Below are 56,658 nucleotides of genomic sequence, written 5' to 3'. Positions count from 1 at the left end.
GTCGGCGCCGGCGGCCTGGGCACTTTGATATTGCACGGCATCAGTCAGAGCGACATTCGCAAGCTGATCGCCGGCGCGGTGGCGGTGAGCGTGCTCGCCGTCGCGATGGATTGGTTGTTGCTGCGCGCTCAGCGCGCGCTGACCCCGAAAGGAATTCGTTGATGATTGAACTGCAAAATCTCTGCAAGCAATTTACCCAGAAAAACGGCCAGGTCTTCCAGGCGGTGGACAAGGTCAATCTGCACGTGCCGGAAGGCGAAATCTGCGTGCTGCTGGGCCCGTCCGGCTGCGGCAAGACCACCACTATGAAAATGATCAACCGCCTGATCGAGCCCACCTCGGGCAAGGTGCTGATCAACGGCGAGGACACCGCCGGCATAGACAGCGTGACGCTGCGCCGCCAGATCGGCTACGTGATCCAGCAGATCGGCCTGTTCCCCAATATGACCATCGAGGACAACATCACCGTGGTGCCGCGGATGCTGGGCTGGGACAAGAAACGCTGCCGCGAGCGGGCGCGCGAACTGATGAGCATGGTGGCTCTGGACCCCAACCGCTTCTTGCAACGTTATCCGCGCGAGATGTCCGGCGGCCAGCAGCAGCGCATCGGCGTGATCCGCGCGCTGGCTGCCGACGCGCCGGTCTTGCTGATGGACGAGCCCTTCGGCGCGGTGGACCCGATCAACCGCGAACAGATCCAGAACGAGTTCCTGCAAATGCAGCGCCAACTGGGCAAGACCGTGATGCTGGTCAGCCACGATATCGACGAAGCGATCAAGCTGGGCGACCGCATCGCCGTGTTCCGTCAGGGCCGCATGGTGCAGTGCGCCGGCTCCGACGAGATCCTGGCGCGGCCGGCGGACGATTTTGTCGCCAGCTTCGTCGGCCAGGACCGCACGCTCAAGCGTTTGCTGCTGGTGCAGGCCGGCGAGGTGGCGGATCAGCAGGAAACGCTGACCGCGCGGCTGGATACGCCGCTGGCGGCCGCTTACGGCCTGATGGACGACAACGACCTGATGCACCTGACCGTGGTGGACGCGGACGGACAGCCCTTGGGCTTTGTCCGGCGCCGCGACGCGCGCGGCGCGGACGGTGTGTGCGCGGACAAGATCAAGCCGGTGAGCGTGACCGCGGCGGCGGGCGAAAACCTGCGCGTGGTGCTGTCCCGCCTGTACGAGCACAATCTGACCTGGATGCCGGTGCTGGACGACGACGGCCGCTACAACGGCGAAGTGTCGCAAGACTACATCGCCGGCTATCTGAACTCGGGCCGCACCTCGACGCGCGGCGCGCGTCAGCCGGCGGGCTGAGGCGGGAAGGGCGGAGAGTCAGACCGATGGCTCTCCGTCGGCCGGGTCCGCTTCCGGCGAGTGGCTCAACAAATCTCCTGGCTGGCAGCCCAGCTGCCGGCACAGCGCGTCCAGCGTGTCCAGGCGCAGGCTCTTGACCTTGCCCAGCTTCAACAGCGACAGATTGTGCGGCGTGATGCCGATGGCCCGCGCCAGATCCTTGGATTTGATCTTGCGTTGCGCCAGCATGACGTCCAGCGTGATCACGATAGCCATGCCGGTCTCCCCAGGGTTTTTAATGTCTTTTCCAACAGCGGCTTACAGGCTTATGTGGGGAAACATACTCCGCTACGCCGTCCTGTGGCAATGCGGACGGTTGCGTCCGCGCTGAGTAGTTTTACCTATGGGCAAGCGGGGTGGACGGACCTATGTTGGTAGGGCGGTGTTGCGTATCCACTGCGCTCGCGATGCGGGCGGCGGCGGCGAAATCATCGCGACGCGGTAATTAATCATTGTTTTCGTCTGTTTGCATCGAAATCGGCGGACGCACGCGCGGCCCGGCTTCGCGCCGCGCTTGTCGAACCCGGTTCCGGCTCCTTATAGTGATGGCCATGAAGATGTTCAGCGCCGCGGCGACAGCGGACAAAGAGGGGCTCTTGGCATTTTTTGCGGCATATGGCCGCGCAGGAAGTGGAGGACGCGGACCATGGCGATCCGGACAGTAAGCGAGTTGCGCAAGCGGGCTGCGGCCGGCGAAACGCTGGATTTTCTGTTTTTCTGGGGACACAGGCCCAAACACGAGGACGGCGTCTGCAAGAGCTGCCTGAGTCAGTGGTTTCCGGTGGGCTTCGAGCTGGACGGCGTGAGCTACGCCAGCGCCGAGCATTATATGATGGCGGAGAAAGCCCGCTTGTTCGAAGACGCGGAAACCCGGGGCAGGATACTGGCCGCGGCCACGCCGGCGGACGCCAAGGCCTTGGGCCGCCAGGTGCGCGGCTTTGATTCCGCCTTGTGGCAGCAGCGCTGTTGCGAGGTGGTGATGCGGGGCAATCTGGCCAAGTTCGAGCAAAACCCGGCGCTGGGCGATTTCCTGCGCGGCACCGGCGACGCCATCCTGGTGGAGGCCAGCCCGGTGGACTGCATCTGGGGCATAGGCTGGGCCGAGGACGACCCGCAGGCCAGTCTGCCGGACATGTGGGACGGCAGCAATCTGCTGGGCTTCGCCCTGATGGAAGTGCGCGAACGCCTGCGTTAGCGCCTGCGGACGACATTAAAAAAACCCTGCCGGTTTCGGCAGGGTTTTTTGTTGGGCGGAGCCGCTTACTGCTGCTCGGCGTGGTAGGCGGTGACGCGTTCCACTTCTTCCTTGGAGCCGAGGAAAACCGCCACCCGCTCGTGCAGCTTCTGCGGCTGGATGTCCATGATGCGCTGATGGCCGTTGGTGGCGGCGCCGCCGGCCTGTTCCACCACGAAGGCCATCGGATTGCCTTCGTACATCAGCCGCAGCTTGCCGGCCTGGTCCGGGGTGCGCGCGTCGCGCGGATACATGAAGATGCCGCCGCGGGTCAGGATGCGATGCACCTCGGCCACCATGGACGCCACCCAGCGCATATTGAAATCGCGGCCGCGCGGACCGGTGCTGCCGGCCAGCAATTCGTCGACATAGCGTTTCACCGGCGCATCCCAGTGACGCATATTGGACATATTGATGGCGAACTCGCCGGTGCTTTCCGGCACTTTCATGTCCGGGTGGGTCAGCACGAAAGAGCCTTGTTCGCGGTCCAGCGTGAAGCCGTGGACGCCGCTGCCGAAGGTCAGCACCAGCAGGGTTTGCGGGCCGTACACGGTGTAGCCGGCGGCCACTTGCTCGGTGCCCGGCTGCAGGAAGGCGCCCTCGGTGGCGTGGTCAATGCCCTGCGGGCAGCGCAGGATGGAGAAAATGGTGCCCACCGAGATGTTGACGTCGATATTGGATGAGCCGTCCAGCGGATCGAACATCAACAGGTACTCGCCCTTCGGGTATTCGCCGGGGATGTGGTAAGGCAGCTCCATTTCCTCGGAGGCCATCGCCGCCAGGCTGCCGCCCCATTCATTGGCGTCCAGCAGGTAATCGTTGGCGATCACGTCCAGCTTTTTCTGCGCCTCGCCCTGGATATTGCCGGTGCCGGCTTCGCCCAGCACGTCGGCCAGCGCCCCCTTGTTCACCGAATAGCTGATGGCCTTGCAGGCGCGGCCTACGGTTTCGATCAGCAGGCGCAACTCAGGCGGCAGCGTGCCGGCCTTGCGTTGCTGTTCGATCAAAAAGCGGGAGAGGGTGATGCGGCTCATGGCAATCCTTAGCTTTGGGTGGGTGCGCGAAACAAATGCTCGATATGCCGGCATGAGCCGGCTTGACCGCCACATTATAACGGATAAGCGAGTTGCGGTCGTCATGCCCCCGGGGGCGCGAGGGCGGGCGGAAATCGCAGGCAGGCGGCGCGTGGAACGGCTATGAATAAAATCGGGTTCACGCGGTACGGGGAAAGACCATGGCTAAGGTTTTATTGACGCTGCTATTGCTGCTGGCGGCCTGGCAGGCGCGGGCCATCACCATCTACACCGAAGACTGGCCGCCCATCACATTCCAGCACAACGGCGTGCCGGACGGCATGGCGGTGGAAGTGGTGCGCGAGATCCAGACGCGCATGCACGACAACAGCGCCATCGACGTGGTGCCCTGGGCGCGAGGCTATAAAGAGCTGCTGACCACGCCGGGGGTGATGCTGTTCACCGTGGGGCGCAACGACACCCGGGAAAAACAGATGACGCTGCTGGGCCCCATCGCCATCTCGCAGACCGTGCTGCTGGCGCGCAAGGGCGAGGCTGCCGGCCTGCTGGCGCTGGGCAATGGCATTTATCACCGGCCGGTGGGCGCTTACCGCGGCAGCATCTTCGCCGACGCGGCGATCGCGGCCGGCTTCATCGAGGTGGATCTGGCGCCCACCCCGCAGATCACCGCGCAGAAGCTGCTGGTCGGCCGCTACGATATGTGGTCGGAAGGCGGCTTCGTCGTGGCCTCGGTGCTGAAAGACATCCACCAGCCGCCGGAGGCGGTGGAAGTGGTGCGGGTGCTGGAAACGCTGGAACTCTACCTGGCGTTTTCGCGCGGCACCTCGGCGGCGGAAGTGAAGCGCTGGCAGACCGCCTTCGCCGCCGTCAAGAAAGACGGCAGCTTCAAGCGCATCTACAACAAATGGCTGCCGCGCGACGCGGCGCCGATGGAGCTCAAGCTGATTGGCCTGCCCCCCGGTTCCGCGCGTTGATTCAGGTGGCCGCGTCCGGGCGGACGGCCTCGCCCTCCAGCCAGCGGCAGAAGGCCGCGACGGCGGCGTCCTCCGCCGCCGCGCGCGGCGCCACCCAGCAGTAGTCGCGCACCGTGGCCACCGGCGCCGGCAACGGCGACAACAGCACGCCGGCGTCTATCTGCGCCTGCGCCATCGGCATCGGCCCCAGCACCACGCCGAGGCCGTCCATCGCCGCCTGCAAGGCCAGCGAGAAACTGTCGAAATGCATGGCGCTGGCCGGCTTCAGCTCCGGCACCCCGGCCAGGGTCAGCCAGCGCTGCCAGGCGGTGGGGCGGGTGTCCGCGTAGAGCAGGGTATGCCGCGCCAGATCCGCCGGGCTGGCGATGGGCGCGGCGGCCAGCAGCGCCGGACCGCACAGCGGCAGCTCCCATTCCTTCAGAAAGGGCTTGGCGATGTGGCCGGGCCAATCGCCGGGGCCGCGGCGGATGGCGATGTCGAACGGACTGTCCAGCCGGCTGATGTCGCGGTCCGAGGTGGCCAGATGCAGCTCCAGCTCTGGAAACTGCTCGCGAAAACGGCTCAGCCGCGGCAGCAGCCAGTGCATGGCGAAGGTGGGCGTGGAGTTGATGCTGATCCGGCGGCGGCGGTCCGCCTGCAGCAGCTGGGAGGTGGCGTTGGCGATCAGATCCAGGCCGTCCTGCACCTGCACCAGATAGCGCCAGCCGGGATCGGTCAGCTTGACTCTGCCGCCGCTGCGCTCGAACAGCGGCACGCTCAGCCAATCCTCCAGCTGCTTGATCTGCTTGCTCACAGCCCCGTGGGTGACGAAGAGTTCGCCGGCGGCGGCGGAAAAGCTCTCCAGCCGGGCCGCTGCCTCAAAAATACGCAGGGTGTTGAGAGGGGGGTAAGTGCTCATGCTGTGATTTTAACTCACAATCTATGTTGCGATAACTCGTTTGAAAGCGGACGGCTAACAGCGTAATCTTCAGGCATGAAATCAAGGCCGCCGCCCGGCGTTGCGGCGCGGTCTTGATGGCCGCAGCCATAGCCTTACCTCATTGTCCCGCAGCGTCGGAGTCCCGGCCTTGCCGGGGACGCTGCCAACAACCCAAGCCATAAAGGTCAAAAGTCATGCTGGAAGCTTACCGTCAACACGTGGCCGAGCGCGCCGCGCTGGGCATCCCGCCGCTGCCGCTGTCCGCCAAGCAGGTGGAAGCGCTGGTGGAACTGCTGAAAAACCCGCCCAAGGGCGAGGAAAGCACCCTGGTCGAACTGATCACCCATCGCGTGCCGCCGGGCGTGGACGACGCCGCCAAGGTCAAGGCTTCCTTCCTGGCCGCCGTGGCCGAGGGCGACGCCCAATCCCCGCTGATCTCCCGCGAGCTGGCCACTCAGCTGCTGGGCACCATGCTGGGCGGCTACAACATCAAGCCGCTGATCGACCTGCTGGACGACGCCGCCGTGGCGCAGATCGCCGCCGACGGCCTGAAGAAAACCCTGCTGATGTTCGACGCCTTCCACGACGTGAAGGAGAAAATGGACAAGGGCAACGCCCACGCCAAGCAGGTGGTGGAATCCTGGGCCAACGCGGAATGGTTCACCAGCCGTCCGGCGGTGGCCGATAAAATCACCGTCACCGTGTTCAAGGTCACCGGCGAAACCAATACCGACGACCTGTCCCCGGCGCCGGACGCCTGGAGCCGCCCGGACATCCCGCTGCATTACCTCGCCATGCTGAAAAACGCCCGTCCCGGCATCACCCCGGAAGAAGACGGCAAGCGCGGCCCGATGCAGTTCATCGAAGACCTGAAGCAAAAAGGCCATCTGGTCGCCTACGTCGGCGACGTGGTCGGCACCGGCTCCAGCCGCAAATCCGCCACCAACAGCGTGATCTGGGGCACCGGCGAAGACATTCCTTACGTGCCCAACAAGCGCTTCGGCGGCGTGTGCCTGGGCGGCAAGATCGCCCCCATCTTCTTCAACACCCAGGAAGACTCCGGCGCGCTGCCGATCGAAGTGGACGTGTCCAAGATGGACATGGGCGATGTGATCGACATCTACCCGTATGAAGGCAAGATCGAGAAGGCCGGCCAGAAGATCGCCGACTTCGCGCTCAAGTCCGAGGTGATCCTGGACGAAGTGCGCGCCGGCGGCCGCATCAACCTGATCATCGGCCGCGGTTTGACCGGCAAGGCGCGCGAAGCGCTGGGCCTGCCGGCGTCCACGGAATTCCGCCTGCCCAAATCCCCGGTGGATTCCGGCAAGGGCTTCAGCCTGGCGCAAAAAATGGTCGGCCGCGCCTGTGGCCTGCCGGAAGGCCAGGGCGTGCGCCCGGGCACCTACTGCGAACCGAAGATGACCACCGTCGGCTCCCAGGACACCACCGGCCCGATGACCCGCGACGAACTGAAAGACCTGGCTTGCCTGGGCTTCTCCGCCGATCTGGTGATGCAGTCCTTCTGCCACACCGCCGCTTATCCCAAGCCGGTGGACGTGAAGATGCACAAGGAACTGCCGGCCTTCATCTCCACCCGCGGCGGCGTGTCGCTGCGCCCGGGCGACGGCGTGATCCACAGCTGGCTGAACCGCCTGTTGCTGCCGGACACCGTGGGCACCGGCGGCGACAGCCACACCCGTTTCCCGATCGGCATCTCCTTCCCGGCCGGCTCCGGCCTGGTGGCCTTCGCCGCCGCCACCGGCGTGATGCCGCTGGACATGCCTGAATCGGTACTGGTGCGCTTCAAGGGCAAGATGCAGCCGGGCGTGACCCTGCGCGATCTGGTCAACGCCATTCCGCTGTACGCGATCAAGCAAGGCCTGCTGACCGTGGCCAAGGCCGGCAAGAAAAACGCCTTCTCCGGCCGCATCCTGGAAATCGAAGGCTTGCCGGATCTGAAGGTGGAGCAAGCGTTTGAGCTGTCCGACGCCTCCGCCGAGCGTTCCGCCGCCGGTTGCACCGTGCATCTGGACAAAGCGCCGATCATCGAATACATGACCTCCAACATCACCCTGATGAAAACCATGATCGCCAACGGCTATCAGGACGCGCGCACGCTGGAGCGCCGCATCAAGGCGATGGAGGCCTGGATCGCCAATCCGCAGCTGCTGAAGGGCGACGCCGACGCGGAATACGCGGCGGTGATCGAGATCGATCTGGCCGACATCCACGAGCCCATCGTGGCCTGCCCGAACGACCCGGACGACGTGAAAACCCTGTCCGACGTGGCCGGCGCCAAGATCGACGAAGTGTTCATCGGTTCTTGCATGACCAATATCGGCCACTTCCGCGCCGCTTCCAAGCTGCTGGAAGGCAAGCGCGACATCCCGGTGAAACTGTGGGTGGCGCCGCCGACCAAGATGGACGCCGAACAGCTGACCGCGGAAGGCCATTACGGCACCTTCGGCACCGCCGGCGCGCGGATGGAAATGCCGGGCTGCTCGCTGTGCATGGGCAACCAGGCGCAGGTGAAGGAGGGCGCCACCGTGATGTCCACCTCCACCCGCAACTTCCCCAACCGTCTGGGCAAGAACTCCAACGTCTACCTGGGTTCCGCCGAACTGGCCGCGATCTGCTCCCGTCTGGGCCGCATTCCGACCAAGGAGGAATACATGGCCGACATCGGCGTGCTCAACCAGAAGGCCGGCGAAGTGTACCGCTACATGAACTTCAACGAGATCGCCGACTACCAGGAACTGGCCGACACCGTGAAGGTGTAAGCCAAGCCATGGTTTGACGGCCTGAGCTTTGCTTGAGAAATCCGGGGCGTATCGATGGATGCCCCTGGAGATACCCCCAAGAAAATACCCCGCGCGAGCGGGGTATTTTTATTGGGCGCGAGCGGGATTCAGCGCAGCGGCATCCGATAGAACACCACTCTCTCCGTCTCCTCGAAGCCCAGCCGGGCGTGCATGCTTTGGGAGGCGAGATTGTCCAGCGGCGCGTCGGACGCCAGTTCGGCGCAGCCGCGCTCCAGGCCCCAGGCCCGTACCGCCGCCACCAGTTGGCGGGCGACGCCGGCTTGCCGGTGCGCGGGCGCGACGAAGATGCCTTCCAGAAAAGCCGCCGGGCTGCCGTCGCAGCCGTTGACGTAGTCTTGGCGGACCGCGGCGTCGGCAAAGCCGAGCGCCTGGCCGTCGTCGTCCAGGGCCAGGAAGGACGTCAGGTGGCGGGAGGCCAGGATGTGCTCGCCGTCCGCGCGGTGCGCGGCGTCGTCGTGATGCGGCCATAATTGTCGGCGCAGGGCTTGCCAGGCCGGCAGCGTCGCGAGTTCCAGTGTTCGGATGTGCATATCGTCCTCAGGGCGCGCGGCGGGGAAAAACAAGGGGCCGGCATGGCCGGCCCGGTGTGTGGTCGAAGGGGGCGCGTCAATCGACTTCGCCGCACAGCTCGCAAGGTTGATCCGTTTCGCCGTGGATGGCCAGGATGCCGACATCGCTGGCGCAGTGCTCGCAGAGGGTGAGCAAGGCTTGGGTGTTTTCCAAGGACTCTTGGCTCATGCCGCTCAAGACTTGATACTGTTGCATGTCTCAGCCTTTCATTGCTTGGATGGAGCCCGTACCCTAAACCGTTATGGCGCGGGTCGCCATACTCAGATAGGACAGGTCGGGCTGGGCGGCGCGTCATAAAAGCGTCACTGAACGCCGCCGTCGCTTATCAGGCGGTGGTCAGCACCACCACCGAGGAAATCACCACCGCCATGCCCACCCAGCCCAGCGGCTTGAGCCGCTGGCCAAAGAAGATGCGCGCGCCGATGGCGGTGCCGATGATGCCCAGCGCGCCCCACAGCGCGTAGGCCACGGCCAGATCGATGCCGCGCACCGCCTGGCCCAGCAGGGCGAAAGCCACCCAGACCATGGCGATGGCGCCGAAGCCCCAGGCCTTGTTGCGGAAGCCGTTGGATTTTTCCAGCATCAGGTTGGCGGCCACCTCGATCAGGGCCGAGGACACCACGAATACATAAAATACGGTTTTCATGCGGTTTGCTCCTGGGTTTGTTCATCGGCTTCGCCGGCCACCACGCAGGCGATGCCCACCACGGACAAGGCCAGTCCGATGATTTCCTGCGTCAGCAGCGTTTCGCCGAACAGATGGACGCCGATCAGCGCCAGGCCGGCCAGGCCCAGGGCTTCCCAGGCGGCGTAGGCGACGCCCACGGAAATGGTGCGGATGGCGAGGGACAGGAAGTAATAGGACAGCGCCAGCGCCGTCGCCATCACGCCGTAGCCCCAGTAGCTCTCGGTGCGGGCGGCGTAGGCCATGAAGGACGTGCCCAGGATTTCGGTGACGATGGCCACCAGTAGAAAGGCCCAGCCCAGCCAGGCTGGGGAAGACGATTGAGTTTGCATGCTACGCTCCTGTGATTGGAAATCCGGAAGCCACATGCGCTAGAGGCGCAACAACGCTCCGCTAAAAGCGCGGATGACGCCGTCAGCAAAGACAGTCGGTCGCTTAGGCTGCCCCGTGAAACCGTCTGGGGCAGAAGGGTTGTTTATCGCATTGAAGCGCAAGATAAGCGCCTGACAAAGGCGAGGCGCTTATGGTGGCTGTTTGATATTTTGAACAAATATAACACAACACTAATAGTTGTTCAATTTAATTGATAGCAAAAACTTTCAAATGCTATTTGCACGCGGCCATCCTGACGTTGTAGCGGCGCGCCAGGCGCGGCAGCGTGCCGTCGTGGCACAGCGCGTTCAAGGCTTGGTTGAAGTCCGCCACCATGCCGGGTTTCACTGATTTCAAAGGGAATCCGTATAGATAGGTCAGCGGCTGTATGGTGGCCAGCGGGCGCAGGCCGCTCAGCGCTTCGCGCCGGATGATGTAGCGAGTGACGTCTTCGTTGGCGAAAACCACCGCGTCCGCGCCGTAACGCATGGCGGCCAATTTTTTTAACACCGTTTCCTGATTGTTTTCCACGGAGATGTTCATATTGGGCAAGCCGGCGATCAGCTTGTCCAGGGCGTTTTGAGAGATGGATGGGCCGTAGACCGCGATGCGGTGGTTGAGCAGGTCCTGGGGGTGCTGGTAGCGGAAGGTGGAGCTGGCGGTGGCGAACAGGCCGTAACTGCTGTTGTACACCGGGGCGCTCAAGGCCAGCGATATCCTGCGCTCGGGCGTGTCCTGCACCGGGAAGATGCCGTCCACCTTGCCTTCATCGGCCAGCAGCAGGGCGCGGCGCCAGACCATGGCCTGGATTTCGCAGTTCCAGTTCAACCGCTGGCAGACGGCCACCAGCGTATCCACCATCAGGCCTTGGGGCTGGGGTTTGTCGGTCACCTCGATGAAGGGCGGAAAATCCTGGGTGACGAAGTGCAGGGTGGCCGCGTTGACGGAGAGCGACAGCGACAAGACCAGCGCGGCGCTGCTCGACAATTTCAGCATGTGCGGGCTTCTCCCCAGTGACGGCGCGGGGCCGGCGGCGCTCAGGCGAAAGCCGGTTTTAACGCCGTATCGCCGCAGCGCGGCAGACTTTGAACAGTTTCCTTATTACATTATGGTTGAGTTTTGACGCCGGTTTCTCGCTTTATCGGCCGGCCGGGCGCGTCCTTGAACGGCGCCCGGCCGGCGCGTCTTAATAGCCCATCGTGGCGCCGTCAGGGTTGCGCGGGTCGGAATAGCCGTACAAGCCGCCGTCGCGCAGCTGTATGGTCTGGGTCCGGCCCATGCTGGGCTTGAGCGCGATCTTGTAGCCTTGTTCGCGCAGCAGGCGCAGCGTATCCGGGCTCAGGCCCTTTTCCACCCGCAATTCGTCCGGCAGCCATTGATGGTGCACCCGCGGCGTGGACGCGGCTTCCGCTGGGTTCATGCCGAAATCGACGGCGTTGACGATGGTCTGCAAAGTGGTGGTGATGATGCGCGCGCCGCCCGGGCTGCCGGTGACCAGCCAGGGCTTGCCGTTTTTCAGCACCAGCGTCGGCGACATCGAGGACAGCGGCCGCTTGCCGGCCGCCACCGCGTTGGCGTCGCCGCCGATCAGGCCGAAGGCGTTGGGCACGCCGGGCTTGACGGAAAAATCGTCCATCTCGTTGTTGAGCAGAATGCCGGTGCCGCCGGCGATGATGCCGCTGCCGAAATTCAGGTTCAGCGTGTAAGTCACCGCCACCGCGTTGCCTTGCTTGTCCACAATGGAGTAATGGGTGGTCTGGTCGCTCTCATAGGGCTGCGGCTTGCCGGGCTTGATCTCGGCGGCGGGGCGGGCCTTGACCGGGTCTATCGTCGTGGCCAGCTGATCGGCGTAGCGCTTGGAGGTCAGGCCGGCCTGCGGCACTTTGACGAAGGCCGGGTCGCCCAGGTATTCCGAGCGGTCGGCGTAGGCCAGCTTCATCGCCTCGGCCAGATAGTGGATGGTCTGCGCGCTGTTGGGGCCGTAGTCGGCCAGCGGATAGCGTTCCAGCAGGTTCAGTATCTGGACGATGTGGATGCCGCCGGAGCTGGGCGGCGGCATGGACACCACCTGGTAGCCGCGATACGTGCCGCTGACCGGCGCGCGCTCCTCCACCTTGTAGCCGGCCAGATCGGCCTTATTGATCAGGCCGCCGTGACGCGCCATTTCCGCCACGATCTTGTCGGCGATGTCGCCCTGGTAGAAGGCTTTGGGTCCTTGTCGCGCGATCAGGCGCAGCGATTTGCCCAGGTCGCGCTGCACCAGCTTCTCGCCGGCGCGCAGCGGGCGGCCGTCGCGGAAGAACACCGCCCGGCTGCTGTCCCAGCGGCCCAGATTGTCTTTTTCCACCTCCAGCATTTCCGCCAGCGTCTGAGACACCGGGAAACCTTGCTCCGCCAGCTTCACCGCCGGCGCAATCACCTTGGCCAGCGGCAGGCTGCCCCAGCGCTGCTGGGCGTGGGCCAGGCCGGCCACGGTGCCGGGCACGCCCACCGCCAGATGGGTGTACAGCGAGCGGCCGTCCACGACCTCGCCCTGCGCGTCCAGATACATGTCGCGGCTGGCCTTGGCCGGCGCGATCTCGCGGAAATCCAGCGCGATATTGCGGCCGCTCTTGGCGTCGTGCAGCACCATGAAGCCGCCGCCGCCCAGGTTGCCGGCGTTGGGCAGCGTCACCGCCAGCGCAAAGCCCACCGCCACCGCGGCGTCCACCGCGTTGCCGCCCTGGCGCAGAATGTCCAGGCCCACCTGGGTGGCCAGGCCCTGCTCGGTGGCCACCATGCCGTTGCGGGCGTAGACCGGGTGGAAGACATCGTAGTCGTAATCGTATTTGACCTGCGGCGGCGCCGGCGGGCTCAGCGCCAGGGCCGGGGCGTTGAAGCCCAGGCTCAGGCCCAGGCTCAGGGCCAGCGCGCTCAGCAGCAGTCTTGGGCGGGGACGGAATGGCGTCATGGTGATTCTCCTTTGTTGTTGGCGTTTTATGAATGTTGTGATTGCGAGAACATTCTACGGTGCCGCCGCCTGTCGCAAAAGCCTGATTTTCCATGCCAAATGATTTGAAAATCCCAAGCAGACACGCCTATAAAGAATCGAGTTTCATAAGTCATCACCTAGGGGGCTACCATGAGCATATCCCAACGTCTGCTGCTGACCCTGGCGGTCGCCTTGCTCGGCTTGTTCATTGTGGGCAGCTTCGGGCTGCTCCAGCTGCACCGGGCCAATGAGCGCTTCGACTATCTGCAGGCCAACACCTTTCCCAGCATCCACACCCTGGATCAGGCCTTGCAGGCGCAAACCGATATGCGGGTGCTGACCTACCGCCACGGCATCAGCGAAGATCCCAAGGTCAAGGCCGATATCGAAGCCAATATCGCGCAGCTGGACAAGCAGATGGACACGGCGCTGGACCATTACCAGAAAGACCTGGTGTCCGACGACGAGGACAGGCGGATGATAGAAAAAGACCGCGCGGACATCCGGATCTACCGCCAGCAGCGCGACACCGTGTTCAAGATCTCCCGCGAGCAGCCGCCGGAAACCACGCGGCGGGAGCTGGTGGGCGGTCCGCTGTTGGCCACGGCCAAGACCGTGGTCAAGGACATCAAGGAGCATATTGAATTCAACTACGGCCTGGCCAAGAAGCTGGCGGGCGAGAACGCCACGGCGTATCAGGAGGCTTTCGTGTCCTCCCTGGTGGTGATTGTGGGCGCCCTGATTCTGAGCGGGGCGCTGGGCTTCGCGCTGTTCCGCAGCATACGCAGCAGCCTGAACCAGATTGGCGAAACCCTGGATCAGGTCAGCGCCAGCAAGGATTTCCGCCTGCGCGCCAAGGTCTTGCGCAAGGACGAGATCGGCCGCACCGCCGCCGCCTTCAACCATTTGCTGGACGATCTGCAGCATAGCTTCCGCGGCATACGCGACAATATTTCGGAAATCGACAAAGCCACCTCCGGCCTGGCGGCCAACACCAATCAGATTGCGCGCAGCTCGGAAGTGCAGAGCGAATCCGCCGGGGCGATGGCGGCGGCGGTGGAGCAGATGACGGTGAGCATCAACCATGTGGCGGACAACGCGGTGGAGGCGCGCACCCAGGCGCAGCAGGCGGGCAGCATGGCCACCGAGGGCGGCCAGGTGATCTCCGCCACCGTGCTGGGTATTTCCGAGGTGGCGGGCGCGATCAGCGACGCCTCGCATCGCATTGGGCAATTGAAGGAAGACAGCGCCACCATCGCCTCGGTGATGGGCGTGATCAAGGACATTGCGGACCAGACCAACCTTTTGGCGCTGAACGCGGCCATCGAGGCGGCGCGGGCCGGCGAAACCGGCCGCGGCTTCGCCGTGGTGGCGGACGAGGTGCGCAAGCTGGCCGAGCGCACCGCCAGTTCCACCACGGAAATCGGCTCCATCATCAACAAGATGCAAAGCAGCACGCTGGAAGCGGTGCAAAGCATGGAAAAAGTGGTGGAACAGGTGCATCAGGAAACCGACAACGCCCGCGAAGCCAGCAGCGTGATAGAGAAGATTCAAGACAGCAGCGGCCAGGCGATGGAACTGGTCAAGGACATTTCCGGCAGCATCAACGAGCAAAGCACCGCCAGCAACACCATTGCCCAGAAAGTGGAGCAGATTGCGCAGATGGCGGAAGAAAACGCGTCCGCCTCCAGCGCCTCGGCGGACGCGGCGGAGCAATTGCAGCAGCAGGCCAAGAATATCCTGAACACCGTGACCCAATATCAAGTGTAGGGCCGAGCCGACGCTAAATATTTGTTCTTAATAGATATTCTCACTTAGTACTTTCTCCTGTTTTCTGACTGCGCCTATAACAAAGCTACATGTGGTATCGGGCGAAGACACGGAGAATAAGGATGAATATCTCACAGCGACTCATGCTGACCTTGATGGTGGCCATGCTGGCCTTGATCGGCGTCGGCAGTTACGGCCTGTGGCAGTTGCACAGCGGCAATGAACGTTTCAACTATTTGAAGAACAACACCTTTCCCAGCATACAGGCGCTGGACCAGGGTCTGCTGGCCTTGACCAAGATGCGGGTGGCGGCTTACCGCCACGGCATCGCCGCGGACGCCAAGAGCAAGGCGGACGCCGAAGCGCAGATCGCCGAAGGCGACAAGATCCTGGATCAGGTGTTGGCCGCTTACGAGAAAGACCTGCTGTCCAACGACGCGGACCGCAAGCTGCTGCAACAGGACCGGGCGGATCTGCAAGCCTACCGCAATAATCGCGAAAGCTTTTTGAAGGCTTCGCGCGAGCATCCGGGGCCGGAGACGCAGGCCATGCTGGTGGCCGGGCCGATACCGGACTCCGCCAAGGCCCTGGCCAAAGACCTCAATGACCACATCGACTTCAACTACTCCATGGCGGACAGCCTGTCCAAGGACAACGCCGCCGCTTACAGCATGGCCTTCGGCAGCTCGGTGGCGGTAATCGCCGCCTGTCTGCTGCTGAGCGGCGGCCTGGGCTGGCTGTTGTTCAGTCATATCCGGACCAGCTTGCACCAGATCCGCTCCACGCTGTTCAAGGTGAATCAGGACAAAGACTTCACCTTGCGCGCGCCGGTGGGACGCATGGACGAGGTGGGCGAAACCGCCTCCGCCTTCAACCAGCTGCTGGAGAATCTGCAGCGCAGCTTCCGGGATATCCGCGACAGCATCGGCGCCATAGACGGCGCGATGTCCGGCCTGGCCAACAACACCCATGAGATTGCCCGTAGTTCGGAAATGCAAAGCGAGTCCGCCGCGGCGATGGCGGCGGCGGTGGAACAGATGACGGTGAGCATCAACCATGTCGCCTCCAGCGCGGTGGAAGCGCGCGGGCAGGCGCAGCAGGCCGGCGAGAGGGCGACCGAGGGCGGTCAGGTGATTTCCGCCACCGTGCGCGGCATTACCGAGGTGGCCGGCGCGATTACCGACGCCGCGCAACGCATTGGGCAGTTGAAGGAAGACAGCGCCACCATCGCCTCGGTGATGGGGGTCATCAAGGACATTGCGGATCAGACCAATCTCTTGGCGCTGAACGCCGCGATCGAGGCCGCGCGGGCCGGGGAGATGGGCCGCGGCTTCGCCGTGGTGGCGGACGAGGTGCGCAAGCTGGCCGAGCGCACCGCCAGCTCCACCACCGAGATCGCCAACATCATCAACAAGATGCAAAGCAGCACGCTGGAAGCGGTGCAAAGCATGGAGAAAGTGGTGGATCAGGTGCACCAGGAGACCGCCAACACCCGCGCCGCCAACGACGCCATCGACGGTATACGGGACAGCAGCGGCAAGGCGATGGAATTGGTGCGCGACATCTCCAACAGCATTTCCGAGCAGAGCGTGGCCAGCAACACCATCGCCCAGCGCGTGGAGCAGATTGCGCAGATGGCCGAGGAAAATTCGTCGGCGTCCAGCGGATCGGCGGACGCGGCGGGTCAGTTGAGCAAGCAGGCGCGGGTGATTTTGCAGACGGTGTCGGCCTATCAGGTGTGAAGCCCGGCTCAGGAATGCCAAAAGGCGGCGCGGCATGCTTGCCGTTCGCCGCCTTTTGGCATGTGGGAGCCGGCTTATTCAGCCTGCTTGTCGCCCTTGTCCCGCTTGGCGCGTTTTAGCTCCTTCTTCTTGGCCGGTTTGTCGGTCATCGGGTGCTTCAGCACCTTGGCGGCCAGCTTTCTGGCCGATTTGGTGGCCTTCTTCTGTCCGCGCACCTTGTCCGCCAGCGCCGCCAGTTTCTTGGCGGCGCGCTTGTTCTTGGCCATCTGACTCTCCTTTACGGATTGATGAATCGAAGCCCCATGGTAAGGCGTTGGGGGGAATAAGCACCGGGTCTTTAGGCCATTGACGGATGGGCATGGGCGTGAAAGCCGCTGGGGGAGGGGACGGGAATGACAAGCATTTCGGCTGGGCGAGTCACCCGCCTGTGGTTTTTATCCGGCACCAAGAGGGAGGGTGAATGGATCAAACAGGTGACTCGCGCAGCCGCCTTGCCAGCGCTTTCCAGCAAGGATTGCAGGCTTTTTACCATAGATTGCCGGCGCCAGCCATTGTCACATTCCCCATCGCCGCCCGGACGAGGGCCGTCCGGGCGCGTTTTGCGGCTCAGGGAAGCGCGGTTTGCGCCTCCGCGTCCGACTCATGCATGCGGATGCTGACCGCGATCAACACTTCCAGATGGTCGAAGAAACCGGCCCAGGCGCCGCGCTGCGGGCTGAAATCGAACAAATTCATATCATGGGCGATGCGGCTGAGCAGGCCGTGGCCGGCGTGGTCCGGGTGCTGGCGCAACAGTTCAACCAGCGCGCGGCCGTGACGCTCTCCCAGCGCGTAGGCCTCCGGGAAATCCCGGCACAGAGGCACACGCCAGTAATGCGGCCGGCTGCGCGCGGGCGAGGGGCCGACAAAGGGCAGCTTGGCTTCGCGGGCTTCCAGCAAACGGTAGAAGGCGCGCAGTTCTTCCTTGGTTTTACTCATGGCGGGCCTCCTGGTTGAAGCAGGCAAGCGCGGATGCGGGGAAAGACGGGGACGCGGGGCGGGATACGCGCCGAATGGATTTCGACATTGCTACCTCCTCAAGCGGATGCCGGCCAGGCCGCGGGGCGCGGCTAGGCGGGCGCATGACAAGGTTGGACTACCGGGAGACTATCCAAGACCGGCGCACCGTGAGGTGCCCTCGCCATGGCCCGCCCGAATAGGCAAAGCAATAGCGAGACAGAGCGCGGGGAGGCCGCGGTCTGCCGGATAGTCTTAACGTCGGGAGTCCAAGCCCGAGCGCCGCAGTTGCAGCGGCGCGGGGCTATTGTTGGCGAGGCGGGCCGATGCTGTCAATCAAGGACCGGCAAGGGTGAAAAAAAACCGCCCCGCGGACCAGGCCGGCGGGGCGGAGGATGAAGCCGTTGAATTGCTGGCTTAGAGCTTGAAGGCCAGCGTGGTCTGCTGCAGCCTCTCCGCCACCACCGCCAGTTCGCGGGTGGCTTGCGAGAACACGTCCACGGCCACGCCGTTTTCCTTGGACATCTGGGCGATGGCCTCCACGCGGCCGGCCAGATCGGTGCTGGCCTGGCGCTGTTCCTGCATCGCCAGCGCGATGTCGCTGATGGCGCCCACCACGCCTTCCGCGCTTTCCTCCACCGAACTGATGGTGGTGGACACGTGTTCCGACGATTCCACCACCTGGCTGACGATGTGGCGGCTATTGCGCATGCTGTCCACCGCCTCCCTGGCCCCGGCCTGGATCTTGGCGATCATCTGAGTGATTTCGGTGGCGGAGCCGGTGGTGCGTTCCGCCAGCTTGCGCACTTCGTCGGCCACCACGGCGAAGCCGCGGCCCTGTTCGCCGGCGCGCGCGGCCTCGATGGCGGCGTTGAGCGCCAAGAGGTTGGTCTGATCCGCCACTTCCTTGATCACGGTGGCGATGCTGCTGATCATTTGCGCCTGTTCGGACAAGGATTCCAGATTGTTGGCAGAGGCCGCCACGCTGTCGTTGACCTTGCGTACCTGATGCGTGGAGTCCTGCACTTCCTTATTGCCTATCTTGGCCTGATTGCCGGCTTCGCTAGCCTGGGAGTCCGCCAGTGAGGCGTTGTTGGAGCATTGGTCGATGCTGACGGTCAGCTCTTCGATCGAGGCGGCGGCGCTGGAGGTGGCGTTGACCTGCTGGCCGATGCTGGCGCTGACTTGCTCGGTGGAGGCGGCCAGTTCCTCGGCGGTGGCGGCCACGCTGGAGGCGGAGTTGATGATGTCGCCCACGGTGACGCGCAGTTTTTTCTGGGTATCGGACAGCGATTGCATCATCTGGGCCACTTCGTCCCGGCCTTGCACTTCTATGGTGCCGGTCAGATCGCCGTTGCCCAGCAGGAACAGCGCTTCCATGCCTTTTTTCAGGCTGCCGACGATGCCGTTCTGTATCATCACGCCCAGCGCCAGCAGCACGATCACCGCGGCTACCAGCACGGTGACAACGGTATTGCGCGCGCTTTCGTATTTGACCGCGGCGTCTTTCAGCGCCTGGTCGGCCAGCTTGACGTTGATGTCGACGATCTGGCTCATGATGTCGTCGGCGGCCTGGAATTTGGGCCGGCATTCCTTGGCCATCAGCGCCAGCGCTTTCTTGTTGTTGGCGCCGTCGCCGGTGTCGCTATAGCTGAGGTCGCGCACTTTCTTGCAGGCTTCCTCCATCACCGGCCAGGCGGCGTCAAAGCGCTTGAGCGCGTCCACTTCCTGCGGCGAGAGAACCGTTTTGCGGTAGAGATCCATCAGCCGGTTCATTTCCGTCACGTATTTGGCGCGGTTGATGGCGACTTGATCCATCGTGGCTTTCTCGGTTTCGGCGATGAAGCGGTAATCGGAGCGGCTGGCGTAGATGGCGTATTGATTGGCCACGGCCACCCAGTTGACCGGCATCAGCTGGTTGGCGTGCATGCTGACGGTCAGTTGGTTCATGTCCGAGGTGCTGTTGACGCCCACCACCCCAATGGCCACGCTGGCCAGCACGCCCAGCACGATCAGCCCAAAGATCTTGACCTTGATGCTGAACTGCGCAAGAAAGTTTCCCATCGCTCGCTCCCTAACTTCCGCCGATAACCACGCATTGTTTTCTAGCTACTGTTATAAGTGTGTAGTGCAGCTGTATTCATCTTGCAATGCTTGATGTAGGAAATTTTGCAGACGGTCAGTTCTTGATAGGCTGATGATTTTTCATCTGAAGACAAGCGACGGCGGGGCGGAGATTGAAATTGTGCCGTCAGCGCTTATCTTTGAAACTGAGGCGTTTTCCGGCGACGGACAACGGAGGCGGGGAACGGGGCTCGCGGCCGGCGGTCTGAGCTAGCTTGTTCACGGGGCAGTTGAAGCGGCCGGGCAATACCGACGGCTCACGAAAGCGGCGGGCGAGAAGCCCGCCCGATAAAGAAGCGCATCGCATGAAAGCCATTACCGTAGCCACTTACAACATCCACAAGGGCATGTCGCCGCTGAACCGCCATGTGCGGCTGGGCGATATGGCTTCCGCGCTGGAGTCCATAGACGCCGACGTGCTGTTCTTGCAGGAGGTGCAGGGCAAGAACATAGAGCGCGCCTTGCAGCACGCCAGCTGGCCCAAGCTGCCGCAGCACCATTTCCTGGCGCGCCGGCTGGATCACAAGGCGGCTTACGGCCTGAACGCGGCCTATGAGCACGGCCATCACGGCAACGCCTTGCTGACGCGCTTTCCCATCAATACCTGGTGCAACCGCGACATCTCGGTCAACCGCTTCGAGAACCGCGGCCTGTTGCACTGTCAGCTGACGCCGGCGGGCTGGAAGCGGCCGGTGGTGACCTTGTGCGGCCATTTCAATTTGTTGGCGCGGGACCGGCGCAAGCAGTATCTGGACCTGGCGCGCTATGTGCGCGAGAACGTGCCGGCGGACGCGCCGCTGATTCTGGCCGGCGATTTCAACGACTGGCGGGAAGAGGCGACGGATCACCTGATGGAGAGCCTGGGCATGGTGGAGGTGTTCGATCAGTTGTTCGGCCGCCATGCGCGCAGCTTTCCGGCGCGCATGCCCATGCTGCCCCTGGACCGGATCTATGTGCGCGGGCTGAAGCCCTTGGAGGCGGAGGTGCTGAAGGGCGCGCCGTGGTCGCGCTTGTCCGATCATTTGCCGCTGTCCGCCAGTTTGGCGCCGATTTGAGAGCCTGTTCAAAGTCTGCTGCGCGTCGGCGATACGGCGTTAACAACCAGTCCAACGCCGCGTGTGCGGCGACGATATCCAAGCAAAAGGGCTCCGCGATGCGGAGCCCTTTTTGTTGGCGCGGAGCCGGGTTCCGCTAAAGGTGGAAGCGCTCCACCACGTTCTTCAGCTTGCTGGCGTGGCCGTTCAGCTCGCTGAGGGTGGCGCTGGCGCCTTGCGCCACTTCCGAGGTGCTGCGGGTCATGCCGTTGATGTGCTCGGTGGTGTGGGCGATGTTGCCGACGGCGGTGGATTGCTCGCGGGTGGCGTGGGTGATCTGGGTGAAGGTGTCCACCACCTGCCGCATCAGGCCGCCGATGTTTTCGATCTCGCTGGCCGCGCCCTGGGCCAGGTCCACGCTCTGGTCTACGGTGGAGCGGGCCTGCTGCATGCTGGCGACGGTGCCGGCGGTTTGCTGGCGCATGCCCTGGGTCATGGTGGTGATTTCAGTGGTGGCCTGGGCGGTGCGCTCGGCCAGCTTGCGCACTTCGTCCGCCACCACGGCGAAGCCGCGGCCCATCTCGCCGGCGCGCGCCGCTTCGATGGCGGCGTTGAGCGCTAACAGATTGGTTTGATCGGCGATGTCCTTGATCACGTTGACGATGGAGCTGATTTCCTCGGAGCGGGTGCCCAGCGAGTTCAGCGTGTCGCTGAGGGTGGACATGGCCTGGGACAGCTTGCCCACCTCGGCGGACACCTGGTGCACGGCCTGGCGGCCGCGTTCGGCGCTGCTGTTGGCCTGGCCGATGATGGCGTTGGCGTCGGCGGTGGTGTCGGCGACGTGGGTGACGCTGACGGTGATCTCTTCAATGGTGGCGGCGCTGGAGCTGATGGCCTGGTTGACCTGGTCCGCGTCCTCGCTGATGCGGCTGGTGGTCTGGTGCAGCGAGCCGACGGCGCTGACCAGTTGGCCGGCGTTGTTGTTGACTTCGCCTATCAAGCGGCGCAGCCGCTGGTTCATCACGCCGATCTGGCCCAGCGCGCTGGCTTCCGGCGCCTTGGGCACGTCCACGGCCAGGTTGCCGGAGGCGATTTCCTGCAGCACGCCTTCGATATCGGTGACCGATCCGCCCAGCTGGGTATGGATCTGGCGGCGGCCCAGCAGGATCAGCAGCAGGATTTCGCCCACCAGCAGCACGATGGCGGTGAGGAATTGCAGCTGGGCGCTGGACAGCCTGTCCTTGGCCTGGGCCAGCGCGGTGTTGGTGCGCTGGTCCAGCAGCACGAAGAAGTCGTCGATGGGCTTCATGATCTGGGCTTTGAACTGGTGGTATTCCTTGCTGTGCACCAGTTTGCGCGCCAGTTCCATGTCCGGCTGGCCGCTGACGTTGTACTGCCCCTGGGCGTCGGCGAACTTGCCCTTGACCGCGTTCATCGCCCGCACTTCCAGCTTGACCAGGCCGTCGGAGTTGGCTTGCGCCTCCTTGAGTTTGGCGAACTCGCCTTCGGTGAAGCCGGCTTGCTGCATCAGGGTTTGCAGCGGCACGGTTTCGCTGTCCGGCCGGGGTTTTTCCTGGCCGGCGGCGACGAAGTCCCAATAGATGCGGTTGTATTCCTTCGGACGCGGCGCCTTGCCGTTGCGGATGTCCAGCACGCGATTGTATTGCTGCTCATAGCCGGGGTCGCCGGTGACGACGTAGGTGCGGCCCAGCCGGGTCAGATCGTCCGAGCTTTGCCGCAGTTCCGAGGCCAGCAGGTAGGAGTGATAGCGGCTTTCGCTGGCGGCGCTCATCACGTCCACCGCCTGGCGCATGGAGACGAAGGTGTAGATCACGCCGATAAAGGTGAGCGCGATGAGAATCAGCAGGCCGGTGATGGCCTGGTTGGCGCGAAAATTTTTCATGTGGAGAGGTCCTCGCAGTGCGGCTGAACGATAGTTGTGGTGGCCGGTCAATATCGGGTTCCATGGCCCGCGGTGACGCGGCCGGCGGCGCTGGTTTCTCCTCTGGGGGGAGCGGGGGCGGCGGCGTGGAAGCGCTGCATCTGGGCTTGCACTTGGTCCGCATGGCCGCGGCTGTCCGCCGAGATGGCGGCGAGTTCTTCCACCAGGCTGGCGTTTTGCCGGGTGGCGGCGCTCAGTTGCTGAATGGTGGCGTTGATTTGTCCCACGCCTTGCGCCTGCTCGTTGGCGGCCACGGCGATTTGCTGGATCAGGCTGGCGGTCTTGCCGCTGGAGGAGACGATGGCGGCCAGTTGCGCGCCGGCCTGGCCGGCGAGCTGTACGCCGCTGGCGGCCATGCCGCTGATCTCTCTGGCGGCCAGCTGGCTGCGCTCCGCCAGTTTGCGCACTTCCTGGGCCACGATGGAGAAGCCGTTGCCCTGGGCGCCGGCGCGGGCGGCTTCAATGGCGGCGTTGAGCGCCAGCAGATTGGTTTGATAGGCGATGTCGTCTATCACCGAGATGTGTTCCGCGATGCGCCGCATGCTGCGCACGGTGTGTTCGACGATTTCGCCGCCCTGGCGCGCGTCGTCCGCCGCCTGGACGGCCATGGTTTCGGTGAGCTTGGCGTTGTCGCTGCTCTGGTTGATGGCGGAGGAGATCTGCTCCAGCGAGCAGGCGGCCTCGGACAGGCTGGCCGCCTGGCCGTTGGTGTTGAGGGACAGCTGCTGGGAGCTGTGGTTGATCTGGGCCGACATCATGGACAGATGGCCGGCGCCGCGCTGGGAGTCCGCTATCGCGCGGCTGAGCGTGGTCACGGTCTGGAGCATGGCTTCCGCCAGGCTGTCCCTGGGGTAGCCGCCGGGCGGGGCCGCGGCGGCCAGATCGCCGGCCGCCACCGCCCGCATCAGCCGGGTGACGCGCAAGGGCTCGTCGCCCAGCATGGCGAACAGGCGCCGGTAAATGGTCCAGAACATCAACAGGCCCAGCGCGCAGCAGCCCAGCATCAGGCCGATGACGATGGCCAGCCATAGCCCGGCCTGGGTCCGGGATTGGGCGACGGCCTGGTTGGTGCGCTCTTCCATCAGCCGGTAGAAGGCGTCCACCGGCTGCATGATGGCGGCCTTGTCCAGATGGTATTGGCGGTCGTGCAGGATGCGCCGGGCCAGTTCCGGGTCCGGCGGGCCTTGGCGGCTGAAACCGCCCTGGCCGTCGGCGAAGCGTCCCTTCATCGCGTTCATCGCCACGGTTTCGGTGTTGACCAGCCGGTCCGAGTTGGCCTGGGCCAGCCCGAGCTGGTCGAATTCCTGCTGGGTGAAGCCGGCCTGCCGCATCAGCTGTTGCAGCGGCACGGCGGGGCCGTCCGGCTGCGGCTTGTTGTCGCTAGCCGCCATGAAGTCCCAGTAGATGCGGTTGTAGTGCTGCGGGCGCGGCTGCTGGCCGTTGCGTATCGCCAGCACCGCCCAGTATTGCCGCTCGTAGCGCGGGTCCGCGGTTTCCGCGTAGGTGCGGACCAGGCGGGTGAGGTCGTCCGAGCTTTGCCGCAGTTCGTTGGCCAAGAGATAGCTTTGATTGCGCTGCGACTCGGCCCGGGCTTGCAGATCCAGCTCATGCCGCAGGCGCAGGGTGCACAGCAGGAGCAGCAACAAAAGCAGGGCGAACACGCCGGCGCCGGCCGTCAGCAGGGATTTGATGCTCAGTTTCATAGGCCTCCCGCCATGCTGCTGTTGCCGTGTTCGCGCCGCCGCGCGTTGGCTTGTTTACTGTTTTTTATAAAACAATCTGTTTTTTGACTACTTTTAGTGTGGACACTTAAGTAAAAACAGTGAGTTAACACCCGCTTGGCGTTTGGTTTGGGGGCGTAATGGCATTGCATGTCGAAACCGGCGAGGGTTGGGCCAGGGCCAGCCTGAGCGGCGAGTTGAGCGTTTACACGGTGGAGCAGCTGAAAAGCGAGCTCCTGCCCTTGCTGGGGCAGGAGTCGGTGTCGTTGAGCTTCGCCGAGGTGACGGAGGTGGACGGCTGTGCCTTGCAGTTGCTGCTGGCCTTTGGCCGGCAGCTGCGGCGGCTGGAGCTGCTGGCGGACAATCCCCTGGTCAGCGAGGCCTTCCAGTTGCTGGGCGTGGCGCTGACGGCGCCGGCGGCGGGAGGCGAGGATGGACTGGAGTAAGGCCAGGGCGATTTTCATGGAGGAGTCCCGCGAGCTGTGCGACGCGCTGGAAGGCGCGCTGCTGGACCCGGCCGCCTTTCCCGCCGACGCCGAGACCTTCAACTTGCTGCTGCGCACCGCGCACACCATCAAGGGCTCCGCCGGCACCTTCGGCTTCGACGCGCTGGTGGCCTTCGCCCATGCGATGGAGAGCGTGCTGGAACGGCTGCGCGGCGGCAAGATCGCGTTGGGCGACGATCTGGTCAGCCTGCTGCTAGCCTGCAACGATCATCTGCGGCGGATGCTGGAGGCGGTGGAGGCCTCCGCGCTGGACGCGGAGCCGGTCTGGCCGGACGGCGCGCCGCTGTTGCAGCGTTTGCAGCTGTTCCTGCTGGACGGGGCCCCCTGCGCGGTGGCCGGCGAGGAGGCGCTGGACGCCGCCGCCACGCCGCTGTGGCAGTTGTCGCTGCGCTTTTATCCCGATTTGTTCCGCGACGGCTTCGATCCGCTGTCCTGCCTGCGTTTCCTCAGCCAGTTGGGCGCGCTGCGCGAGGTGGAGCTGGTCTGGCCGCCGCTGCCGGCCTTCGCCGACTTGGAGCCGACGGATTGCTTCATCGGCCTGGAGCTGAGCCTGGAATCCGCGGCCAGCCTGGAGCAGGTACGCGACGTGTTCGAGTTCGTCGCCGAAGACAGCATGCTGGGCATTCTGCCGCCGCACGCGCCGCTGGCGGCCTTCCGCTCGCTGGCGGAGCGCCTGGGGGAATCGATAGAGCCGCAGCTGTCGCGCTGGCTGGCGCGCGGGGCCTTGACCGCGGCGGAGGCGGAACGGGTGCGGGAGGCGCCCTGGCTGGCGCGGCCGGAGAGCGGGCGGAGCGGGGAGCCGGGCGCCGCGGCGGGCCGGCCGGCCCGCGGCGACAGTCACTATATCCGGGTGGAGGCCGGCAAGCTGGACCGGCTGATCAACCGGGTGGGCGAGCTGGTGATCGCGTCCGCCGGCACCAAGCTGATTGCGCAGAACCGCTGCGACGCCGAGCTGCTGGAGTCCGTGGCCATCATCAACACGCTGGTGGAAAGCATACGCGACGACGCGCTGACCTTGCGCATGGTGCCGGTGGACGAGGTGTTCTGCCGGTTTCCTCGCATGGTGCGCGAGGTGTCGCGGCAGTTGGGCAAATCCATACAGCTGACGATTCAGGGCGCGGACACCGAGATCGACAAATCCATGGTGGAGCGCTTGACCGACCCGCTGATGCACTTGGTGCGCAACGCGGTGGACCACGGCCTGGAAACGGCGGCGGAGCGGCGGGAGGCGGGCAAGCCGGAAATGGGCAAGGTGGTGCTCAACGCCTTTCACGACGCCGGCTCGGTGGTGGTGGAAATCAAGGACGACGGCCGCGGCATAGACCGCGACAAGGTGCTGGCCAAGGCGCTGGAACGCGGCTTGTTGAGCGAGGGCCGGCAGTTGAGCGAGCAGGAAACCCTGCAGCTGATTTTCCTGCCCGGCTTTTCCACCGCGCACGCGCTGAGCGATCTGTCCGGCCGCGGCATGGGCCTGGACGTGGTGAAACGCAATATCGAACTTTTGCGCGGCGAGATCGAAATCTTTTCCCAGCCGGGCCAGGGCGCCACGTTCCGGCTGCGGCTGCCGCTGACGCTGGCCATCATCGACGGCTTCCGGGTGGAGGTGAACGATTCCTCGCTGGTGATGCCGCTGGACATGATGATCGAGTGCGTGGACATGCCGGAGGAGGCGATGCGGCAGAACGCGCGCCAGATCAATGTGCGCGGCGATTGGCTGCCCTTCGTGTCCTTGCGGGAGTTGTTCAATCTGCCGCCGGCCACGCAGCCGGAGTACGTGGTGATTGTGCATTACGGGGAAAACCGCGCCGGCGTGGTGGTGGACCGGCTGATGGGCGAGGTGCAGGCGGTGATCAAGCCCTTGGGCGAGATTTTCCGATCGCTGCGCGGCATCAGCGGCTCCACCATCCTGGGCAACGGCAAGCCGGCGCTGGTGCTGGACGTTCCGCAGTTGATCCACCACGCCTGCCGCCGCGAGCGGCGGCGGATTCGCCAGTCCAGCGAGGCGCAGGCGAGCGACGTCATTTAGCGCGCCGATGCGCGCCGGGAGGTAGTCATGCAGTGGTTTCACAATGCGCAGGTCAAGACCAAGCTGGGTCTGTCGTTTGGCGTGGTGCTGTGTTTCTTGTTGGCGCTGGGCTTCATCAGCTACACCGCCACGGAGCGCATCACCGGCGTGATGGTGAATCTGTTCGACAACCAGCTGACGCCGATCAAGGATATCGGCAACGCGGCGCGCAACGCGATGGCCAGCAACCGCTCCTTGTACCGCTATATCGCCGAAACCGACACCAGAACCATGGACGAGGTGGGCTTGGAAATGGCGGGGTTTGAAAAAAACATGAACGCCAGCATAGACGCCTACCGCAAGACGGACCTGACGCCGCCCGAGGTGGACGCGATACGCCGTTTCGACGCCGCCTGGGCCATTTACCAGCCCTACGCCACCGAGGTGAAGCGGCTGTCCTATACCGACCGCGGCGACGGCGAGAACAATAAGATTGCGCTGAAGCTGATGTCGGAAAAGGGCTGGCCGGCTTTCCAGGCGGTGGACGCGGTGCTGACCGAGATGGTGAACCTCAACGCCAAGCTGGCCGACAACTCCCTGGTGGAAACCAAGGCGATCAGCACGGACGCCTTGCGAGTGCTGGTGGCCATCGCGGTGGCGGCGGTGCTGCTGAGCATCGCGCTGGGGGTGATGGTGACGCGCAGCCTGCTGAAGCAATTGGGCGGCGACCCGTCCTACACCGTGCAGGTGGTGAGCCGGGTGGCGGCCGGGGATTTGTCGGTGCCGGTGAAGCTGCACCCGGACGATACTTCCAGCCTGCTGTATTCGATCAAATCCATGGCGCACCGGCTGTCCGAGACGCTGTCCGAGGTCAGCGCGATGTCGGAGGCGATAGGCTCGGCGTCCGAGGAGGTGTCGTCCACCGCCAACTCCCTGGCGCAGACTTCGTCCGAGCTGTCGTCCAGCATCGAGCAGACCAGCGCCTCGGTGGAGGAGATGGCGGCCACGGTGACGCAGAACGCCGACAATGCGCGAGTGACCGAGGGCATTGCGTCCAAATCCGCGTCCAGCGCCACCCAGGGCGGCAGCGCGGTCAGCGATATGGTGCACGCGATGAAGGAGATCGCGTCGCGGATCACGGTGATCAACGATATCGCCAACAAGACGGATCTGCTGGCCATCAACGCGGCGATCGAGGCGGCGCGCGCAGGCGAGCACGGCAAGGGCTTCGCCACGGTGGCGGTGGAGGTGAGGAAGCTGGCGGAGCGCTCCCAGGTGGCGGCCAAGGAGATAGGCGATCTGGCCAGCCGCTCGGTGAGCGTGGCGGAGAAGGCCGGCACCTTGCTGCAGGAGATGTTGCCCGGCATAGACCAGACCGCCAGCCTGGTGCAGGAGATTTCCGCGGCCTCGCGCGAGCAGCGCACCGGCATTGATCAGATCAACAGCGCGGTGACCCAGATCAGCAGCGGCATGCAGTCTTCGGCCACGTCGGCCGAGGAACTGAGCTCCACCTCCGAGGAACTGAGTTCCGCGGCGATGCAGCTGCAGGATTTGATGCAGCAGTTCAAGCTGCGCAACACCCGCGGCGGCCGCAAGTCCCGGCTGGTGCACATCGGCCACTTGCACGGCGGCAAGGCCGCGCCGCCGCCGCCGATGGACGACGATGACGATATGGATCTGACCGTGGACGAGGACAAGTTCTCCAAGTATTGAGAGGGAGGAAGACGGCGATGAGAAACAGCGACCAGCCGGCCGGCCAGGACGGCGGCGACCAGAAATTCCATTGCGTCACATTCATCCTGGGCGAGGATTTGTTCGGCATTCAGATCAACTTCATCCGGGAGATCATCGAGTTCGACGGCATCACCGAGGTGCCGATGATGCCCAACTTCGTGCGCGGCATCATCAATCTGCGCGGCGCGGTGGTGCCGGTGATCGATTTGTCGGTGCGCTTCGGCCGCGGCCAGACGGCCTTGAAGTCGTCCACTTGCGTGGCCATCCTGTCCTTGCCGGGCCTGGAGGGCGGCTACGCCGACATCGGCATTCTGCTGGATTCGGTGTGCGAGGTGCTGGAGATCCCGCAAAGCGAGATCGATCCCTCGCCCAGCTTCGGCTCCAATATCCGCAGCGACTTCATCCAGGGCATCGCCACCATCAATCAGCGCTTCGCCATTCTGCTGAATGTGCGCCAGGCGCTGTCGGTGTCCGAGCTCAGCGCGATGGCGGAGGCGGTGACCCAGCAGTTTCTGAGCGACGACATTGAGGCGCTGTAGATGTTCGCCCTGGAAGAGACGCTGGCCGCCGCGCCCTTGTTGACGGATGGGGAGTTTTTCCAGCTGCGCCGCTTCATCTACCAGACCGCCGGCATCGCCATGCCGATGAGCAAGCGTTCGCTGATCCAGTCGCGCCTGGCCAAGCGCATCCGCCATTTGCGGCTGAACAGCTACGCGGCTTACTGGCGTCTGATCTCAGACCCGGCCAATGTGACGGAGCGGCAGTACGCGATCAATCTGCTGTCCACCAATGAAACCTATTTTTTCCGCGAGCCGGAACACTTCGCCTGGCTGCGGCAAGAGGCGGCGCGGCTGCAGGGCAAGGGCGAGTTCCGGGTGTGGTCGGCGGCTTGCTCCACCGGCGAGGAGCCGTACACGGTGGCGATGATTCTGGCGGAGGCGCTGGGCCTGCTGGGCCAGTGGCGGGTGTACGCCACCGACATCAATACCCGGGTCACGCATCTGGCCCGGCGCGGGGTTTACTCGGTGGAGCGCGCGCGCAGGACGCCGCCGGAGCTGTGGCGGCGTTATTTCCTGCGCGGCCGCGACGAATACGCCGGCATGGTCAAGGTGGCGCCGGAGCTGGCGAAGAAGGTGAGTTTCGCCAATCTGAACCTGCTGCACGCGGCGGACTTCAACCATAGTCATTTCGATGTGATTTTCCTGCGCAATGTGCTGATTTATTTCGACGAGGCCACCAAGCTGCGGGTTTTGCTGTCGCTGTGCGACAAGCTGCGGCAGGGCGGACATTTGATCATCGGGCATTCGGAATCCATCCGGCACCTGGCGCTGCCCTTGGCGCAGGAGGCGCCGTCGCGCTACCGGCTGGATGCCCACTTGGCGGGCGGAAGAATCGATGAGCATCAGTGTTCTGATTGTTGACGACTCCGCGGTGGCGCGGGAGATGCTGGGCCAGATGCTGGCCACCGCGCCGGACATCAAGCTGCTGGGCGCGTCGCCGGACCCCATTTACGCGATGAGCCGGATGAAGATCCGCTGGCCGGACGTGATCATCCTGGATCTGGCCATGCCGCGGATGGACGGCCTGACCTTTCTGCGCCAGGTGATGGCGGAGCGGCCCACGCCGGTGATCATCTGCTCGGCCTTGACCACCGAGGGCGCGCTGGTGTCGCTGGAGGCGATGAGCGCCGGCGCGGTGTCGGTGCTGCTCAAGCCGCTGGTCAACGCGAGGACGAATTTCGTCGAGAACGCCAAGCGGCTGGTGGAGGAGGTGTACGCGGCGGCGCGGGTGAGGGTGGAGGCCTTGAAGCAGACGTCTCCGTCCGGCTATCCGGCGCCCAAGCTGACCGCCGACGCCATTCTGGACGCGCCGCCGGAGCGCCGGCGGCCGGCGCAGGGCACGGAGCGCGTCATCGCGCTGGGCGCGTCCACCGGCGGCACCCAGGCGCTGGAGTTCCTGTTGCAGCGGCTGCCGCCGCATTGCCCGGGCATGGTGGTGGTGCAGCATATGCCTGAGGGCTTCACTTCCATCTTCGCCGGCCGGCTCAACCAGCTGACCCAGGTGGAGGTGAGGGAGGCGAAGAACGGCGACGTGCTCAGCGCCGGCACGGTGCTGATTGCGCCGGGAGGCCAGCATCTGCTCTTGCACCGCCGGCAGAAGCAGTTTGTCGCGGAGGTCAAGGGCGGGCCGCCGGTATCGAGGCACCGGCCGTCGGTGGATGTGTTGTTCCGCTCGGTGGCGGTGAGCGCCGGGGCCAACGCGGTGGGCGTGATCCTCACCGGCATGGGGGACGACGGCGCGCGCGGCATGCGCGAGATGCACGACGCCGGCGCGCGCACGCTGGCCCAGGACGAGGCGTCCTGCGTGGTGTTCGGCATGCCGCAGGCGGCCATCGCCCGCGGCGGGGTGGACGAGGTGATGTCTCTGGAGCGCCTGGCGCGGCTGTTGCAGGGTCTGCGCGCCTGAGAACCTGTCCATGGTCCGCCGCGCGGCGGCGGACGCGGCCCTCAAGATAGATACAGATGCGATAGGTGTTTTTACGTAAATACCGATGCTTGCCGGCGTCTATTTGTAAAAAACCTTTTAAAAACAAAGCCGGCGCGGGTCGCTTCACCTCGAGAAAAAGCGATTATGCACTTGCTATGTGCAAACTACCAAAGCCAGTCGCATTGATTCGCGTTTAATTGGCGTTATCATCACTTTCCATATTCAGCGCTCGCCGCCGCACTGGGCCGCTTGTCCCGGCGCGCCGCCGCCTGTCTATCTTTCCCCGCCCGCTCCGCACCACTTCGCGGCGCCGTCATCGTCTCTTGTCGATTACTGCCTGATCCACTGCCTGGACCTGCGGCGCCGGTCCGGCGCGCTCCGGATGCGCCGCCGGCGGCGGGGAGCCGTTTTTGGAATGAATGTCGAAGGAATGCATCCGTATGAGTGTCTTGAACAAGGACTGGGGCTTGCGGGCCAAACTATCCGCCGCTTTTACTCTGGTGAGCCTGCTGATCGTGGCGGTTTATTCGATCTACGCTTATCGCAGCACGGTCGACTCCGAAATGAAGGGCGTGGATCAGACCCTGCTGACCGCCGCCTACGCGGCGCGCCAGATGGTGGGCGAGAACTTCCACGACCAATTGCCGGACAGCAACCCCAATAGCCAGGTCACCACCAAGCAGCTGACCGATTTTGCGCGCGACAGCGGTCTGGCCTACGCCTATTCCACCATTCAGCGCGGTGGCCGCGTGTTGTACACCAGTTCTTCCGCCAGCCCCGACGAGGTGAAGTCCGGCCAGTACCAACAGTGGTTCCTGGCGGAATACAAGGATGTGCCGGCCGGCCTGGCCGCGGCCTTGCGCAGCGGCTCCACCCAGTTTGAGGAATACCAGGGCGAGTTCGGCCTGTTCCGCTCGGTGTTCGTGCCCTTCACCTCGGCCAGCGGCATGCGCTACGTGGTGGGGGTGGACACGTCCTTGCAAAAAGTGGAGGCCTTGCGCACCCAGGTGCTGTGGCAAAGCGGCGCGGTGGGCCTGGGCCTGCTGCTGATGTCCCAGCTGGCGGCCCTGTTGCTGGCCAACCGCATGGTGCAGCCGGTGAACGAGTTGAACGTGGCCCTGCAGCAACTGGCCGGCGGCGACTGGAACCTGGTGCGCAGCATGCCGGTGCGCAGCCGCGACGAAGTGGGCCGCATCGCGTCCTCCTTCAACACCTTCATGGCGGCCCTGCGTGAGCGCTTGCTGGAGATCCGCGGCGAATCCGACGCGGTGCAGAGCGAATCCCAGCACATCGATCAGCTGGTGGGCGGCGTGGCCGCGCGTTCCGGCCAGCAGGCCGAGGACGTGCGCGGCAGCGCGGCGGCGGTGGAGGAGCTGGCGGTGAGCATCGCCCATGTCTCGGAAATCGCCGAGGACGCGGCCACGCTGATGTCTTCGTTCGAAGGCCAGACCCAGACCACGGTGCAATACATCCAGAACGCGGTGGAAGGCATGCGGACGGTGCAGCAGGAAGTGACCCAGCTGGCCGGCAAGCTGGATCAGCTGGATTCGCGCACCAATGAGATCAATATGATTGTGGCGGTGATCAAGGACATCGCCGATCAGACCAATCTGCTGGCCTTGAACGCGGCGATCGAGGCGGCGCGGGCCGGCGAGCAGGGCCGCGGTTTCGCGGTGGTGGCGGACGAGGTGCGCAAGCTGTCCGAACGCACCGCCAACGCCACGGTGGAGATCGGCTCGATGATCGCTTCGGTGCAGCAGGATTCCGCCTCCGCCATCTCCGGCATGCGCGCGGCGGTGGACCGCGTGGACGCCAGCGTCAATCACGCCGGCGAGGCGCAGGACACTTTGCAGGGCTTCTCGGTGCAGATCCAGGGCGTGTCGCGCGGCATGGGCGATATCTCGGCGGCGGTGCGCGAGCAGGCCAACGCTTCGCAGCACCTGGCCGGCAGTGTGGAGTCGGTCAGCAGCTCGGCCGAGGAAAACCGGCTGGCGGCGGAAGAGGCTCAGCAGGGCGTGGTCAATCTGTTGGAGCGCGGGGTGTCTTTGCGCGGCGTGGTACAGCAGTTCACGCTCTAAGAACCTGTTCAATGTCTGCTGCGCTTCGGCGATACGGCGTTGAAAGCAACTTCGAAATGCTCATGTACCGTATGTACATTCCGCTTTCTCTGCTGTTTTCGCCTTGTCTCGCTCTTGCTCGCGAGACTTTGAACAGGCTCTAAGCCATGGCGCGGCGCAGGGTCGCCATGCGCACGCAACCGCCCTCGGGCGGTTTTCTTTTTGCCAGATAAATGACATTGGCGTAAAGTGGCTTGTCGTCCTAAAGGAAGGAGGCGGGTCATGGAGCGGGAGCTGTCGTTGTCGCATGCCGGCGCGGACCCGGCGCGCGGTCCTTTGATCATCGTGGCGTCCAGCGGCACCGGCGGGGACATGCAGCCCTTCGTCGCGCTGGCGCGCGGCTTGAGCGAGCGCGGCCACCGGGTGCGGATGCTGGCGCCGGCCTTGCAGGAGGAAGCGGCGCGGGCGGCCGGCCTGCCGTACTGGCTGTTCGGCAGCGTCGAGCGGGAACAGGCGGCGCTGGACAACCCCGATCTATGGCATGAGCGCAAGAGCTGGGGCGTGCTCTGGGATAGCCTGGCGCCGGATCTGGACGCCTTGCGGGAGCGGGTGAGGGATCTGCCGGCGGATGAGGACTGCGTGGTCTTGTGCCACCCCGTCCTGGTGCCGATGGCGGCGCTGGCGCGAGCGGCGCGGCCGGATTTGCGCATTGTGACGGCCTATCTCGCGCCGTCCAATCTGTGCAGCCGCCACGACCTGCTCACCCTGGGCTCCTTGCGGATTCCCGGCTGGCTGCCGCCGGCCGGAGCCGGCCTGCTGTGGTGGGCGCTGCATCACTGGTTCAACGCCCAGACCTTGCCCAGTCTGAACGCGGCGCGCGCACAGCGCGGCCTGCCGGCGGAGCCGCATTTTTTCGAGCATATGCTGAGAGCCCCCAACGCCTCGATAGGCCTGTTTCCCCGCTGGTTCGCCGCCTTGCAGCCGGATTGGCCGCGGCCGTTCTTCGAAGGGGATTTCCTGCTGCCCGCCGCGCAGCGGGGCGCGGGGCTGTCCGCCGAGCTGGAGGCCTTTCTGGCCGCCGGCGATGCGCCCGTCGTGTTCACGCCGGGCACCGGCCATCGGCACGCGGCGGCCTTCTTCGACGCCGCGCTGCGGGCCTTGCGGCGGCTGGGCCGGCGCGGGATTTTCGTCACGCCGCACGCGGCGCAGTTGCCGCCGGCTTTGCCGGCCGATGTGCTGTGGCAGGCGCACGCGCCTTTCGCCGCGCTGTTGCCGCGGGCGGCGGCGCTGACGCATCACGGCGGCGTCAGCACCATGGCGGACGCGATGCGCGCTGGGATTCCGCAATTGATCGTGCCTTACGCCTACGATCAGTTCGACAACGGCCGGCGCGCCAAGCGCCTGGGCGTGGCCGAGGTCTTGCACGCGCAGCGCGTGTCCGCGGGGAGAATGGAGCGTTTGTTGGCGCGCTTATTGGCCGAGCCGGGCCCAGGCCCGGCCTGCCGCGAGCTGGCCTTGCGCATGGCGGCCGGCGCGGAAGCGACGCGGGCGCTGTTGGACAGCGTGGAGGAGGCCTTGTTGGGATGGGCTGAGCGCGGGGCGGAAAGCGCCGGCGCGACGCCGGCGCTGGCGCCGGGCTAGCGAGCGCTTGGGAGGCGTTTAGAAGGTGTTTACGATCTCGCGAGCAAGAGTGAGACAAGGCGTTGCGGCTGAGAAAGCGGAATGTACGCGTGGTACATGAGCATTTCGAGGACGGCACTCATCGCACAATGTCTCTACCGACGCGCAGCAGATCGTAAACAGCTTCTTAGCTGAACAGCGTGCGCGCGCCCTCGTAACGGGCGGCGAAATAGCTATTGTCCAGCCGCGCCACGCGAATGGAGCTGTTGGTGCGCGGCGCGTGCACGAACTTGCCGTCGCCGATGAAGATGCCCATATGCGAGAACGGGCGGTTCATGGTGTTGAAGAACACCAGGTCGCCGACCCGCATCCGGCTGTCCGGGATGGGCCGCGCCACGCCGGCGATCTCGGCCGCGGTGCGCGGCAGCGTGACGCCGACGGCGTTCTGGTAGATGTAGCCGACCATGCCGCTGCAATCCAGGCCGGCCTCGGGGTTGGTGCCGCCGAACTTGTAGTCCAGGCCCAGCAGGCCCAGCGTGTAGATCAGGATTTCCCGGCTGGCGCCGTCGGCCTTCAGTCCGGACAGGCTGAGGTCGCCGGAAGGGCGGGGCTTGCGGCCGCCGGCCACCTTGGAGGGCGTGGTGCCGCAGGCGGCCAGCAGGCCGGCCAGCGACAGCAGCGCGGCGCCGCGCAGCAGCGCGCGGCGGTCCAACGGCGAAGAGGGCGAAGGCGGCAGGGTTTTGCTCATTGTTGCTTTGACTCCAGTTCTTCCCAGCGCGCCAGCTTGTCCATCAGCAATTCGTCGATTTCCTCCACCCGGCGCTGCCAGGCGATGGCCTCCTTGGGCGTGTCGCGGTAGCAGTTGGGGTCCAGCAATTGCTGATTCAGGCTGGCTTGCTCGGTTTCCAGCGCGGCGATCTCGTCCGGCAGCGCGGCGAGCTCTCGCGTCTCATTGTAGGACAGTTTATTGCGCGCGGACTTGGGCTTGTCCTTGGGTTTCTCCTGCGGGGCCGAAGCGTCCCGCGGCTTCTCCGCCGGCTTCATCGCCGCCATGCGCGCCTTGGTGTCGATCCAGTCCTGGTAGCCGCCCGGATACTCTTCCAGCCGGCCGTCGCCTTCGAAGGCGATCACCTGGGTGACCACGTTGTCCAGGAAGGCGCGGTCGTGGCTGACCAGGAACACGGTTCCCGAGTATTGAGCGATCACGTCTTCCAGAAGTTCCAGCGTGTCGATGTCCAGATCGTTGGTGGGCTCGTCCAGCACCAGCACATTGGCCGGCCGGGTGAACAGCCGGGCCAGCAGCAGGCGGTTGCGTTCGCCGCCGGACAGCGAGCGCACCGGGCTGCGCGCGCGCTGCGGCGAGAACAGGAAGTCTTCCAGATAGCTCATCACGTGTTTCTTCACGCCGCCGATTTCAACGAAGTCGTTGCCCTGGCTGATGATGTCGGCGACGCTGGTTTCCTCGTCCAGCTGTTCGCGGAACTGGTCGAAGTAGGCGATCTCCAGCTTGCTGCCCTGCTTGACGCTGCCGCTGTCCGCGTCCAGCTGGCCCAGGATCAGCTTGAGCAGCGTGGTCTTGCCGGCGCCGTTGGGGCCGATCAGGCCGATCTTGTCGCCGCGCAGGATGCGGGTGGTGAAGTCGCGGATCAGGGTCTTGCCCTCGAAGCCCTTGCCGACGTGCTCCAGCTCCGCCACCAGCTTGCCGGAGCGTTCGCCGGCGTCCAGCTGGAAGTTGACCTGGCCCACGCGCTCGCGCCGCGCCGAGCGCTCGCGGCGGATGGCCTCCAGCCGGCGCACCCGGCCTTCGTTGCGGGTGCGGCGCGCCTCGATGCCCTTGCGGATCCACACCTCTTCCTGGGCGTGGAATTTGTCGAAGATGCGGTTTTGCTCTTCCTCGACGGCCAGTTCTTCCGCCTTGCGCACATGGTAGCTGGAGAAGCTGCCCGGGTAGCTGCGCAGCAGGCCGCGGTCCAGTTCCACGATGCGGGTGGCCACATTGTCCAGGAAGCGGCGGTCGTGGGTGATCAAGAGCACGCTGCCGCCGTAGTTCTTGATCAGGGTTTCCAGCCATTCGATGGCGGACACGTCCAGGTGGTTGGTGGGTTCGTCCAGCAGCAGCACGTCGGGTCTGGCGGCCAGCGCGCGCGCCAGCGCCACGCGTTTTTTCCAGCCGCCGGACAGCTCCTCGATCCGCGCGTCCGGGTTCAGGCCCAGATGGGACAGGGTGGAGGAGATCAGCGCGTCGAACTGCCAGCCGCCGCGGGCCTCCAGCTCGTGCTGGATGTGCTCCATCCGCGCCAGCGCCTGCTCGTGGTCGGCGTCGGCCTGGGTCAGCTGATGGGTGACTTGGTGGTATTCGGTGAGCAGGCTTTTCAGTTCGCCCAGGCCTTCGGCCACGGCTTCGAACACCGTGTGTTCCGGCGCCAGCTCAGGCTCTTGCGGCACATAGGCCACTTTGACGTCGCCCTTGATGTTGACGCGGCCGTCGTCCAGCGCCACCGCGCCGGCCACGCTCTTGAGCAGCGAGGACTTGCCGGCGCCGTTGCGGCCGATCAGGCCGACCACTTCGCCCGGTTCCAGCGCGAAATCGACGTTATCCAGCAATGCGTGGTGACCAAAAGCCAGGCAGGCTTTTTCGACGGTAATCAGAGCCATGGTGCGTGTTGTTTTCTGTATGGAAAGTTGGGCGGATTGTAACATGGGCTTCACCTTTCCACGCTTAGCGCCGCGCGGTTTGTGCTGTTACAATGCCGGCCAAACTTGAATGAAAGGCATGCTATGTACTTCGTTGACCGCTCGGTGGCCGTGATCAAACCGAAACAACCGTTCCTGGACTGGCTGAACCAGGCCCCGGACAACGACATGGATCTGGCGCTGGACAGCCTGCGCACCGACTGCACCGTGATCCTGCTGCCGGAGTTCGACGAGCCGGAAGAGGGCGTCGCCTACATCGACGAAATCTACGAACAATTGTTCAAGATGGAACTGGCGTCCTGGTACGAGGACGAAGACACATGGCCCAAGGATCTGTCCTTGAAAGCCTTCTGGGAATGGTTCGACGTGGAGATCCACTCCACGGTGATCGACAGCGTGGACGCCGACATCAGCAACACCCCGGCGCTGGATCTCTAAACCATGAACCGGCGGCCCCGGCTGGAGCCTTTCGGCTTCGAGCTGAGGCCTTCGCGCCTTTGGCTGGCGCTGACGGTTTCCGCCGCCGCGCTGCTGGCCTGGGCGGTGATCCGCCATCTGCCGCCCATCTGGCTGGCCTTGTTGCCGGCCGAGGCCTTCTTGCTTATGCGGGCGCTGCGCGCCGACGGCTGGGGCGACGCCGGCCGTTTCCGGCGGCTGGAAGTGGACGGCCTGGGGCGGCTGAGCGTGTGGCGCGAAGCCGCGCTGCCGGCGCAGGCCTTGGACGATTGCTTCATCACCCCTTGGCTGACGGTATTGAATGTGCGCATCGGCGGCCGCCGGCGCGCTTTGATGGTGTGGCCGGATTCGGCGCCGGCGGACGGCCGCCGCCGCTTGCGGACTTATTTGCTGTGGTTTCAAGCCGCGGACGACACTGAGACGAAATGACTGGACACAAGACTCTGGCCGAGTGGCTGAGCTGGCAGGAAAGCCTGCACGCCACCGCCATCGATATGGGCCTGGCCCGCGTGGAGCGGGTGCGCGCCGCGATGAAACTGCAACCGTCCTGCCCGGTGGTGATGGTGGCCGGCACCAACGGCAAGGGCTCGGTCTGCGCGATGCTGTCCGCCATGCTGCATTGCGCCGGCTTCAAGGTGGGCACTTACACCTCTCCCCACATCCTGCGTTACAACGAGCGCATCGCCATCGATCTGGCGCCCGCCAGCGATGAGCGCATCGTCGCCAGCTTCGAGGCGATAGACGCCGCGCGCGGCGACACCTCGCTGACGTATTTCGAATTCGGCACCCTGGCGGCGGTGCACAGCTTTGTCGCCGAAAAAGTGGACGTGATCGTGCTGGAGGTGGGCCTGGGCGGACGCCTGGACGCGGTCAACATCTTCGAGCCGGACGTGTCGGTGGTGGTCAGCGTGGACATAGACCACCAGGCCATCCTGGGCGACAACCGCGAGGACATCGGCTTCGAGAAAGCCGGCGTCTACCGCGCCGGCAAGCCGGCCTTGTGCGCGGACCCGAATCCGCCGGCCAGGCTGATCGAGCACGCGCGCGCCATCGGCGCGGACCTGAAGCTGTACGGGCCGGACTTCGGCTATCAGCGCATGGACAATCAATGGTCCTTCCACATGGGCGACGCCCATCGCCACGCCTTGCCCTTGCCGGCGCTGCGCGGCGGCTATCAGATGGTCAACGCCTCGGCGGCGCTGGCCGTGCTGGAGTGTTTGAAGCCGCGGCTGCCGGTGAACCTGGGCGCGGTCAAGCGCGGCCTGCTGGAAGTGGAGTGGCCGGGCCGTTTCCAGGTGCTGCCGGGCCGTCCGGCGGTGGTGCTGGACGTGGGCCACAATCCGCACGCGGTCAAGGCGATGACGGCCAGCCTGAAACAGCTGCCGTTCGCCCGCAACCGGCTGGCGGTGTTCTCCATGCTGGAAGACAAGGACCTGGAACAGGTGGCGGCCTTGGCGCGCGAGGAGTTCGACGCCTGGTTCGTCGGCGGCCTCGACATGCCCCGCGGCCAGAGCGGCGAACGCATCGCCGCCAGGCTGGCGGAAATGGGCGTTGAGAGGGTGCAATCCTTCGCCACCGTGGCGCAAGCCTGGTCGGCGGCCTTATCGCAGGCGGAGGAGAGTGATAGAATTGTCGTTTTTGGTTCCTTCCACACCGTTGCCGAGGTGATGGAAGCCCGGCAACACCCGGCTTGAGGAAAGCATGGCTTTATCCACCCACGAGGAGTTGATCCTGTTGCGCAAGCGCGCCAGACGCCGTCTGGTGGGCGCTGTCGTCTTGGTTACCGTCGCCACCGTCGTTTTGTGGAACGTGGTGGGACGCCTGCCCGAGCAGCAGATGAAGCCGGAGTCCATAGAAGTGCTGGGCGCGGGCGCTTCCGCGCCGGCCGCCAATCACGCCGAAGCGCCGGCGGGCGCCTTGCCGCCGCCGGCCCAGCCGGCTTCGGCGCCGTCCGCGGCTTCCGCCGCGCTGGCCGAAGTCTCGCCCGCGGCCAAGCCCGGCGCCACCGAACTGGCGGCCAATCTGTCCACGATGACGCCGGCGATGCCGGCCGCGCAGCCGGCCCCCGCGGCGAAACCCGAGCCCAAGCCGGAAGTCAAACCGGAGCCCAAGCCGGAGGCCAAGCCCAAACCCGAACACAAGCCGGAGCCGAAACCGGCCAAGCCCGAGCATAAAAAGCCCGAAATCAAGCTGGACGAAAAGCCGGCCCGCAAGCCGGACCCGGCGGCTATCCTGGAAGGACGCTTTGATTCGCTGGACAAGCCGGCGGCGAAGAAAGAGGAGCCGGCGGCCAAGGGCGAGAGCAAATCGGTGATCCAGCTGGCGGCGCTGTCGGACCCGGACAAGGCCGACGCCTTGAAGTCCAAGCTGTCGTCGATAGGCGTGTCCGCTCATTTCAGCAAGGTGCAGACCAGCAAGGGCGAAGTGACCCGGGTGCGGGTGGGCCCGTTCAACAGCCGCGCCGAGGCGCAAGCCACCTTGCAGAAGCTGGCCAAGGCCGGCGTTAACGGCATTATCGTGACCAAGTAGCCGTCATGACCATCTTCGACTATATTGCCATCGCCATCATCGCCGGTTCCATCCTGGTGGCGATGATGCGCGGCCTGGTGGCCGAAGTGCTGTCGCTGGGCTCCTGGCTGATCGCCTTCTGGTGCGCCAAGCAGTTTTCGCCGGTGGTGTCGGCGTTCCTGCCCGGTGAATTGAGTTCGGAAGGCTTGCGGCTGGTGGCCGGTTTCGTGGCGGTGTTTTTCCTGGCCTGGCTGGCCACGGCCTTGCTGCGGGTCACGCTGACCGGCATGCTGGACAGCGTGGGGCTGGGCGGGGTCAATCGATTGTTCGGGGCGGTGTTCGGCCTGGCTCGCGGGCTGGTGCTGGTGACGGCCCTGGTTTTGGTGGGCGGCTTGAGCGATCTGCCGCGACAACCCATGTGGAGGAATGCCGTGCTCTCGGCGCCATTTGAATCGGTGGCCTTATCATTAAGGCCCTGGTTACCGGCGATGCTGGCCGATAACCTCCACTACACCGGGTAGCTGGTGAACAAGGCGGAATATCTTGATATCTTCACTTCAAGATTCCGCCTTTTTCTTTGTCTTGTTTTTTTGTCCGTTTCTTTAGTAGTAGGGAAGAGAGCAAAAGATGTGTGGAATTCTAGGCGTGGTCGGTCAGGCTCCGGTCAACCAGTTGCTGTATGACGGTTTGCAGGTGCTGCAACATCGAGGTCAGGACGCCGCCGGCATCGTGACCGCCAATGGCAAGACCTTTCACATGCACAAGGGCAGCGGCATGGTGCGCGACGTGTTCCGCACGCGCAATATGCGTTCCCTATTGGGCGCGGCCGGCATCGCCCATGTGCGCTATCCCACCGCCGGCTCCGCCTCCTGCCTGGCCGAGGCGCAGCCGTTCTACGTCAACTCGCCGTTCGGCATCGTGCTGGCGCACAACGGCAACCTGACCAATACCGAAGAGCTCAAGGCGGACATGTTCCGCCACGATCTGCGCCACATCAACACCAATTCCGATTCCGAGGTGTTGTTGAACGTGTTCGCCCATGAGCTGACCCAGCGCCTCAGCGCCAACGAATTGAGCGTGGACGCGGTGTTCGGCGCCATCGAGGCGGTGCACCGCCGCGTGCGCGGCGCTTACGCGGTGGTGGCGATGATCGCCGGCTACGGCCTGGTGGCCTTCCGCGACCCCAACGGCATCCGCCCGCTGGTGATAGGCACTTGCGTCAACAGCGGCAAGACCGAATACATGTTCGCGTCGGAATCCGTGGCGCTGGACTGTTCCGGTTTCAGCCTGCTGCGCGACGTGCAGCCGGGCGAAGGCGTCTTCGTCAGCTTCGACGGCGAATTCCACGCCCGCAGCTGCGCCAGCGACACCCGCCACGCGCCTTGCCTGTTCGAATACGTGTACTTCGCGCGCCCGGATTCGGTGATAGACGGCGCTTCGGTCTACCAGGCGCGCATCGTGATGGGCGAAAAGCTGGCCGAGAAAATCCGCCGCGCCTTGCCGGAGCTGGACATCGACGTGGTGATGCCCATCCCGGACACCAGTCGCCCCAGCGCGCTGCAACTGGCCAACCACCTGGGCCTGCCGTACCGCGAGGGCTTCATCAAGAACCGCTACATCGGCCGCACCTTCATCATGCCGGGCCAGGCGGTGCGCAAGAAATCGGTGCGCCAGAAGCTCAACCCGGTGGCCTGCGAATTCAAGGGCCGCAATGTGCTGCTGGTGGACGATTCCATCGTGCGCGGCACCACGTCCAAGGAAATCGTGCAGATGGCGCGCGACGCCGGCGCCAAGAAAGTGTATTTCGCCTCGGCCGCTCCGGCGGTGCGCTTCCCCAACGTCTACGGCATCGACATGCCGACGCGGGCGGAACTGCTGGCCACCGGCCGCGACGAGGCCGAGATCGCGCGTGAGATCGGCGCCGACGCGGTGATCTATCAGGACCTGTCCGCGCTGGAAGAGGCGGTCAGCAGCGTCAACCCCAAGCTGAGCTGCTACGAAACCTCATGCTTCAACGGCGAATACATCACCGGCGACATCACGCCGGCCTATCTGGACGCGATCGAGGCCGAGCGTCTGGACGGCAAGACCGGAGCGGAGCAGGGCGGCAGCGAACATATGATCGATCTGAACCTGAACGTGGCGGAACAGAATCTAATGTAATAGTGATTTAGCTTCCAAACGGCGGCGGGCAATGCCCGCCGTCTTTTTTTATCCGTCTCCCGACGCAATTTGGCGACAACCGTGCCGGCGATAGCCGGATCCTGCGGTATTTCGCTTGCCAAACCCATTTCCCATATTGAATATTTAATGCCATAAGCCGATAAAAACCCGGCGTGATAAGGCAGCCGCGTAAACTGGTCTAAATTAATATGTATTTAAAACTGTTTACTTGTTAGCCTGCCTTTGACGCGCCTGATATTGAGGAGTGGATATGGATGACATTCTGGAGATGCTGGTTGCGCGGCAAGCCGCGCTGGAGAGGATTATCGAAGGCCTGGTGCTGACCATGAACCAAAGCGGCACCATCAAGCTGCAGGACTATCTGAAGATAGGGCAGCTGATGCGTTTGAACAGCGCGGTCACGGATTCCATCGACGTGTCCGACAGCCTGCGCCGCATCAACGCGCGCTTGCAGACGCATGCGCAGGGCGGGCTGGATTCGATGAACGCCCTGTTGCGGGAAACCATGCTGTTCGCCCAGGCGGCGCCGCCGCAGCGCGACGCGCTGCAGCAGGGTCTGGGCGCGAAGGCCTCGCTGGAAATCAGCGCGCAACTGGAGGAATTGTTGCAGCGGCGCGCGCGGCGGCCGCGCAAACCCACCCGGGCCTAGCGCCGCGCGAGCGGAAGGAGCGCCCCCGCCTTGCGAGCGCTCGTCCGCCGCGCGAGGCGGACTTTGGCGGTTTTCAAGGCAGGCGAGCGGGCGGCGCGTCGCCCGCCGGCGCCAGCCGCAGATAGGACGCGCGGGACGGGTCCTGGCGGTCCACCATGACTTCCACCCGTTCGCCGGCGCGCGGCATATTGCCCAGATCTATCAGTTGTTCAATCGTCAGTTCCCGGCTGAAGCCGTCCTGCCACACCCTCAACTCCAATCGCATCATCGGCACCTGGTTCACCAGCAGGCCGGTTTGCCGGATCGACAAGACGTCGGCGTTGAGACGGACGCCGTCTTTCACGCTTTCTCGCTGCCAGGGACCGGACAGTCCGCGCAATTGCGAGGTCCAGTCGAAAGAGCGAAACAGCAGAAAGCCGGTAATGGCCAGCGACAACACGGTGACTCCTATCGACAGGAGCACGGAAAAACGGATCCAGGACTCGAACATCGGCGTCTTCCTTGCAAGGCGTGGGCGGCGTCGGACCGGCGGCCCGCTTCGCGCGCGAAACTGACAATATTAAGCACTTTCTGGAAGCATGGGATTCGTTTGGAATGACAGAAGTTCCCGTCTTTCCCGCGGCGAGCGCGCAGCGCGCGCCCTTATGCGGTGATTCTAATCGCCCATCGGCTATTTTTACCCGGACTTATCATGGCAAAAATAAATACATTGGCATTTTATGGGGGTGGAAACCTTTGTCGTGTGACTAATTCACTATTCAAATTAAGAAATCGGCATATTTCCGGGAACTACCGCAAATGCGGTCCATCACAAAGTAATGCTTACCAGTGAAGCAACTTGAACTTCATAATGTTTTAGTTAGCCCTTTCGTCGGCGGACATGGCCGGCAAAGGGCGTCACCGGCTCCAGTGCCGCCGTCAGAGCGGTGGAGCCCAAGCGAGGCAGCCGGCCCGCAGAAACGCCGGCGCTTCGCGCATTGGCCAAGGCCAGGGGAAGAGAACTATGCCGAGACGTCCGTTGCTCTCGCCGCCAGAGCGCGCCAGCTTGCTGGAGCCTCCAGACGACGAATACGAGTTAGATCAGTTAACCGCCTTCAGCGAACAGGATTTCGCCTTGATCCAGCAGCACCGCGGCAGCGCCAACCGCTTGGGCGTGGCCGTGCTGCTGTGCTATCTGCGCCATCCCGGCATCGCGCTGGACGAGGGCTGCCAGCCCGCACCACGTTTGTTGCGGCGGGTGGCGGCCGCGCTGGGCGCGCGCGAGGAGGACTGGGAACGCTACGCCACCCGCGATCAGACCCGGCGCGAGCATCTGGTCAAACTCTACGCCTATCTGGGATTGAGGCCGTACCGGGCCGAGGACGGCCAGGCGGTCTTGCGCCACCTGGCCCGGCTGGCCACTCAAACCGATCAGCCGCTGTGCCTGGCGCAGGCCATGGTGTCCTGGCTGCGCCAGAGGCGCATCGTGCTGCCGGCCATAGGCGTGATTGACCGCAGTTGCGCGGCGGCGCTGACCCTGGGATCGCGTCAAGTCTACTCCCGGCTCAACGAGGCCTTGAGCGCCTGCCAGCGCCAACGGCTGGACGCCCTGCTGGAACTGCGGGAGGGCGGCAAGCTGACGACGCTGGCCTGGCTGCGGCTGAACGCGGACCGCGCGCGCGGCGCGGCGCCGCAGCTGGAGCGCTTGCAGGTGGTGGAAGCGCTGGCCTTGCCGGCCCACCTGACTCAGTTGGTGGGGCCGGGGCGGATGCAGGAATTGGCCCGCGCCGGCGACGGCATGAGCTGCCATGATCTGGCCGAACTGGAGCCGCCGCGGCGCATGGCCACCCTGGTGGCCATCGTGTTGCAGGCGCGCGCGGCCCTGCTGCGCATGTTGCAGAACCTGGAAAAACTGAAGGCGATTGACGCTTTGTCCCTGCCCGCCGGTTTGCAGAATCTGGTGTCGCAACAGAGGATGGGCAGGCTGGCGGCCGAGGGCCGGCAGATGAAGCCCAAGGATCTGGCCAAGCTGGAGCCGCGCCGGCGCATGGCCACCTTGTTGGCCCTGGTGCTGGAGCTGCGCGCCGCCCTGGTCAAGGAAATCCTCGATCTGCGCGAACGCCTGGTGGGCAAAACGCTGGAGGCCGGCGAACTGATGTGAACCGGCTTGAACGCGCGGCGGCGATGTGCCGCGGCGCAAGCGAAATGAATGAAAATCGCTGAATCCTAAACCCCGTCATTGACGGGGTTTATTTTTTTTAGCGCGTCCAGGATATTTAATAAAAATTACTAAACGGTTACAAAATTAAACAATCGTTTATTTTATTGCCGATCATTAGGGAAAACCCTGATCTTGTTTTTGATTTATGCAAATAAGGCGCGCGGACATGCGGGACTATCTAAATATGCTAACGTGCGGAAAAAGCGTTATTCCCAATGCCTGGGTTTTGTGTATCAAATGCAACAAAGTTTGAGCAAAATGTGAATTTGCACTTTCCACGTTTTAGCCGCTTAAGATCCGTCTTTCCATGATTTATTAAGTCTTGGCTTAATAAAATCGCCATTTGCGCATAAGCGTTTTAGAAAATAGACGGCTTATGCCAATTTACACCAAACAAGTCTCGGCATTAAAAACTTTTCTCCGAATTATCCTAATAAGTATGTGTTTTGCACATTGTCCGCCGCCTGGATCGCTTCTTTGATCCGGCAGGCCGCGCCGACGAGCGCGCGGCGCGCCGCGACTGGCGCCGCCGTGCTTGCGCACTCACCGAGCATGGATCGGGCGCGGCCGATATTCGCTAAAAATGCAAATAAAATCTTGCGCTTGCGATTGCCGAGCTTATTTTATCGGCCGGCCTTGAAAATCGACGCCGATTAAGCCGGCGGCCGCGTCAAACTCAGCGTCTTCCTTCCGTATTCTGCTCTGCCGCAAGCCATTCTGCCGGCTGCGCGCTTAACTATTTCCCCAAGTCCTTGCATGCGCGGCCGTCATGAAAAACGGTTTATGCATTTGTATTGTCGTGCGGTTTCGCCCCGTTTCCCCGGTGTTTACCGGTAAACCCGCCGCCGGGCGTTTATTTGGACAGACTCAAGCGTTTGCTTATAACTTTGTTCTCGAGTTTTTGTGAAAGCGCGCCAGCCGTTTATCGGCGCCTTATTCAAAACATTGAGGCGGGCCGGGCAGGGCCGCCGTTGGAAGCAAACTTTCGCCATGAACGCTGAAACCATGAACCACGCCATCGCCGATATCGCCTTGCCGGACACCCCGGCCGCGGAAGAGCTGGATTTCGACGCGGACTTCGCCCGCGTCGACGCCGCGATCTGCGAATACGACGCGGTGGGCCAGGTGCCTTTGCGCAAGGGCGCGGAGCCCTTCCACTGGACCAGCGTGGAAAGCGCCTGCCGCGGCCTGCTTGGCAAGGCCGCGGATGTGCGGGTCGGTGTTTGGCTGCTGCGCGCGGCGCTGGCCCAGCGCGGTCTGGCAGGGGCGGCGGAAGGACTGGCGGCGCTGGCCGCGATCGCGGCGCAGCCGCTGGAAAACATCCGGCCGGCCGGGCAGCCGGACGCGCCGGCGGGTGAAACCCACGCGCTGCATCTGGCCTGGCTGTGCGGGCCGGCCTTTCTGCATCAGCTGGCGCACAGCCGGCTGAGCGCGGACAGCGAGCTGCGCGTCGGCCAATTGGCCAAGGACCCGGCCGCCGTGCCGCCGGCGGAGCGGGAGCGGGCGTTGCGGGATCTGTCCTGGCTGCGCGCCGGCCTGGCCGGTTTGACGGACTTGAGCGAGCGCGAAGGCTTTGCCGAGCAGTTTGACTGCGCCGGTCTGCACGCCTTGCTGGATGAGCTGGAAGCGGCGCTGACGCCGATGCTTGCCGCGGTCCCCGCAGAAGCGCCCGTCTTGAGCGAGGCCGCCCCGGCGGCGCGCGCGTTGCCGGCCGGCGCCTTGAACAGCCGCGAGGAGGTGGCGGCGGCGCTGGACTTGATCGTCGCGTATTTCCGCGAGCACGAGCCCGGGCACCCGGCGCCCATCTTTCTGCTGCGCGCCAAGCGGATGTTGGGCGCGGGCTTTGAGGAGTTGATGGCGGAGCTGTTCGCCGAATCGGATGCGCTGGTGGCGAAATTGGATCGCCCCCGGCCTTTACAAGGGTAGTCAAGCAATATCAGGGAAAGGACATATGCCATGGCGCGACAGAAGGATGCGCAGAAGTTCATCGGGGAAAGCCGTGCGCCCCGCGTGCAGATCGAATACGACGTGGAAGTCTACGGTTCGCAGAAAAAGGTGGAGCTGCCTTTTGTAGCCGGGGTGTTGGCGGACTTGTCCGGCGACAACATCGAAGCGCTGGGCGCGGTGGAGGACCGCCGTTTCACCGAGATCGACGTGGAGAACTTCGACTTGCGGATGGCGCAGATCGCGCCGGAGCTCAGCTACCACGTGAAGAACGTGATCACCGATGACGGAACCTTGATCCCGATCGACTTGAGCTTCGACTCCATGGAGTCCTTCGAGCCGGCCGAGGTGGTGAAGAAAATCCCCGAGCTGGCGGTGCTGTTGGACGCGCGCAGCCAGTTGAAGGAATTGTTGACTTATATGGACGGCAAGGTGGCGGCCGAGGAGTTGATCGAGCAGCTGCTGAAGGACCTGCATCTGCCCGCGGACGACGCCGCGGCGGGCGAGGCGGCCCAGGCCGACGGGGAGGCGAGATGAGCACCCATGCCGAGATGCAGGCGCCGGCCGCGGCCGGCCAGACCGAAACCACGGTGGACGACGGCCTGAAGGATATCCTGCGCCGCTCGTTCCGGCCGCGCACCAATGAAGCCGCCGAGGCGGTGCAAAGCGCGGTGCAGACCTTGCTGGCCTATGCGCGCCGCAGCCGGGTGGTGGTGCGCGAGGACGTGGCGCAGACGGTGGAGCAATTGGTGGCCGAGCTGGACCGCAAGATTTCGGAACAGCTGACCCTGGTCTTGCACAACGAGCACTTCCAAAAACTGGAAGGCGCCTGGCGCGGCCTGCACTACCTGGTGTCCAACACCGACACCACCGAGAATCTGAAGATCCGCTACCTGAACGTCTCCAAGAAAGAGCTGGGCAAGACCCTGCGCCGCTACAAGGGCGTGGTCTGGGACCAGAGCCCCATCTTCAAGATGATTTACGAGCAGGAGTACGGTCAGTTCGGCGGCGAGCCCTTCGGCTGCCTGGTGGGCGATTATCACTTCGACCACAGCGCGCAGGACGTGGCCTTGCTGACCGAGATGTCCAAGATTGCCGCCGCCGCGCACACCCCCTTCATCTCCGCCGCCGCGCCCAGCTTGTTGCAGATGGACGACTGGAGCGAGCTGGGCAATCCGCGCGACGTGTCCAAGATCTTCACCGCCACCGAATACGCGTTCTGGCGCCGGCTGCGGGAAAGCAACGATTCGCGCTACCTGGCGCTGACCTTGCCGCGCTTCCTGGCGCGGGTGCCTTACGGGCCCAAGACCCAGCCGATAGAGGAGTTCGGCTTCGAGGAGAAGGTGGACCCCAACCGCGCCAGCGATTTTTGCTGGGCCAATTCCGCCTACGCGATGGCCGCCAACATCACCCGCGCCTTCAGCACCTACGGCTGGTGCACCAAGATCCGCGGCGTGGAGTCCGGCGGCGCGGTGGAGGTGCTGCCCAAATTCGTGCTGCCCTCGCAGGACAAGGAAGTGGAGCTGCATTGCCCCACCGAGATCGCCATCTCCGACCGCCGCGAGCACGAGCTGTCCGAATCCGGCCTGATGCCGCTGGTTTACCGCAAGAACTCGGACATGGCGGCCTTCATCGGCGCCAAGACCGTGCACCGGCCGGCGGTGTACGAGGACGACGACGCCACCGCCAACGCCAATCTGTCCTCGCGCCTGCCTTATATCTTCGCCACTTGCCGCTTCGCTCATTACCTGAAGTGCATCGTGCGCGACAAGATCGGCTCCTTCAAATCACGGGAAGACACTCAGCGCTGGCTCAACGATTGGCTGATGAACTACGTGGACGGCGATCCCAGCATTTCCAGCGAGGTCACCAAATCCAAGCGCCCGCTGTCCGCGGCCGAGGTGCTGGTGGACGAGCTGCCGGACAACCCCGGCTACTACCGCGCCCAGTTCTTCCTGCGGCCGCACTTCCAGCTGGAAGGCTTGACCGTGTCGCTGCGGCTGGTTTCCAAGCTGCCGTCGGCCAAGCAGGAGGGGGCTCGCTAGCGCGCGGCTCGCTTCCGATAGCCCGTTCATTCACCGCCGCGCTTAGCTTAAGCAAGAGCTGACGGCGGCCGGTTTGGCGCGGGGCGGGAACGACCTGAGTCGCCCCGGCGCTTGCATTCCGTTTCAGGTCTGGCTTGTCCATCACTTTTTTTCGGAGTATCGCAACATGGCAAATGCATTGGTTGACTACTTTCTGCAGATTGAAGGAGTCGAGGGGGAATCAACTGACCAGCAGTACTCGGGCCTGATCCAGATTCAGAGCTGGCAATGGGCCGAGGAGAACTCGGGCAAATGGGGCTTTGGCAGCGGCGGCGGCGCCGGCAAGGTGGAAATGAAGGACTTCGAGTTCCGCATGGTCTCGAACAAGGCCTCGCCCAAGCTGTTCCTGATGTGCGCCACCGGCGAACACATCCCGCGCGCCAAGCTGATCTGCCGCAAGTCCGGCAACGGCCAGCAGGACTTCATGATCATCACCTTCGCCAGCGGTCTGGTGTCCTCCTTCCGCACGCTGGGCAATATGCCGTACGCCATCATGGGCCACGGCAGCGGCGATGTGGAAAGCGTGCTGCCCACCGACGAGATCAAGATCAACTTCGCCAAGATCGAGTTCGAATACCGCGAACAGCGCAATGACGGAACCATGGGCGCGGTGATCAAGGCGGGTTACGACCTGAAGTTGAACGCAGCCGTTTAAGCACTATGAGCCGGGACTTTCCGGCCTTCTTTCCTCTCTATCGGGACGGCGTCGCCCAGGCGGCGCCGGGCAGCCATGACGCCACGATTATTCGACCAACTGTCCGCCCGCGCAGGGCGCGAGACGCTCGCCGCCAGCATCGCGCGCGATCTGGCGCATTTGATGAACGCCGCGCTGCGCGGCGCGCGCCTGCCGCTGGCGGCGGGCAGCCAGCTGGAGACTTCGGTGTGGAATTACGGACGGCCGCCGCTGGCGGAGAGAAAGTCGAGCCGGATCGACCCGGCGCGCGTCAGCGCCCACATCCGCGACGCCATCCGCCGCTTCGAGCCGCGGCTGGACCCGGAACGGCTGGAAGTGAGCGCGCGCGCCGGCAGCGGGCCGCAGGCGCGGCAGCTGCTGTATTTCGATGTGGCCGCGGTGACCCGCGACGGCGGCGAAGCGCTGCGGCTCAGCCTGACGCTGGATTATCTGGACGGTTATTTCGGCCTGCCGCGCGCCGCGGAGGCGGGGGCAGCCGGATGAATTTCCTCGATCACTACAATAATGAATTGCGCCATCTGCGCGAGGCCGGCGCGCGTTTCGCCCGCGAGCATCCGCAGATCGCCCCGGCGCTCGGCCTGCGGCCGAACTCGGTCGCCGATCCCTTCGTCGAGCGCCTGCTGGAGGGCGTGGCCTTTCTGTCCGCCCGAGTGCAGACCCGGCTGGATCTGGAGTGCGCGGAATTCGCGCGCCAGGCGCTGGCCCAGGTCTGCCCGCTGTATCTGAGCGCCACGCCGGCGATCAGCAGCTTCGCCTTCCATCCGGACTTCGCCTCGCCGGAAGCCTTCCGCGGCCGCAGCCTGCCGCGCGGCACCCTGATCCAGGCGACCTTGCCGGGTTCGACCCGGCCCATCACCTTCGCCACCGGGCGCGAGGTGACCCTGCTGCCGCTGCGGCTGGAGCGGGCGGAGTGCGGCCGCGGCCTGACCCGGCTGTCCGCCGAGCTGGCGCGGCGGCTGGCCTCGTCCCAGGCCGCCTTGCGCCTGAGCTTCAAACTGGAGGGCACGGTGTCGCTGGGCGATCTGGCCGCGACGGAGGGCGGCGCCAAGCCGCTGCACCTGAGCCTGGCCGGCGATCTGCCGCGGGCTTACGCGCTGCACCGCGCAATGCTGGCCGACGTCGGCGCCTGGTATGCGACGGCCGACGACGGCCGCGGCGGCGAAGTCCTGCTGGAGTTGCCGCTTGGCGGCCTGCGCCTGTCCGCCGCCGACGAGGGCGAGGCCCTGCTGCCGGCCGAGGCGGGCGGCTTGCCGGGCTTGCGCTTGCTGCGCGAATACTTCGCCCAGCCGGCGCGGCTGCTCAGCGTGGAATTGGACGCGCTGGCGGCCTTGGCGGCGCGGGCGCCGTCGGCGCGCGGCTTCGAACTGATCCTGGCCTTGCGCCAGGCGCCGCTGGACCTGATAGGCGAGGTGGACGCCGGCCAGTTCCGCCTGTTCGCCACCCCGGCGATCAATCTCTATCCCAAGCGCCTGGACCCGGTGCCCTACGATCCGAACCAGACCGAGCAATGGATTCCGGTGGACCGGATGCGGCCGGCCGAACACCACCTGTGGCGCTTGCTGGAAATCAATGTCTGCGACAGCAACGGCCGCTCGCGGGAAGCGCGGCCGGCGCTGGACGCCGGCGGCTACCAGAGCGCCCCGGCGGCGGCGCGCTATTCGCTGCGCCGCGAGCCGGCGCTGCAAAGCGAGGGGCCGCGCCAGGCGCGCCCGGACGCGCTGGGCAGCCATGATCTGATCACCATTTCCGCCTGCGCCGGCGATCTGGGCCTGGACGACATCGCCACCCTGACCGGGCGCGCGCTGGTGGCGGACCGCGGCTGGCGGCCGGAAGACCTGCCGGCGGCGGAGCTGCGCGCCGAGGGCGGCGCGGTGGCGCGGCTGGAGTGCCTGTGGCCGGCCAGCGCGCCGCGGCCGATTCCGGACCTGGAGCGCTGCTGGCAGGCGGTGGCCCATATCGGCCAGAACCCGTTGAGCCTGCGCGGCGCCGGCCGTCAGGACATCGCCGCGCGGCTGGCGGAGCAGCTGCGGCTGGCCGCGCAGCCGGAACTGGCGCTGGACCGCCAGCGCATAGACAGCCTGAAGGCCGCGCATCTGCAAGCCGGCTTCCTGCCCGCCGGCCGCGGTTCGCCGCAGGCCCTGGTGCGCGCCTCTCTGGTGGACATCGACATCGCCGCCGTGATGCACGCGGACCGCGGCGGCTGGCTGTTCGGCCGGCTGCTGGCCCAGGCGCTGGCCCAGGCGGTCACGCTCAACGACGGCATCGAAGTCAGCCTGAGGCTGGACGGCGAACCGGTCAGCCGGCACGGCAACACCCAACGCGCGGACGGAGAACTGCAATGAAACGACAGCAGATGATCCGGGAGCTTAAGCCGCAGCGCACCTTCTTCGAACTGATGCGCCGCGTGGAAACCTGGCAATGGCGGCTGCCGGACGCCGCCGCGGCGGGCCGGCTGCGGCGCCGGCCGGACTGGCTGGGCCTGGAACAGGCCGCCGACATGCACTTCGCCAGCAGCGAGATCAGCGGGGTGAAGGTGGAAGAGGCGGAGGACGACGCCGCGCCGCGCGTCAGCGTGGTCTGCCGCCATTTCGGCCTGTTCGCGCCCTACGGGCCCTTGCCGCTGCACATCACCGAGCACGCGCTGCACGAGCGCCGGCTGGAACGCAACGCCGCCTTCGAACGCTTCGTCAACCTGGCCTGCGGCGATCTGGCCTGGCTGCACTACGCCGCCCGCGCGGCGATGCATCCGGCGCTGGGCTACGAGCGCGGCCGCCATCCCTTCGCCGAGCGCGTGTCCGCGCTGGCCGGCGCCGCGCCGGAGGCGGAGCCGCTGCTGGACCCGCACGCCGCCGCCTGCCGGCGCAGCCATCCCGGCGCTTATCACGCGCCGCGCCGCTCGCTGGCGGACTTGCAGAAAATCCTGGCCGGCTATTTCGGCGCGCCGGTGCGCTTGTCGCCGCGCCAGGGCCGCTGGATTCCGCTGCGGGAAGGCGCAGGCGGGCCGCGCCGGCTGGGGAGCTGGCGCGTGGGCAGCCGGATCTGGGACGCCCAGCACGCGCTGGACATCACCATAGGGCCGATCGACGCCGCCGAGTTTTCCCGCTGGCGGCGCGGCGCGCCCGCGGTGCTGGCGATGTTCGCCGTCGCCGCAGATTTCGCCGATGGCCGGGCCGCCCCGGTCATCAAGGTCCAGGTCCGCACCCGGCCGGAACTGGCAGGCAAGGTGGGGCGCATGCGCCTGGGGGTGGACGCATGGTCCCGCCCCGGCGTCTCGCTCCGGACTCTCACCGTGTATGAATCTTTCCAGGATCCGCTGTGAACCGAGAACGCATTTTCGGCCGCTTAGGCCCAACCGCATACGACACCTTGGTGGAAGCCACCGCCCTGGGGCGCTCGCGCCGGCACGCGCTGGTGGACCTAGATCATTGGCTGCTTTGCCTGCTGCGCCGCGGCGGCGGCGACGTCGCGCTCTTGCTGGAGGCGCTGGACTGCGAGCCGGCCGCCGCTTTGCAACGCGTGGGCAAGGCGCTGGACGCCGCCGAGGCCGGCGGCGAATCGCTGCGCGACATCTCGCCGGCGCTGGAGCGCAGCGTGGCGCCGGCCATCAGCTGGAGCCAGGTGGCCGCGCCGGCCGCCAAGGTGCGCAGCGGCCATCTCTTGCTGGCCTGGCTGGACGAGGAGCCGACGCGGCGCTGGCTGCAGCATCGCATCGGCCAGGCGCTGGCCAAGCTGTCGCTGGACGATATCGTCGCGCGTTACGAGGCGCTGGCCGGCGCTTGGCCGGAAGCGGCCGACGCGCCCGCCGGAACCGCCGCCCAGGGGGCCGCAGGCGAAGCCGCCGATCCGGCCGCGGTGCTGCGGCAATGGGCGGTCAGCCTGAGCGATCAGGCGGCGGCCGGCGAATTGGACCCGGTGATAGGCCGCGACGCCGAATTGCGCGCGGTGATCGACGTGTTGTCGCGGCGGCGGCAGAACAATCCCATCCTGGTGGGCGAGGCCGGCGTCGGCAAAACCGCGGTGGCGGAGGCGCTGGCCCAGCGCATCCATCGCGGCGAAGTGCCGCCGGGCCTGCGCGGCGCGCAGATCTGGGCCTTGGACGTGGCCAGGCTGCAGGCCGGCGCCGGCGCGCGCGGCGAGTTCGAACAGCGGCTGCGCTCGGTGATAGACGCGGTGATCGCCGCGCCGGCGCCCGTCATCCTGTTCTGCGACGAAACCCACACCCTGATCGGCGCCGGCGGCAACGCCGGCACCGGCGACGCCGCCAATCTGATCAAACCGATGCTGGCGCGCGGCCAGCTGCGCATGGTGGCCGCCACCACCTGGTCGGAATACAAGCAGTTCATCGAGCCGGACGCCGCGCTGGTGCGCCGCTTCCAGACCGTGGCCGTGGACGAGCCCGACGACGACACCGCGGTGGACATGCTGCGCATGATCGCGCCGCGCTTCGCCGGCCATCACGGCGTGCGCATCGTCGACGCCGCCTTGCGCGCCGCGGTGACGTTGTCGCGCCGCTATTTGCCGTCGCGGCAGCTGCCGGACAAGGCCATCGGCCTGCTGGACACCGCTTGCGCGCGGGTGGCGATGAGCCAGAGCTGCCAGCCGGCGGCGCTGGACCGGCTGCGCCATCGCGCGATGACGCTGGAGCAGGCGCTGAGCTGGCGCGCCAGCGACGCGCGGCTGGGCCTCGCCGCGCCGGCGGACGGCGCGGAACTGGAAAGGGAGCGCGAGGAAACCGCCGCGCGCGCCGACGCGCTGGACGCGGCCCTGAGCGAGCAGCGCGCCGAGGTGGGCGCCTGGCTGGAGGATCTGGAAACGGGCGGCGCCGATCCGGAGCGGGCCGAGGCCCTGAGCGGGGCTGAACGGCTGGTGCGGCCGTGGGTGGACGCGCAGGCCATCGCCGAAGTGCTGTCGGAATGGACCCAGGTGCCGGTCACCCAGATGGCTCAGGACGAGGCGCGGCGGCTGATGGCGCTGCGCGAAGGGCTGAACCAGCGCATCCAGGGCCAGGAAAGCGGGCTGGACGCCATCGTGGAGGCGCTGCAAGTGGCGCACTCCGGCCTGGGCGATCCGCGGCGGCCGATGGCGGTGATGCTGCTGGCCGGCCCCACCGGCACCGGCAAGAGCCAGACCGCGGCCGAGCTGGCGCAGGCGCTGTTCGGCGGGGAACGCAATCTCTTGCGCTTCAATATGAACGAATTCCAGGAAGCCCACACCGTGTCCACGCTGAAGGGCGCGCCGCCGGGCTATGTCGGCTACGGCCGAGGCGGCCGCCTGACCGAGGCGGTGCGTAAAAAACCCTACAGCGTGCTCTTGCTGGACGAGTTCGACCGCGCCCATCCGGACGTGCACGAGATGTTCTATCAGGTGTTCGATCAGGGCTGGATGGAGGACGGCGAGGGGCGGCACATCAATTTCCGCAACTGCCTGATCCTGCTGACCAGCAATCTGGGCGACGCCGAGATCGAAGCCGCCTGCGCCGCCGAGCCCGAAGTCTCTCAGTCCCGGCTGGACGCGCTGGCGCGCGAACGCTTGCAGCGCCGTTTCGCGCCGGCCTTGCTGGCGCGGATGCGGGTGGTGGCCTTCCGGCCGCTGGGCGAGCCGGCGCTGGCCGGCATCGCGCGCCAGGCCCTGGACGACATCGGCCAGCGCCTGAGCGCCAACGGCCTGGACTGGCGCGCCGATGACGAGGCCGCGGACTGGATCGCCCGAGCGGTGGCCAGGCACCCGGCCAGCGGCCGCGCGGTGGGCGATCTATTGCGCCAGCGGGTGATGCCGGCCATCGCCCGCGGCGTGCTGGAAGCGCGCGCCGCCGACCGCGCCCTGCACAGCGTGCGCCTGAGCGCCGCCGAAAAACTGGAACTGATTTTCGACGACGGGGAGGGCGTGCCGCTGCCGCCGGCCGCGCCGGCCGAATCCGCCGCCCCGGGAGAAACCGCATGCGTTTGATCGAATTGCACAGCCTCTTGCTGGACGCGGACAGCGTCGCGTTGAGCTTCAAGGCGGACGAACGCCTGTCGCAGGAACCCAGTTACCAGCTCGACATCGCCTGCGCCGACCCGGCGCTGGATCTGGACGGGCTGCTCGGCTCGCGGCTGACGGTGGACATCGACCTGGGCGACGAGGGCGTCCGGCCTTTCCACTGCCAGGTGCTGGGCGGCTACGACAGCGGCCAGACCCAGGACAGCTACACCTACACGCTGGAGCTGGGCAGCTGGCTGTCCTTCCTGGCGGAGAACCAGAACTGCCGCGTGTTCCAGCAGCTGACGGTGCCGCAGATCGTCGAGCAGGTCTTCGGCGAACATCAGCGGCCGGACTTCCGTTTCGAGCTGGAGCACGCTTACGAGCCGCGCGAATACTGCGTGCAGTTCCTGGAGACCGACCTCAACTTCGTCAAGCGGCTGCTGGAGGACGAGGGCATTTACTTCTGGATCGAGCACCAGCCGGAGCGTCATGTGGTGGTGCTGTCCGACACCCAGCGCTTCGACGATCTGGCCGCCGGTTACGGCCTGCTGCGCTTCCTGCCGGACGGCGACGAATTCCGTCCGGTGCCGGGCCGCGAAGGGGTGCAGCGGCTGCA

General features: G+C 65.2%; 50 protein-coding genes (1 of these 50 only partly in view). 33 read left to right on the top strand and 17 right to left on the bottom strand.

The genetic code is table 11. The features are described from left to right. Both QUG03_RS21990 and QUG03_RS21985 read left to right on the top strand, forming a co-directional pair. Positions 1-162, top strand: partial view of an ABC transporter permease gene (locus QUG03_RS21990; RefSeq protein ID WP_107799047.1) — the 3' end only. 498 nt of this gene lie to the left of the window's left edge; the window shows 162 of its 660 coding nt (coding positions 499-660); the start codon falls outside the window, past its left edge; the stop codon is at positions 160-162. Then, positions 162-1,310: an osmoprotectant ABC transporter ATP-binding protein OsmV gene (locus QUG03_RS21985; RefSeq protein WP_107799048.1), complete on the top strand. Its 1,149-nt coding sequence runs from the start codon at positions 162-164 to the stop codon at positions 1,308-1,310. The genes QUG03_RS21990 and QUG03_RS21985 overlap by 1 nt, the downstream gene beginning before the upstream one ends. A gap of 18 nt (positions 1,311-1,328) precedes the next feature. On the opposite strand, the gene QUG03_RS21980 is transcribed toward QUG03_RS21985, so the two are convergent. After that, positions 1,329-1,565, bottom strand: a complete 237-nt coding sequence (locus tag QUG03_RS21980; RefSeq protein WP_107799049.1) for a helix-turn-helix domain-containing protein — start codon at positions 1,563-1,565, stop codon at positions 1,329-1,331. Positions 1,566-1,995: 430 nt separating this feature from the next. Between QUG03_RS21980 and ybiA the strand changes: the two genes are divergently transcribed. Beyond that, positions 1,996-2,544, top strand: coding sequence for a riboflavin biosynthesis intermediates N-glycosidase (gene ybiA / locus QUG03_RS21975; protein ID WP_227108498.1), 549 nt, complete (start codon positions 1,996-1,998; stop codon positions 2,542-2,544). A 65-nt stretch (positions 2,545-2,609) separates the two neighbouring features. On the opposite strand, the gene QUG03_RS21970 is transcribed toward ybiA, so the two are convergent. Continuing rightward, a complete protein-coding gene (locus tag QUG03_RS21970) occupies positions 2,610-3,617 on the bottom strand; it encodes a class 1 fructose-bisphosphatase (protein WP_227108495.1) in 1,008 nt (335 codons plus the stop codon). 200 nt (positions 3,618-3,817) lie between these two features. Between QUG03_RS21970 and QUG03_RS21965 the strand changes: the two genes are divergently transcribed. Then, entirely contained in the window at positions 3,818-4,591 is a 774-nt protein-coding gene (locus tag QUG03_RS21965) for a substrate-binding periplasmic protein (RefSeq protein WP_500820996.1), read from the top strand. A gap of 1 nt (position 4,592) precedes the next feature. Here QUG03_RS21965 and gcvA read toward each other — a convergent pair whose 3' ends face one another. Then, a complete protein-coding gene (gene gcvA / locus QUG03_RS21960; RefSeq protein ID WP_500820995.1) occupies positions 4,593-5,489 on the bottom strand; it encodes a transcriptional regulator GcvA in 897 nt (298 codons plus the stop codon). A 215-nt stretch (positions 5,490-5,704) separates the two neighbouring features. Between gcvA and acnB the strand changes: the two genes are divergently transcribed. Next, on the top strand, positions 5,705-8,290 hold the full coding sequence (acnB, locus tag QUG03_RS21955) for a bifunctional aconitate hydratase 2/2-methylisocitrate dehydratase (protein ID WP_107799054.1): 2,586 nt from the start codon (positions 5,705-5,707) through the stop codon (positions 8,288-8,290). Positions 8,291-8,418: 128 nt separating this feature from the next. Here acnB and aac(6') read toward each other — a convergent pair whose 3' ends face one another. From aac(6') to ggt, 6 genes are all read right to left on the bottom strand, one after another. Beyond that, positions 8,419-8,862, bottom strand: coding sequence for an aminoglycoside 6'-N-acetyltransferase (gene aac(6') / locus QUG03_RS21950; RefSeq protein ID WP_486637235.1), 444 nt, complete (start codon positions 8,860-8,862; stop codon positions 8,419-8,421). Between the two features lie 76 nt (positions 8,863-8,938). After that, positions 8,939-9,097, bottom strand: a complete 159-nt coding sequence (locus tag QUG03_RS21945; protein WP_158274264.1) for a hypothetical protein — start codon at positions 9,095-9,097, stop codon at positions 8,939-8,941. Positions 9,098-9,227: 130 nt separating this feature from the next. Further along, positions 9,228-9,548, bottom strand: a complete 321-nt coding sequence (locus QUG03_RS21940) for an SMR family transporter (protein WP_107799058.1) — start codon at positions 9,546-9,548, stop codon at positions 9,228-9,230. Then, a complete protein-coding gene (locus tag QUG03_RS21935) occupies positions 9,545-9,919 on the bottom strand; it encodes a DMT family transporter (RefSeq protein WP_500820994.1) in 375 nt (124 codons plus the stop codon). Before QUG03_RS21935 ends, QUG03_RS21940 begins: the two co-directional genes overlap by 4 nt. 274 nt (positions 9,920-10,193) lie before the next feature. Then, a complete protein-coding gene (locus tag QUG03_RS21930) occupies positions 10,194-10,955 on the bottom strand; it encodes a substrate-binding periplasmic protein (RefSeq protein WP_474456754.1) in 762 nt (253 codons plus the stop codon). A gap of 190 nt (positions 10,956-11,145) precedes the next feature. Beyond that, complete coding sequence (gene ggt / locus QUG03_RS21925; protein ID WP_500820992.1) at positions 11,146-12,909, bottom strand: gamma-glutamyltransferase; 1,764 nt, start codon at positions 12,907-12,909, stop codon at positions 11,146-11,148. A gap of 171 nt (positions 12,910-13,080) precedes the next feature. Here ggt and QUG03_RS21920 point away from each other — a divergent pair, with 171 nt between their 5' ends. Next, positions 13,081-14,700 carry a methyl-accepting chemotaxis protein gene (locus tag QUG03_RS21920; RefSeq protein ID WP_107799062.1) on the top strand — a complete coding sequence of 540 codons (1,620 nt, stop codon included), beginning with the start codon at positions 13,081-13,083 and terminating at the stop codon, positions 14,698-14,700. Between the two features lie 122 nt (positions 14,701-14,822). Beyond that, complete coding sequence (locus QUG03_RS21915; RefSeq protein WP_500820991.1) at positions 14,823-16,442, top strand: methyl-accepting chemotaxis protein; 1,620 nt, start codon at positions 14,823-14,825, stop codon at positions 16,440-16,442. A 74-nt stretch (positions 16,443-16,516) separates the two neighbouring features. On the opposite strand, the gene QUG03_RS21910 is transcribed toward QUG03_RS21915, so the two are convergent. From QUG03_RS21910 to QUG03_RS21900, 3 genes are all read right to left on the bottom strand, one after another. Then, a complete protein-coding gene (locus QUG03_RS21910) occupies positions 16,517-16,708 on the bottom strand; it encodes a hypothetical protein (protein WP_253315305.1) in 192 nt (63 codons plus the stop codon). A 340-nt stretch (positions 16,709-17,048) separates the two neighbouring features. Beyond that, positions 17,049-17,420 (bottom strand): hypothetical protein, encoded by a 372-nt coding sequence (locus tag QUG03_RS21905; RefSeq protein ID WP_500820990.1) that lies wholly within the window; start codon positions 17,418-17,420, stop codon positions 17,049-17,051. A 435-nt stretch (positions 17,421-17,855) separates the two neighbouring features. Next, on the bottom strand, positions 17,856-19,502 hold the full coding sequence (locus QUG03_RS21900; RefSeq protein ID WP_500820989.1) for a methyl-accepting chemotaxis protein: 1,647 nt from the start codon (positions 19,500-19,502) through the stop codon (positions 17,856-17,858). A gap of 365 nt (positions 19,503-19,867) precedes the next feature. Between QUG03_RS21900 and QUG03_RS21895 the strand changes: the two genes are divergently transcribed. Next, positions 19,868-20,617, top strand: coding sequence for an endonuclease/exonuclease/phosphatase family protein (locus QUG03_RS21895; RefSeq protein WP_500820988.1), 750 nt, complete (start codon positions 19,868-19,870; stop codon positions 20,615-20,617). Positions 20,618-20,753: 136 nt separating this feature from the next. Here the strand turns inward: QUG03_RS21895 and QUG03_RS21890 are convergent, their stop codons facing one another. Further along, positions 20,754-22,499 carry a methyl-accepting chemotaxis protein gene (locus QUG03_RS21890; RefSeq protein ID WP_500820987.1) on the bottom strand — a complete coding sequence of 582 codons (1,746 nt, stop codon included), beginning with the start codon at positions 22,497-22,499 and terminating at the stop codon, positions 20,754-20,756. Between the two features lie 47 nt (positions 22,500-22,546). Beyond that, positions 22,547-24,241: a methyl-accepting chemotaxis protein gene (locus QUG03_RS21885; RefSeq protein WP_500820986.1), complete on the bottom strand. Its 1,695-nt coding sequence runs from the start codon at positions 24,239-24,241 to the stop codon at positions 22,547-22,549. Between the two features lie 158 nt (positions 24,242-24,399). Between QUG03_RS21885 and QUG03_RS21880 the strand changes: the two genes are divergently transcribed. From QUG03_RS21880 to QUG03_RS21845, 8 genes are all read left to right on the top strand, one after another. Next, a complete protein-coding gene (locus QUG03_RS21880) occupies positions 24,400-24,705 on the top strand; it encodes an STAS domain-containing protein (RefSeq protein ID WP_500820985.1) in 306 nt (101 codons plus the stop codon). Beyond that, positions 24,692-26,791, top strand: a complete 2,100-nt coding sequence (locus QUG03_RS21875; protein WP_500820984.1) for a chemotaxis protein CheA — start codon at positions 24,692-24,694, stop codon at positions 26,789-26,791. The genes QUG03_RS21880 and QUG03_RS21875 overlap by 14 nt, the downstream gene beginning before the upstream one ends. Before the next feature lie 27 nt (positions 26,792-26,818). Beyond that, the gene (locus tag QUG03_RS21870; protein ID WP_227108471.1) at positions 26,819-28,483 is read left to right on the top strand and encodes a methyl-accepting chemotaxis protein; all 1,665 of its coding nucleotides are present in this window, start codon (positions 26,819-26,821) and stop codon (positions 28,481-28,483) included. Positions 28,484-28,500: 17 nt separating this feature from the next. Next, positions 28,501-29,043, top strand: coding sequence for a chemotaxis protein CheW (locus QUG03_RS21865; RefSeq protein ID WP_107799073.1), 543 nt, complete (start codon positions 28,501-28,503; stop codon positions 29,041-29,043). Then, positions 29,044-29,925, top strand: coding sequence for a CheR family methyltransferase (locus QUG03_RS21860; protein WP_500820982.1), 882 nt, complete (start codon positions 29,044-29,046; stop codon positions 29,923-29,925). Next, complete coding sequence (locus tag QUG03_RS21855) at positions 29,900-30,970, top strand: protein-glutamate methylesterase/protein-glutamine glutaminase (protein ID WP_500820980.1); 1,071 nt, start codon at positions 29,900-29,902, stop codon at positions 30,968-30,970. Before QUG03_RS21860 ends, QUG03_RS21855 begins: the two co-directional genes overlap by 26 nt. A gap of 461 nt (positions 30,971-31,431) precedes the next feature. Then, on the top strand, positions 31,432-33,069 hold the full coding sequence (locus QUG03_RS21850; protein WP_227108468.1) for a methyl-accepting chemotaxis protein: 1,638 nt from the start codon (positions 31,432-31,434) through the stop codon (positions 33,067-33,069). A 261-nt stretch (positions 33,070-33,330) separates the two neighbouring features. Beyond that, positions 33,331-34,689: a nucleotide disphospho-sugar-binding domain-containing protein gene (locus QUG03_RS21845; RefSeq protein WP_500820978.1), complete on the top strand. Its 1,359-nt coding sequence runs from the start codon at positions 33,331-33,333 to the stop codon at positions 34,687-34,689. 166 nt (positions 34,690-34,855) lie between these two features. Here QUG03_RS21845 and QUG03_RS21840 read toward each other — a convergent pair whose 3' ends face one another. Then, positions 34,856-35,416 carry a C40 family peptidase gene (locus tag QUG03_RS21840; protein WP_081549764.1) on the bottom strand — a complete coding sequence of 187 codons (561 nt, stop codon included), beginning with the start codon at positions 35,414-35,416 and terminating at the stop codon, positions 34,856-34,858. After that, complete coding sequence (locus QUG03_RS21835; RefSeq protein WP_107799078.1) at positions 35,413-37,323, bottom strand: ATP-binding cassette domain-containing protein; 1,911 nt, start codon at positions 37,321-37,323, stop codon at positions 35,413-35,415. The genes QUG03_RS21840 and QUG03_RS21835 overlap by 4 nt, the downstream gene beginning before the upstream one ends. Before the next feature lie 123 nt (positions 37,324-37,446). Here QUG03_RS21835 and QUG03_RS21830 point away from each other — a divergent pair, with 123 nt between their 5' ends. From QUG03_RS21830 to QUG03_RS21800, 7 genes are all read left to right on the top strand, one after another. Then, on the top strand, positions 37,447-37,800 hold the full coding sequence (locus QUG03_RS21830; protein ID WP_107799079.1) for a hypothetical protein: 354 nt from the start codon (positions 37,447-37,449) through the stop codon (positions 37,798-37,800). A 3-nt stretch (positions 37,801-37,803) separates the two neighbouring features. After that, positions 37,804-38,247 (top strand): protein YgfX, encoded by a 444-nt coding sequence (locus QUG03_RS21825; RefSeq protein ID WP_500820977.1) that lies wholly within the window; start codon positions 37,804-37,806, stop codon positions 38,245-38,247. Then, entirely contained in the window at positions 38,244-39,512 is a 1,269-nt protein-coding gene (folC, locus tag QUG03_RS21820; protein ID WP_107799081.1) for a bifunctional tetrahydrofolate synthase/dihydrofolate synthase, read from the top strand. The genes QUG03_RS21825 and folC overlap by 4 nt, the downstream gene beginning before the upstream one ends. Positions 39,513-39,519: 7 nt before the next feature. Next, positions 39,520-40,347, top strand: a complete 828-nt coding sequence (locus QUG03_RS21815) for an SPOR domain-containing protein (RefSeq protein ID WP_107799082.1) — start codon at positions 39,520-39,522, stop codon at positions 40,345-40,347. Between the two features lie 5 nt (positions 40,348-40,352). Further along, the gene (locus QUG03_RS21810; RefSeq protein WP_048415279.1) at positions 40,353-40,847 is read left to right on the top strand and encodes a CvpA family protein; all 495 of its coding nucleotides are present in this window, start codon (positions 40,353-40,355) and stop codon (positions 40,845-40,847) included. A gap of 106 nt (positions 40,848-40,953) precedes the next feature. Beyond that, positions 40,954-42,489 (top strand): amidophosphoribosyltransferase, encoded by a 1,536-nt coding sequence (gene purF, locus QUG03_RS21805; RefSeq protein WP_235088598.1) that lies wholly within the window; start codon positions 40,954-40,956, stop codon positions 42,487-42,489. Between the two features lie 271 nt (positions 42,490-42,760). Then, positions 42,761-43,159: a hypothetical protein gene (locus tag QUG03_RS21800; protein ID WP_107799084.1), complete on the top strand. Its 399-nt coding sequence runs from the start codon at positions 42,761-42,763 to the stop codon at positions 43,157-43,159. Between the two features lie 73 nt (positions 43,160-43,232). Here QUG03_RS21800 and QUG03_RS21795 read toward each other — a convergent pair whose 3' ends face one another. Next, a complete protein-coding gene (locus tag QUG03_RS21795) occupies positions 43,233-43,649 on the bottom strand; it encodes a hypothetical protein (RefSeq protein ID WP_199225851.1) in 417 nt (138 codons plus the stop codon). 513 nt (positions 43,650-44,162) lie between these two features. On the opposite strand from QUG03_RS21795, the gene QUG03_RS21790 reads away from it, so the two are divergent. The 10 genes from QUG03_RS21790 to QUG03_RS21745 form a co-directional block, all read left to right on the top strand. Beyond that, on the top strand, positions 44,163-45,299 hold the full coding sequence (locus QUG03_RS21790; protein ID WP_158274267.1) for a DUF4158 domain-containing protein: 1,137 nt from the start codon (positions 44,163-44,165) through the stop codon (positions 45,297-45,299). Between the two features lie 1,050 nt (positions 45,300-46,349). Next, complete coding sequence (locus tag QUG03_RS21785) at positions 46,350-47,285, top strand: type VI secretion system ImpA family N-terminal domain-containing protein (protein ID WP_500820976.1); 936 nt, start codon at positions 46,350-46,352, stop codon at positions 47,283-47,285. A gap of 30 nt (positions 47,286-47,315) precedes the next feature. Beyond that, positions 47,316-47,840, top strand: a complete 525-nt coding sequence (gene tssB / locus QUG03_RS21780) for a type VI secretion system contractile sheath small subunit (RefSeq protein WP_107799086.1) — start codon at positions 47,316-47,318, stop codon at positions 47,838-47,840. After that, a complete protein-coding gene (gene tssC, locus QUG03_RS21775; protein ID WP_107799087.1) occupies positions 47,837-49,348 on the top strand; it encodes a type VI secretion system contractile sheath large subunit in 1,512 nt (503 codons plus the stop codon). The genes tssB and tssC overlap by 4 nt, the downstream gene beginning before the upstream one ends. Positions 49,349-49,514: 166 nt before the next feature. After that, positions 49,515-50,042, top strand: a complete 528-nt coding sequence (locus tag QUG03_RS21770; protein ID WP_039755389.1) for an Hcp family type VI secretion system effector — start codon at positions 49,515-49,517, stop codon at positions 50,040-50,042. Between the two features lie 75 nt (positions 50,043-50,117). Beyond that, entirely contained in the window at positions 50,118-50,564 is a 447-nt protein-coding gene (locus QUG03_RS21765) for a GPW/gp25 family protein (protein ID WP_107799088.1), read from the top strand. After that, positions 50,561-52,423 (top strand): type VI secretion system baseplate subunit TssF, encoded by a 1,863-nt coding sequence (gene tssF, locus QUG03_RS21760; protein ID WP_227108461.1) that lies wholly within the window; start codon positions 50,561-50,563, stop codon positions 52,421-52,423. Before QUG03_RS21765 ends, tssF begins: the two co-directional genes overlap by 4 nt. Next, positions 52,420-53,400, top strand: coding sequence for a type VI secretion system baseplate subunit TssG (locus QUG03_RS21755; protein ID WP_107799090.1), 981 nt, complete (start codon positions 52,420-52,422; stop codon positions 53,398-53,400). The genes tssF and QUG03_RS21755 overlap by 4 nt, the downstream gene beginning before the upstream one ends. Further along, on the top strand, positions 53,397-56,027 hold the full coding sequence (gene tssH, locus QUG03_RS21750; RefSeq protein ID WP_500820975.1) for a type VI secretion system ATPase TssH: 2,631 nt from the start codon (positions 53,397-53,399) through the stop codon (positions 56,025-56,027). Before QUG03_RS21755 ends, tssH begins: the two co-directional genes overlap by 4 nt. Then, a partial coding sequence (locus QUG03_RS21745) for a type VI secretion system Vgr family protein (protein ID WP_500820974.1) occupies positions 56,018-56,658 on the top strand: 641 nt, incomplete at its 3' end. The genes tssH and QUG03_RS21745, both read left to right, overlap by 10 nt.

The sequence above is a fragment of the Chromobacterium sp. CCUG 30098 genome, from assembly GCF_059916605.1.
Note: the sequence above shows the minus strand (reverse complement) of the source record. Positions and strands in the feature narration are given on the sequence as shown.

Excerpts from the sequence above, each read along its gene's own strand:
- QUG03_RS21785 (WP_500820976.1), top strand. The coding sequence starts at position 46,350 with ATGAACGCTGAAACCATGAACCACGCCATCGCCGATATCGCCTTGCCG.
- QUG03_RS21835 (WP_107799078.1), bottom strand. The coding sequence starts at position 37,323 with ATGGCTCTGATTACCGTCGAAAAAGCCTGCCTGGCTTTTGGTCACCAC.
- QUG03_RS21970 (WP_227108495.1), bottom strand. The coding sequence starts at position 3,617 with ATGAGCCGCATCACCCTCTCCCGCTTTTTGATCGAACAGCAACGCAAG.
- tssB (WP_107799086.1), top strand. The coding sequence starts at position 47,316 with ATGGCGCGACAGAAGGATGCGCAGAAGTTCATCGGGGAAAGCCGTGCG.
- purF (WP_235088598.1), top strand. The coding sequence starts at position 40,954 with ATGTGTGGAATTCTAGGCGTGGTCGGTCAGGCTCCGGTCAACCAGTTG.
- QUG03_RS21770 (WP_039755389.1), top strand. The coding sequence starts at position 49,515 with ATGGCAAATGCATTGGTTGACTACTTTCTGCAGATTGAAGGAGTCGAG.
- QUG03_RS21885 (WP_500820986.1), bottom strand. The coding sequence starts at position 24,241 with ATGAAACTGAGCATCAAATCCCTGCTGACGGCCGGCGCCGGCGTGTTC.
- QUG03_RS21765 (WP_107799088.1), top strand. The coding sequence starts at position 50,118 with ATGACGCCACGATTATTCGACCAACTGTCCGCCCGCGCAGGGCGCGAG.
- QUG03_RS21795 (WP_199225851.1), bottom strand. The coding sequence starts at position 43,649 with ATGTTCGAGTCCTGGATCCGTTTTTCCGTGCTCCTGTCGATAGGAGTC.
- QUG03_RS21840 (WP_081549764.1), bottom strand. The coding sequence starts at position 35,416 with ATGAGCAAAACCCTGCCGCCTTCGCCCTCTTCGCCGTTGGACCGCCGC.
- QUG03_RS21875 (WP_500820984.1), top strand. The coding sequence starts at position 24,692 with ATGGACTGGAGTAAGGCCAGGGCGATTTTCATGGAGGAGTCCCGCGAG.
- QUG03_RS21755 (WP_107799090.1), top strand. The coding sequence starts at position 52,420 with ATGAAACGACAGCAGATGATCCGGGAGCTTAAGCCGCAGCGCACCTTC.
- folC (WP_107799081.1), top strand. The coding sequence starts at position 38,244 with ATGACTGGACACAAGACTCTGGCCGAGTGGCTGAGCTGGCAGGAAAGC.
- QUG03_RS21880 (WP_500820985.1), top strand. The coding sequence starts at position 24,400 with ATGGCATTGCATGTCGAAACCGGCGAGGGTTGGGCCAGGGCCAGCCTG.
- QUG03_RS21915 (WP_500820991.1), top strand. The coding sequence starts at position 14,823 with ATGAATATCTCACAGCGACTCATGCTGACCTTGATGGTGGCCATGCTG.
- QUG03_RS21980 (WP_107799049.1), bottom strand. The coding sequence starts at position 1,565 with ATGGCTATCGTGATCACGCTGGACGTCATGCTGGCGCAACGCAAGATC.
- ggt (WP_500820992.1), bottom strand. The coding sequence starts at position 12,909 with ATGACGCCATTCCGTCCCCGCCCAAGACTGCTGCTGAGCGCGCTGGCC.
- QUG03_RS21815 (WP_107799082.1), top strand. The coding sequence starts at position 39,520 with ATGGCTTTATCCACCCACGAGGAGTTGATCCTGTTGCGCAAGCGCGCC.
- QUG03_RS21920 (WP_107799062.1), top strand. The coding sequence starts at position 13,081 with ATGAGCATATCCCAACGTCTGCTGCTGACCCTGGCGGTCGCCTTGCTC.
- QUG03_RS21890 (WP_500820987.1), bottom strand. The coding sequence starts at position 22,499 with ATGAAAAATTTTCGCGCCAACCAGGCCATCACCGGCCTGCTGATTCTC.
- QUG03_RS21860 (WP_500820982.1), top strand. The coding sequence starts at position 29,044 with ATGTTCGCCCTGGAAGAGACGCTGGCCGCCGCGCCCTTGTTGACGGAT.
- QUG03_RS21870 (WP_227108471.1), top strand. The coding sequence starts at position 26,819 with ATGCAGTGGTTTCACAATGCGCAGGTCAAGACCAAGCTGGGTCTGTCG.
- ybiA (WP_227108498.1), top strand. The coding sequence starts at position 1,996 with ATGGCGATCCGGACAGTAAGCGAGTTGCGCAAGCGGGCTGCGGCCGGC.
- gcvA (WP_500820995.1), bottom strand. The coding sequence starts at position 5,489 with ATGAGCACTTACCCCCCTCTCAACACCCTGCGTATTTTTGAGGCAGCG.
- QUG03_RS21850 (WP_227108468.1), top strand. The coding sequence starts at position 31,432 with ATGAGTGTCTTGAACAAGGACTGGGGCTTGCGGGCCAAACTATCCGCC.
- QUG03_RS21965 (WP_500820996.1), top strand. The coding sequence starts at position 3,818 with ATGGCTAAGGTTTTATTGACGCTGCTATTGCTGCTGGCGGCCTGGCAG.
- QUG03_RS21800 (WP_107799084.1), top strand. The coding sequence starts at position 42,761 with ATGGATGACATTCTGGAGATGCTGGTTGCGCGGCAAGCCGCGCTGGAG.
- QUG03_RS21940 (WP_107799058.1), bottom strand. The coding sequence starts at position 9,548 with ATGAAAACCGTATTTTATGTATTCGTGGTGTCCTCGGCCCTGATCGAG.
- tssC (WP_107799087.1), top strand. The coding sequence starts at position 47,837 with ATGAGCACCCATGCCGAGATGCAGGCGCCGGCCGCGGCCGGCCAGACC.
- QUG03_RS21865 (WP_107799073.1), top strand. The coding sequence starts at position 28,501 with ATGAGAAACAGCGACCAGCCGGCCGGCCAGGACGGCGGCGACCAGAAA.
- tssF (WP_227108461.1), top strand. The coding sequence starts at position 50,561 with ATGAATTTCCTCGATCACTACAATAATGAATTGCGCCATCTGCGCGAG.
- QUG03_RS21910 (WP_253315305.1), bottom strand. The coding sequence starts at position 16,708 with ATGGCCAAGAACAAGCGCGCCGCCAAGAAACTGGCGGCGCTGGCGGAC.
- QUG03_RS21825 (WP_500820977.1), top strand. The coding sequence starts at position 37,804 with ATGAACCGGCGGCCCCGGCTGGAGCCTTTCGGCTTCGAGCTGAGGCCT.
- QUG03_RS21935 (WP_500820994.1), bottom strand. The coding sequence starts at position 9,919 with ATGCAAACTCAATCGTCTTCCCCAGCCTGGCTGGGCTGGGCCTTTCTA.
- acnB (WP_107799054.1), top strand. The coding sequence starts at position 5,705 with ATGCTGGAAGCTTACCGTCAACACGTGGCCGAGCGCGCCGCGCTGGGC.
- QUG03_RS21985 (WP_107799048.1), top strand. The coding sequence starts at position 162 with ATGATTGAACTGCAAAATCTCTGCAAGCAATTTACCCAGAAAAACGGC.
- QUG03_RS21905 (WP_500820990.1), bottom strand. The coding sequence starts at position 17,420 with ATGAGTAAAACCAAGGAAGAACTGCGCGCCTTCTACCGTTTGCTGGAA.
- QUG03_RS21930 (WP_474456754.1), bottom strand. The coding sequence starts at position 10,955 with ATGCTGAAATTGTCGAGCAGCGCCGCGCTGGTCTTGTCGCTGTCGCTC.
- QUG03_RS21945 (WP_158274264.1), bottom strand. The coding sequence starts at position 9,097 with ATGCAACAGTATCAAGTCTTGAGCGGCATGAGCCAAGAGTCCTTGGAA.
- QUG03_RS21790 (WP_158274267.1), top strand. The coding sequence starts at position 44,163 with ATGCCGAGACGTCCGTTGCTCTCGCCGCCAGAGCGCGCCAGCTTGCTG.
- QUG03_RS21900 (WP_500820989.1), bottom strand. The coding sequence starts at position 19,502 with ATGGGAAACTTTCTTGCGCAGTTCAGCATCAAGGTCAAGATCTTTGGG.
- QUG03_RS21830 (WP_107799079.1), top strand. The coding sequence starts at position 37,447 with ATGTACTTCGTTGACCGCTCGGTGGCCGTGATCAAACCGAAACAACCG.
- QUG03_RS21855 (WP_500820980.1), top strand. The coding sequence starts at position 29,900 with ATGAGCATCAGTGTTCTGATTGTTGACGACTCCGCGGTGGCGCGGGAG.
- QUG03_RS21845 (WP_500820978.1), top strand. The coding sequence starts at position 33,331 with ATGGAGCGGGAGCTGTCGTTGTCGCATGCCGGCGCGGACCCGGCGCGC.
- QUG03_RS21895 (WP_500820988.1), top strand. The coding sequence starts at position 19,868 with ATGAAAGCCATTACCGTAGCCACTTACAACATCCACAAGGGCATGTCG.
- QUG03_RS21810 (WP_048415279.1), top strand. The coding sequence starts at position 40,353 with ATGACCATCTTCGACTATATTGCCATCGCCATCATCGCCGGTTCCATC.